Below are 57,671 nucleotides of genomic sequence, written 5' to 3' on the forward strand. Positions count from 1 at the left end.
GCAATCATTGTTGCCAATTTATGTGGCAGCTTATTCGTAATGTGAAAATTTTTTTGAAAAGGGCTTCGTTAACGGATTGGAAAGAAATGAGAAATATAAGAGTCTCACCATTATGACAAACTATTTAGTGAATAGTTCTCTTTATTCTATTGGGATCATAGATAATAAAAGCCATTATTTTCTAATTAATGGCAACAAGTATCAGCCAAAAATGTTTCCCCAGAACTTATGGATGACATCGACCACAAACAAGATTGAGAAAGATTTTTTCATCTATGGAATAAGAATGTTTTCCGCTGGAAATAAAAAATTAATATGCCCAGAGAGTGTTGGTGAATTTAAAAGAAATATTGATGGAAGAAATTACGATTTAATTACTTCCTCTGGTGGTGAAGACAGTGCAAGAAAACTAAAAGACATGACTGATATTTGTGTTATTTTGAATAGTGATGATGCTAAACAATGGGATACTTTCTTTAAAATTAATAGCAAAAACTAAATGATTTTTTATTTAATCCTATAGCCAGAATAATAATTCTGGCTTTATTTTTTTCGTTACAAAAAATTTGATTGGAGAAAGAACTATTATTCTGAGTTTGGGATCTCCCTAACATCCTTTACTAGCACGGAGTTGACTGTCATATTTGCTTGAACTCAAAGTAGAAAGGTATCAGATCTCATCTGGACAGCATATAACGCAAAAAGTTAAGTTTTTATACTGATTCGCTTATTGAACCAGATAAACCAATCAGTTAAAGTAGCCCCGCCATTAGCAAAATCTAGTGGTCAGGGATTTGCACCCCTGTTAGAACGATCCACTGGTAGGACGTTTCTGCCAGTGCGCCTGCTCGCACCTATTCAATGGCGGTTCAGGCAGGGGAGGCTTCGGCCTCGCCGGACGATCGTTCCCGGTAGTGCAAACCCTGTCTGAATCACCACCATCAATATTAATGAATGGAAGGGGTAGCAGGAATGATTGATATAAAAAAAGACTGGCATCAAGCCGATATTATTGCTGCATTGCGTAAGCGCGGTACAACCTTAGCGGCTGTTTCCCGTGAAGCGGGACTCAGTTCATCAACATTAGCGAATACACTTTCTCGTCCTTGGCCGAAAGGTGAATGGATTATCGCTAACTATCTCGAAATACATCCCTCTGAAATCTGGCCTAGCCGCTATTTTGATATGTATGGTAATTTTATTGAACGTAAAGTTCGTGAAAAACCAGAAAAATAATTATTTTAATGTCAAAAAAAACATCAGGGAAATAGTCACCTCATTTCATTGCTCACAGAATATTATTGGTGTTGATGGGGTCGCACTATCTGTGATGTTATTGTGAAAAGGTCAGGTGATAACCGTTACAGGAAAATATTCTTACTGGTAGGATATCAGTGAGACATCTCAATATTTTCCGACGAAATGCGTCGTGACTTTCTATAGTTCTGAACGTCTAGTGTACTGGTTTCTTATCGACAAAGGTGTTCGTTGGTAGTGCTCTATTTCTACTCTGTCTATGTTCTCATTTTATCTATTGCTTATAGGTTTTTTCAGTGAACTATGTATAAACATTTGTATAAACAAAAACAAAAAAAGCACTTCCCCAAAAGAGAAAGTGCTTCTTTAACAACATGATCTAAGACTAGGATCAGTTCATGCCGTATTTTTTCAATTTCTTACGCAGAGTACCACGGTTGATTCCCATCATCAGTGCTGCACGGGTTTGGTTACCACGGGTGTACTGCATAACCATGTCCAACAGTGGTTGTTCTACTTCAGCCAGTACCAGCTCATACAGGTCATTAACGTCTTGACCGTTCAGTTGTGCAAAATAGTTCTTCAGTGCTTGTTTAACTGAGTCACGCAGGGGTTTTTGAGTTACCTGATCTTGTGAATTTACAGTAGCAACGGTTAGTACATCAGAATTTACGCGTTGTTCGAACATAGTTCTGTCAGCTCTTTTCTTTATTTACGCAAAAATTTTCGAAGTATGCTTCCAACGCCTCCAGCTGTTCGCTGGCATCCTCAATGGCGTTGAATGAGCGCCGAAACTGGTCAGCAGGAGCATGTTCCTTGAGATACCAAGATACATGCTTGCGTGCAATACGAACTCCTTTGCCTTGACCGTAAAAGTCGTGCAGTTCTCGTATATGCTCGCCCATTAAATGCTGCACGTCGCCAAGGGGCATCGGTGGCAGCAATTTTCCTGTTTCCAGATAGTGCTGGATTTCCCGAAAGATCCAGGGTCTTCCCTGAGCAGCGCGGCCTATCATCAGGGCATCAGCCCCGGTGTATTCAAGCACTGCTCTGGCTTTTAGCGGGTCAGTAATGTCACCATTAGCAATAATTGGAATGGCAACAGTCTGCTTAACTGTCCGGATATTGTCGTATTCGGCCTCACCATTAAACAGGCAAGTTCGTGTCCTGCCATGTATCGTAAGAGCCTGAATACCACAACGTTCGGCCAATTGGGCAATTTCCACACAGTTACGTTCTTCTGGTGACCAACCTGTGCGAATTTTCAGCGTGACCGGAACATCTACCGCATTGACCACCGCAGAAAGGATTTTTTCAACCAATTCTGGATAACGCAGTAATGCAGAACCTGCCAGCTTTCGATTCACCTTTTTGGCTGGGCACCCCATATTGATATCGATGATTTGAGCGCCATTGTCGACATTAATTTTCGCCGCCGCCGCCATTTCATCGGGATCACTTCCGGCAATTTGTACAGAACGAACTCCTGGTTCGTCGCTATGAACCATACGCAGCCGGGATTTATCCGTCTTCCAAACCTGAGGATTGGAAGAAAGCATTTCTGAGACTGCCATTCCTGCACCCATGTGATAGCAAAGAGATCGAAAAGGGCGATCTGTTATGCCAGCCATAGGAGCTGCAATAAGACAGTTTTTCAACTGGTATTGTCCGATACGCATAGCGAAGAAAGAGTGGTCAACTGTGACTAAGGGCGCGTATATTACGCATTTTTCACGAGATATGAAAGGCCAAACTTTGAGCGAATCGATATTTATAACGGATTTTTTCCAGTTGACTTTCCTAAATCAGGTTTATTTTTGTTAAATAACATACAGTTACATGTTATTTGTGAAATTTATTAATACTTACATTTCTAATCACAAAGAGAGCGGATTACCACCAATAGACCTCCTGGATAATTATTTTAGTGGATAATCTCGCTTTTCAATAGGTATTAATTGATTATTTTTTAATCCCTGTGATACGACACCATTCTTCTTGTTCGGCTATCGGATCGATAACAAATTCATTGTCATAGGCTTGGGCAACTCCTTCAGCCTGACTAGCCAGAACACCAGACAAGCCTAAGAATCCACCAGATTTAGGCAGTGAGCCGATGATTGGTGCCAATTCACGTAGTGGACCCGCCAAGATGTTGGCAATCACGATGTCACATTCGAGATCTTTGGGCTGATCTTTGGACAGGTAGAGAGTTAACTGGTCAGATACGCCGTTACGTTCAGCGTTATCACGACTCGCTTGAATCGCTTGTGGGTCGATATCAATGCCGATAGCTTGCTTTGCCCCTAATTTCAGCGCCGCGATAGCCAAGATACCTGAGCCACAGCCAAAATCGATAACAGTTTTACCTTCCAGCTCAAGGCCATCAAGCCATTGCAGGCAAAGAGAGGTTGTCGGGTGAGTACCGGTTCCGAATGCCAGCCCCGGATCAAGCATGACATTGACTGCATCTGACTCTGGAACTTCGCGCCAGCTAGGACATATCCACAGACGCTTGCCGAAAAGCATCGGGTGGAAGTTATCCATCCATTCGCGTTCCCAGTCCTTATCTTCCAGTTGTTCGATTTTGTGGGTAAAACCCTTACCCAGCAGTGGAACCTGCTCCAGTTGGCTTACAACCTCTTTCATGTCCGTTTCAGCATCGTACAGGCCGATGATATCTGTATCGCCCCATAAGCGGGTTTCTCCCGGCAGAGGCTCAAAAATCGGGGTATCGTGGCTATCCTGAAAAGTGACTGAGACTGCGCCACTTTCTACCAGCTCATCGCCTAATGCTTCAGCTTGTTGTCCCGTGGTGTTTAATCTTAATTGTATCCAAGGCATAAAAATTCTCTTGTTGTGAAAATAAAGTCACACTGCGATTATTGAGGCACAGTGGTTTGTTGTATTTGTTTATTACCCACCATATTCCCGACCCCGAATGCCAGTAAACTTAGCAACAGTGATGGTACGATGGGGTGGAAACCGAGAAGATGAATATTGAACGTTGCCAGCAGCGTATAGCTTGCTGCACCTACCAACATTGAACTTATCGCTCCGTAAGCATTGGCTTTTTCCCAGTATAACCCCAGAACCAGAGGCCAGAGGAAAACGGCTTGCAGGCCGCCAAATGCCAGCAGATTTAGCCAAATGATCATCTCTGGTGGATGCCATGCAGCCAGCAGCAGTAATGCGCCGAGAAATAGGGTGGAATAACTGGAGATACGGGACAACTTTTTCTCTTGTTTGATCTGTTCTGGAAACAAATTTAAATAGAGATCTTTAACGATAGTGGCAGAAGATTGCAGCAATTGGGCATTAATGGTGGACATAATGGCTGCCATAGGAGCTGCAAGGAAAATCCCCGCAGCAACAGGAGGCAGTACGGTTATCATCAACGTCGGGATCACTTGGTCGGGGATGGTCAGATCAGGAATGATTGCCCGCCCCAGCGCACCCGCAAGATGCATACCGAACATCAGGATTGCCATGACGATTGTACCGAGAACAATTCCACGATGAACCGCTTTGCTGTCTTTGTAGGAAATGCAGCGCACGGCAGTATGTGGCAGCCCAATCACGCCAAAGCAGACCAAGACCCAGAAGGACGCCATAAATGGTCCTGTGAGGATATTATCGGCACCGTGGGGTGAAACCAGATTTGGGTCAATTGTGCGCAGAGTCGTGACCGCAGCGGATAATCCACCGGCTTTGTAGATAATGCCTGCCAGCAATAGGACAGTTCCCAGTAGCATCACCAGCCCTTGTAAGGCATCATTGAGAACACTGGCCCTGAATCCGCCGAATGCGGTGTAAAGGGCAATGGAAATACCGAAAATAAGCAATCCTGTGCCGTAAGGTATCCCCGCAGCCGTTTCGAGCAAGCGAGCCCCTCCGATGAATTGCACGGTCATGGCTCCGATGAAGGCAACTAACAGGCTCAAGCTGGCAATCCAGACCAAAAAACGGCTCTTGTAACGTGCATAAAGCATGTCATTGAGCGTCACCGCGTTGTAGCGGCGGGCGAGAATGGCAAATTTTTTCCCTAATACGCTCAGGGAAAGCCAGATCGCAGGCAGCTGGATCAGCGACAATAAAACCCAGCCGATACCATATTTATACGCAGCGCCCGGTCCCCCGATAAATGAGCTGGCACTGATATAGGTTGCAGTAATTGTCATTGCCAGAACAAATCCACCCATTGAACGATTGCCGAGAAAGTATTCATTCAGGAAATCGCCCGTTTGACGGCGGCGATAAGCATAGATTGATAGCAGAAAAACCAACGCCAAATATCCCAGCAGAGGCAAAATTACTTCACTTTGCATCAGAATCCTCCAGCGGAATATCCTTGAATATAAATTTGATCATCAACCAGCAAAGGATGATAAATAAGGCTGGCAGCAACAGGCAAGCCAGTTCAAACCAGTGGGGTAATCCAGTTATGCCGATGGCATCACTGGGTAGATAGGCACTCAGCAGCCAACCAACAAGATAAGCTAACGTCAGGAATACTGCCCAACGCGCTTCTTTATGGGATTGAACAAATCGTCTGTCCATCCGTTCTCCGGGTAACTTACATGAAACAATATGGGGGGAATTGTACGGCAACATGCAGATTTATTCAGGGGAAAAATGTGTCTTGGAAATCAGTATAAAATCAAAATACTACCTCAAATTGTGAAAGAAGAATATCTGATAAACGTGCAGTTATCTGTGCTCTGGGATGCGTTCTCCTGCTTTCGCGCTACAACCCGAAATTCATTGGGTATAAAAAGTAATTTTTATGTGCGAATGTCCTTGTCCGTCCCTGCCCCTGAAGAGATAAAAAATCCCATCGGCAAAAGATGGGATTTTTTGTTTAATACAATGATGTCTGAGTCTTAGAAAGAAATTTTATTTCTCTTGCAAGCCCAGTTTCTTCTCCAGATAGTGGATATTGGTTCCGCCTTTCTGGAAGTTTTCGTCATTCATGATCGCCAGTTGCAGGTCGATGTTGGTTTTGATGCCATCGATGATCAACTCAGCCAGTGCGTTCTTCATACGCGCAATCGCCACTTCACGGGTTTCGCCGTAAGTAATCAGCTTGCCGATCATGGAGTCATAGTAAGGTGGAACGGTATATCCCGCATAGATATGGGATTCCCAGCGTACACCAAACCCGCCCGGTGAGTGGAAATGGGTGATCTTGCCCGGACTTGGCAGGAAGCTTTTCGGATCTTCCGCGTTGATACGGCATTCGATCGCATGACCTTCGATCTCGATATCTTCCTGTTTGATGGACAGCGGCATACCTGAGGCAATGCGCAGCTGCTCTTTGATCAGGTCAATGCCAGTGATCATTTCAGTCACCGGGTGCTCAACCTGAATGCGGGTATTCATCTCAATGAAGTAGAATTCACCGTTTTCATACAGGAATTCAAATGTACCCGCTCCGCGATAGCCGATTTCGATACAGGCATTGGAACAGCGTTCACCGATGCTGCGGCGTAGCTCTGGTGAAATGCCCGGTGCAGGTGCTTCTTCCACGACTTTCTGGTGACGGCGCTGCATGGAGCAGTCACGTTCAGCCAGATAGAGTGCATTGCCCTGACCATCAGCCAATACCTGAATTTCAACGTGACGTGGGTTCTCAAGGAATTTCTCCATGTACACCATATCGTTGTTGAAAGCTGCTTTGGCTTCTGCGCGGGTCATAGCGATGGATTGTTCCAGATCTTTGTCGCTGCGTACAACACGCATACCACGACCGCCGCCACCGCCTGATGCCTTGATGATCACCGGATAACCGATGCGGTTTGCAATCGTTTTGTTCTTCTCGGCATCATCACCCAATGGGCCGTCAGAGCCGGGAACACAAGGAACACCCGCTTTTTTCATCGCACTGATAGCGGAAACTTTATCCCCCATCAAACGGATGGTGTCCGCTTTCGGGCCGATGAAAACAAAACCGGAACGTTCGACCTGTTCAGCAAAGTCAGCGTTTTCAGACAGGAAACCATAACCCGGATGGATTGCCTGTGCGCAGGTAATTTCCGCTGCTGAGATAATGGCGGGAATGTTCAGGTAACTTTTTGCTGATGCCGCAGGGCCGATACAGACTGTTTCGTCTGCCAGCAGGACGTGCTTCAGGTCACGATCTGCCGAAGAGTGCACAGCAACGGTTTTGATCCCAAGTTCCTTACAGGCTCTCAGGATACGCAGTGCAATTTCACCACGGTTAGCAATGACAATTTTTTCAAGCATGGGGACGCCTCGTTATTCGATGATGACCAGTGGCTCGTCGAATTCAACAGGTTGGCCGTCTTGAACCAGAATGGCTTTTACTACGCCGGTTTTATCAGCGTCGATCTGGTTCATCATTTTCATCGCTTCAACGATGCATAGGGTTTCACCCTGATTAACATGCTGGCCGACTTCAATGAAAGGTTTCGCATCAGGGCTTGGTGAACGATAGAAAGTACCGACCATTGGGGAACGAACTATGTGACCGCTAATTTCCGCAGGCTTGTCAGCGGCGGCTGGAGCAGCGGTTTGTACTGGCTGCTGAACAGGCGCAGAGATATATTGCTGAGTTACTGGCATCGCTGGAGCAACGGTTGTGCGGCTGATGCGCACTGATTCTTCACCTTCAGAAATTTCCAGTTCAGAAATACCAGATTCTTCGACCAGCTCAATCAGTTTTTTTATCTTACGAATATCCATGAGTGTGATTCCGTACTCTTATATAAATTAGTTGGATGTTGACAAGCGGTTGACCGCTGCCTGTAATGCGAAACTATAACCATCTGCACCTAACCCGCAGATTACGCCCACTGCAATATCAGAAAGATATGAGTGATGGCGGAATGGTTCACGGGCATGCACGTTGGAGAGGTGAATTTCAATAAATGGGATATTCACCGCCAGAAGAGCATCGCGTAGTGCCACGCTGGTATGCGTGTATGCTGCGGGGTTAATCAAAATAAAATCAGTATGTCCCCGCGCTGAATGAATTCTTTCAATCAGTTCAGATTCTGCATTGGATTGCAGATGGGATAATTCAACCCCCGATTGGTGAGCTTCTTTTGACAGTTTGTTAACGATATCATCAAGCGTTAACTTGCCGTAGGTCTCTGGCTCTCGTGTTCCCAACAGGTTGAGGTTGGGGCCATTCAAGAGTAAAATGCGAAACTTGTCTGCCATTGTGCTGGTATCTCCGGCAATCTGTCAACAATCGACCAAGATAACTCGATGTTGACGGTTTGTCATCTCTTTCTGATAGCTAGATTTGTAAATCTGACGATGAAGTCCGACATTATAAACATATCGAGGCATTTAGCAGCTAAATACTGGTCTTATCAGCGCATTTTCACGATGGTTCTGCCAGTAGACTGATTGTTTATCAATTTATTAGCGTGCTCGAATACTTGTTCTAATGTGATTTCATTAGCAGTTTGCTGATAAAAGGAATCGGGAAGTAGTTTTTGCAACCGTTGCCAAATGGCAGGACGTTTTGAGGCGGCAACTGTGACCGATTCAACGCCCTGTAAACGAATATTGCGCAAAATAAAGGGCATCACGGTGGCAGAAAGCTGGCTGTCACTCGCCAGACCGCAGGCCGCGACCACCCCGTTGTAGTTTACTTGTGCTAATAAAGTCGCTAATACCGTGCCACCAAGGGTATCAATGACACCCGCCCAACGTTGTTTCTCCAACGGACGAGATGGCCGGTTGAAATCACTGGTGGGTAAAACTTCTTTTGCACCCAGTGAGAGAAGGTAATCATGACTATCAGGTTTGCTGCTGATTGCGACAACGGAATAACCCAATTGTGACAACAGGGTAATCGCTGTACTACCCACACCACCGCTGGCACCTGTGACGGCAATGTCTCCATTTTCAGGTGTCACTTCCCCTTGTTCCAGTGCCATAACACATAGCATAGCGGTAAAGCCTGCTGTGCCGATGATCATGGCTTGTCTGGTATTTAATCCTTGTGGTAATGGTGTCAGCCAGTCTCCAGGCACTTTCGCTTGTTCTGCCAGCCCGCCCCAGTGGGTTTCTCCTGCACCCCACCCAGTCAGCAAAACATGCTGGCCGACATGAAAACGGGGATCTTCTGAGTGATGAACGGCACCGGAAAAATCTATTCCTGGAACCATCGGAAATTGACGGACGATTTTCCCTGTACCGGTAATGGCCCGGGCATCTTTGTAATTAAGCGTTGACCAATGAATATCAACGGTCACATCACCTGATGGCAACTGAGATGCATCAATATCTTGGATGGATGCTGACAATGTTTCTTGTTGGTCAAGTAATAAGGCTTTCATGTGCATTCTCCGGATGGATATCTATCTGACACCATTACCTGTTTGGCATCACTATAATTTTTTGTTTCACCACGATATTTCACCACAATATAGATAAAATCTGATGAGCTGAAACGGGCAGGCAACAATATTGTGATAGAGAGCGGTAAAACTGTGGTTACTTATTTTTGTGCAGGATGGCACCGTAAAAGATAATAATATACAGGATAACAATAAGGAGAGTGCCTTAGATAATGGGTTCAGAATAATCCTTATTTTTTTCGATTGCTGCTGAAAGTGACGATATTTGGGTAAAGATTACCGTAATTATCACCAAATTCATCTATTACTTTTATACTTAAAACAGACTTTATTACTTTCATGGGGAAGAATAAAATTTTTGAGAGAATATGAATTTTGGTTGAACTTGCTGAAATGATGATAGGGCAATATAGAAGCCTGAAAAGCGGGGTGGCTGCATTTCAATATGCACTATAATGTTGTTTTTTTGATTCATTAGGTCATTTTGGGATGTTGTGATGAGATTATTGGTGAAATTAGCCTATTTTTATGCAGTTTTTTTCTGCTCCGTTAGAGAAAAGTAACGTAGAATATCGTATTTCTGATGTGAATAACGTAGCCACTTTTATTGAAGTAGTAAAAGTAGTTAACCATGCGCCTTGTCGCTGCTTCATGTGGTTGGTAGAGTAGACGGACAATCTCCGTCCCCAGCTTGCAGGATTATCCTTTCGTTATGTTAAAGAAATTTCGTGGCATGTTTTCCAACGACTTGTCCATTGACTTGGGTACTGCCAATACCCTTATTTATGTCAAAGGTCAGGGAATAGTATTGGATCAACCTTCTGTTGTGGCTATCCGGCAGGACAGAGCGGGTTCACCAAAAAGCGTTGCAGCAGTAGGACTTGAAGCAAAGCAGATGCTGGGACGAACTCCGGGTAATATCGCAGCTATCCGTCCAATGAAAGATGGGGTGATTGCTGATTTTTATGTCACGGAAAAGATGTTGCAGCATTTTATTAAACAGGTTCACAACAATAGTTTTATGCGCCCAAGTCCGCGCGTACTGGTTTGTGTACCTGTAGGAGCGACTCAGGTTGAGCGCCGTGCCATTCGTGAATCTGCCCAAAGCGCAGGTGCCCGCGAGGTATTTTTGATTGAAGAGCCAATGGCGGCCGCCATCGGTGCAGGTCTGCCAGTTTCTGAGGCAACAGGCTCAATGGTAGTGGATATTGGTGGGGGTACCACTGAAGTTGCCGTTATCTCCCTCAATGGGGTAGTTTATTCTTCTTCTGTCCGTATCGGTGGCGACCGTTTTGATGAAGCTATCATCAACTACGTTCGTCGTAACTATGGCTCCCTGATTGGGGAAGCAACAGCAGAACGTATTAAACACGAAATCGGTTCTGCCTACCCAACGGATGAAGTACATGAAATTGAAGTGCGTGGCCGGAATCTGGCAGAAGGTGTGCCTCGCAGCTTTACTCTGAATTCCAATGAAATTCTTGAAGCCCTGCAAGAACCATTGACTGGTATTGTCAGTGCGGTCATGGTGGCTCTGGAACAGTGTCCGCCAGAATTGGCTTCCGATATCTCTGAACGGGGTATGGTCCTGACCGGTGGTGGGGCGTTGTTGCGTAATCTTGATAGATTGCTGATGGAAGAAACAGGCATTCCTGTCATTGTAGCTGAAGACCCACTTACCTGTGTTGCCCGTGGTGGTGGCAAGGCGCTGGAAATGATCGACATGCATGGTGGCGATCTGTTCAGCGAAGACTGAAAATAACTCTGCAAGCTGGGGGGCTTGGTGTGTTTTACGAATGCCTCCTTGCTGACTGTTCAGGAGTTTTACCTCGTATGAGACAATACAGCTCAACAATGCGCAATTTATGAAGCCGATTTTCAGCAGAGGACCTTCTCTGCAATTACGACTCTTTTTTGCTGTTATTATTGCCATTATTTTGGTTGTAGTAGACAGCCGTCTTGGTGTTTTCAATAAAGTCCGTAGCTATATGGATACGGCTGTGAGTCCTTTCTATTTTCTTGCTAATGGGCCGCGCCAATTTTTGGACGGTATCTCTGAATCGTTGACCAGCCACAATCACCTTGAGCTGGAGAATCGTACCCTGCGTAATGAATTGCGGTTGCAGAGCAGTAAGCTGTTACTGTTGGATCAACTGAAGCATGAAAATGCCCGTCTGCGTGAATTACTGGGATCGCCACTGCGCCGTGATGAACATATGATGGTATCTCAGGTGCTTTCAGGGGGTATGGATCCTTATCGTGATCAAGTTGTCATCGATAAAGGTGCCAAAGATGGGGTATATGAAGGGCAACCCGCCATCAGTGATCGGGGAGTTGTGGGGCAAGTTATTTCGGTGAGTCAGTTGAGCAGCCGGATATTACTGATTTGCGATCCAACTCATGCACTGCCTGTGCAGGTGCTGCGCAATGATGTTCGTGTGATTGCCGGTGGTACGGGCTGTTCGGACGACCTTCAGTTAGAACCCCTGCCAAGTGATACGGACATTCGTGTCGGTGATGTTTTAGTGACGTCCGGTCTTGGGGGACGTTTCCCGGAAGGTTATCCCGTAGCAGTAGTTTCTTCTGTCAAAATAGACAATCAGCGGGCTCATGCTGTTATCCATGCGCGCCCATTGGCTGAATTGCGACGCTTACGTTATCTGCTGCTATTGTGGGGGGCTGATAATAACCCATCTGAACCCATGCCACCTTCGGGAGTCTACCGTGCAGCCAATGAGCGTTTGATGCAGATGTTGCCACAAGTACTGCCTAATCAATCAATAGAACAACCACAATTGCTGACGCCGAAGGAGGGTACGGATAAAGCGAAAGGGGCAAATCAAGCGCCATCAGCAACAACATCGGCAGAAAAGCCATCATCAAAACCGCCATCAACAGCTACAGGAAATCGCTAATGAGCCAGTACCATAGCAAAGGACGTTGGGTCATTTGGTTATCTTTCCTGATAGCAATAGTGTTACAAATTATGCCGTGGCCGGAACAGTTTTTTATGTTCCGGCCCACGTTATTAATGTTGTGCTTAGTTTACTGGCTGCTTGCACTTCCCCATCGTGTCAGTGTCGGCACCGGATTTGTGTTGGGACTCATCATTGACTTATTGCATGGAAGTATTCTGGGAGCACATGCTCTGGCGTTTAGCCTGATCAGTTTTTTGATGGCCTTCAAATTTCAGCTTATTCGGAATATGGCTCTTTGGCAGCAAGCCTTGGTTGTCATGGGGCTTTCAACATTGATGAACATTTGTGTTTTCTTAGCCCATGCTTTATTACCGAAGACAACCTTCCATCCTGAAGTGTTCTGGAATGGTTTGGTCAATGGTATTCTCTGGCCCTGGCTATTCTTATTAATGCGGAAAATCCGCCGCCAATTTTCAGTTCGCTAAAGGCGGTTTCTGTATTAAATGAACTGATATTAAGAGCCTACTGCAAATAAAATAGTTTACTGGGATAGGTTCTAAGGATGACTCACAATGAAAACCATTTATTTAGCTTCTGGCTCACCAAGACGGCGTGAGTTGGTGGGATTGTTAGATTTTAATTTTGAGATCCTGACACCTCAGGTCGAAGAAAAATGGCGTGAAGGAGAGTCTCCGCAGCAATATGTTACTCGACTGGCCAGAGAAAAATCTCAGGCCGGGGTTGCACTGGCACCGCATGATTACCCTGTTTTGGGGGCTGATACTATTGTCGTATTAGATAACTGCATTTTGGAAAAACCTCGCGATCAGCTACATGCCACAAAAATGCTCAGTGCTTTATCAGGCCAGAGCCACCAAGTCATAACCGCTGTTGCTTTAGCGAACAGTCAATGTGTCCTCAGCGAAACAGTCATTACAGATGTGACATTCCGCCAGTTATCCCAACGGGAAATACAGGAATATATCGCAACTGGGGAGCCGATGGATAAAGCCGGAGCTTATGGCATTCAAGGTAAGGGCGGTTGTTTTGTCAGAAAAATAAATGGCAGTTACCATGCTGTTGTCGGCTTGCCACTGGTGGAAACGTATGAATTAATCACACGATTTTTAGCGTTAGCTGACGGGAAAAATTATTCATGACAGCAGAGTTATTAGTCAATGTAACGCCATCCGAAACGCGGGTTGCTTATATTGATGGCGGTGTATTGCAAGAAATCCATATTGAACGGGAAGCCAGAAGGGGCATTGTCGGGAATATTTATAAAGGTCGCGTGAGTCGGGTTTTACCCGGAATGCAGGCGGCTTTTGTGGATATCGGACTGGAAAAGGCCGCTTTTTTACATGCTTCAGATATTATGCCTCATACTGAATGTATTGCAGGTGAGGAACGGAAAAATTTCCATGTCAGGGATATTTCCAAGTTGGTACACCAAGGACAGGATTTAATTGTTCAGGTAGTGAAAGATCCCCTTGGTACAAAAGGTGCCCGTTTGACAACGGATATCACTTTACCATCACGTTATCTGGTATTTATGCCGGGAGCATCGCATGTGGGTGTTTCACAGCGAATCGAGAGTGAAGAAGAACGTGAACGTCTGAAAAGCATTGTCATAGATTACTGTGATGAACATGGTGGGTTTATTATCCGTACTGCTGCCGAAGGTGTGGGAGCAGAAGAAATTGCGCAGGATGCGGCATTTTTAAAGCGCTTGTGGAGTAAGGTCATTGAGCGCAAGAAACGTAATATCACCAAAAATAAAGTATACGGTGAACTGGCTCTGGCTCAGCGTATTTTGCGTGATTTTGTCGGTGCTTCCCTTGATCGCATTCGGGTTGATTCGCGCCTGACATTTATTCAATTGCAGGAGTTCATTGATGAATATATTCCTGAGATGAACGCCAAGCTGGAATATTTTCAGGGGGAGCAACCAATATTCGATCTCTATGGCGTGGAAAATGAAATTCAGCGGGCGCTAGAGCGTAAAGTGGAATTAAAGTCGGGTGGTTATCTGATTATTGATCAGACAGAAGCCATGACCACAATCGATATTAATACGGGGGCTTTTGTCGGGCACCGTAATTTGGAAGAAACTATCTTTAGTACCAATATTGAAGCAACACAAACCATCGCCCGACAATTAAGGCTGCGCAACTTGGGTGGTATCATTATCATTGATTTTATTGATATGGATAATGAAGAGCATCGTCGTCGTGTATTGGCTTCCTTGGATCTGGCATTAAGTAAAGATCGAGTGAAAACAACCATCAATGGCTTCTCTCAACTGGGTCTGGTGGAGATGACGCGCAAGCGTACAAGGGAGAGCCTCGAACATATCTTGTGTGATAGCTGCCCGACTTGTCAGGGACGCGGCACAGTGAAATCGGTTGAAACCGTATGTTATGAAATATTGCGTGAAATAGTGCGTGTTAATCGTGCCATTAATGCAAATCGTTTTCTGGTTTACGCCTCTCCTGCCGTTAGTGAAGTCCTGAAAGGGGATGAATCTCACGCATTGGCAGAAGTAGAAATTTTTGTGGGTAAACAGGTCAAAGTACAGACAGAGCAGCTTTACAGTCAGGAACAATTTGATGTGATTATGATGTAGTCATGAAATAGTTACGATGTAAACATGAGCTTGCAGACATCTGTTTGCATATTGATATAACGCTACAACGCTGGCACCAAGGAGACATGTGTGAGGCGACTGCCGGGCATATTATTAGCGATAGCCGCAATAGTCATTATCATTGTGGCTTTGCTTGTCAGTGGATTGCGTTTCTTCCTGCCACATATTAATGAATATCGTCAGCAATTATCTGAGAAAATTACTGCGGTGACAGATATACCTGTCAATATTGGTTACATCAGTGGTCACTGGGAGTCATTTGGCCCCAGTCTGGAAATTCGTGATATCAGCGCGAAAGCTGAAAACGCCGATATCCATGCCAAAAAGATAGTACTTTCTCTGGATGTCTGGCGCTCTCTTTTGCAACGACGTTGGTATTTTCGTGATCTGTCCTTTTACCAGCTTCAGGTTAACTATAACAAGGCTCTGTTTGGGCAAGATGGCGATAGTCTGCTTTCAGAACCAGACGACGTCTCTTCTTTATTTCTTGAACAATTTAACCATTTTGATCTGAACGATAGTCGATTCAGCTTTTTGACGCCATCCGGTGAAAAAGCTGATTTACTGTTGCCACAGCTTACGTGGCTGAATAAAGACAACCGCCATCGGGCACAAGGCAGTGTAAGCCTGTCTTCGATTAATGGTCAGGAAGGTGTTGTTCAGGTAAAGCTAGACCTGACAGATACTGATGGATTTATCAAGAGTGGCAGGATTTATTTGCAGGCCGATGATATTGACATGCGGCTATGGCTAAGCCGTTGGTTGAAGGATAACACGGGGCTGGAAAATGCCCATTTCAGCTTGGCGAGCTGGATTAATTTGCAAAATGGGCGCATTGATAGCGCGCACCTGCAACTCAAACAAGGGACGGCTGACTGGCATGTTGGGAATGAAAAACACCAGCTTGCAGTTAATGATTTACTCTTGAAAATGCGTCGTCAGGGGGAAGGCTGGTTATTCAATATTCCCAATTTATCAAACCTGAAAACCGATAACCAGCAATGGACTGAAGGGTATATCAAAGCGCTTTATCTTAATCAGTCCCGTCAATACCAAAGTAAAGATCACTGGCGCATTCGTGCCGAAAACATTCAGCTTGAACGTTTAAATGGCATATTGCCGACGCTCTCTTTTTTAACACCTGATGTTGTCAAAGATTGGCAATACCGGCAGCCGAAAGGAATGCTCAATAATTTTGCCCTCGATATTACGCCAGAACTTCCCGAAGAGATGGGAATAAGTATGGAATGGCAGGATATAAGCTGGTTACGCTGGAAAGAATTGCCTTCCGTCAGCCACTTCAGCGGCATGTTAGATGGTAATAAGCAGTGGGGAACTTTCAAATTCAAATTGCAAAACAGTACCATTGATTATGGGAACATGTTTCAGGCTCCGCTCAATATCGTCGACAGCAAAGGGCGCATTGAGTGGAAAAATGATCGTCATGGCCTGGATTTATGGGGGAAGGGGCTGGATCTACAGGCCAAATCACTGTGGTTCAACGGGGATTTCCGCTATCAGCAACCGCAAGCTGCCCCGCCTGTGCTGGAAATGCTCGCGGGGATCCGACTTAATGATTTAGGTGAGGCATGGCGTTATTTTCCTAAACCACTGATGGGGGAAGCGCTGACGGATTATCTGACAGAATCTTTGATTGAGGGAAAGGTCGATAAGGCGACTTTGATTTTTCATGGCAATCCCCATGATTTTCCATTTAAACAAAACAACGGCCAATTTCAGGTCTTTGTTCCTTTGCACAATGCAACCTTTCAGTATCAACCTGACTGGCCAGCCCTGCTGGATCTGGATATTGACCTGAATTTCCAGAATAACGGATTGTGGATGCAGACCCAGAAAGCGAGATTAGGCCGGGTGGACGCCCACCAAGTTTCGGCGGTGATCCCTGATTATGGTCAGGATAAACTGTTCATTGATGCTGAATTATCCGGCGATGGGAAAAACATCCACGATTATTTTAATCACAGCCCATTGGCGGGTTCGATTGGCAGCGCATTGGATAGCTTGCAGCTTGAGGGAAAAGTGGATGGCAGACTCCATCTGGACATTCCCTTGGAGCAGGGTGACGTTAATGCGAGTGGTGAGGTGGTGCTGAAAGATACCCAACTGTTCATCAAGCCATTGGATAGCAAAATGGAACACCTCAGCGGTAAGTTCCGCTTTGACAATGGTAATTTAACCAGTGACTCGCTGTCTGCCCATTGGTTTGGAAATCCGTTATCCCTGCGTTTTTCTACCAAAGATTTGCCTAAACATTATCAGGTAGATGTGAACTTGGGGGCACATTGGGCGGCACAGACATTACCGGAACTGCCTGCCGAGATCCGCAGTAAGCTATCTGGAAGACTGAATTGGCTGGGTAAGGTAAATATTATAATACCTTCAAGTGATCTATCCTCAGAGGATAAGGTGAAATACCGTGTTGCAATAGATGCCGACTTGTCACATATCAACAGTAAATTACCGGTATTGGATACACCATCTCTGCGGAAATGGAATAACGTTAATATCCTTGCTGCCGGCGATCTGGATCAACTCCAGATGAAAGGCTCAATCGGTGAACGATACGCGTTCAACACCCAATGGATGTTGAAGGAAAAACATACCCGCTTGCAACGGGGTATTCTGACAACGGATGGCGAAGGAGTCCCGGCGTTGCCGAAAAAATCGTTGTTGGCGTTAGAATTACCTGCAATTGATGGCGAAAAACTGTTGGCGTTAATTGAGCCTTTGAGCCGGCATTCATCGGCAGATAATGGTTTGCTGTGGACAAACGTATTTGAAATTTCTTTACCTTCACTGGATCTTGCTGGACAGCGCTGGAATCAGCTGGCATTCAATGTCGTCCGACAAGCGGATGGCATGAATGTCAGCGCGGTCGGTGAAGAGATTGACGGCAGTCTGTTTATTCAAAAAAATAAACCAATGCAGGCATCAATCAATTATCTTTATTACGATCCACGGTTTGTGGCAGATCCAGTAGTTGATGCCGACAAGTTAACGTTAAATAAAGCATCATCACCTCATTATTCTCTGGATAATTGGCCGTCACTGAATATTATATGCGCAGAATGCTGGATTGCTGGACTAAAACTCGGCAAAGTAACTGCGTCGATCAAGCCGGAAGGTGATTCCTTGATTCTGACCAATGGACAAGTGGAGAACAGTGCTGGGAAGCTGACCTTATCCGGTCGGTGGTATGAGAGTGACACCGGAAGCCATACCCAAGCCAAAGGGCAATTATCGGGAGAAAAATTCGATGACATGGCCGCTTATCTGGGGTTCATCGTTCCGATTATTGATGCGCCTTTCAACTTTGATTTTAACATGAGGTGGCAAGATGTTCCGTGGCAGCCGGATCTCAAGACACTGAACGGGACCTTGACTGGAAATATGAAAAAAGGGGCTATCGCCAAACTGGGTGGTGGCAGGGCAGGGCAATTACTGAGACTTATCAGCTTTGACGCCTTGTTGCGTAAATTACAATTGGATTTCAGTGATACATTCGGTAATGATTTCAACTTTGATGCCATTCGTGGCGACGCAACGATAAAAAATGGCGTTATGCATACCGATAATTTCCTCATTGATGGATTAGCAGCAGATATTAATGCCAAAGGATGGACAGACTTAGTTCATCGTCAGACCAATATGGATCTGGTGATTACACCAGAAATTTCGACAACGGTGGGAGTAGCGACAGCCTTTGCCGTCAATCCGGTGGCTGGTGCAGCAGTTTTTGCGGCAACAAAAGTGCTGGGACCGCTATGGAATAAGGTATCAGTGATTCGCTATCGGTTAACGGGTAGTCTCGAACAGCCTAAAATTGATGAAGTTTTACGTCAGCTTAAGGAGAATAAAGGGTCATGAGAAACGTTAATGTTGCACTTTTACAATTATGTAGTGGAACGAATGTTAAATATAATTTAGCGCAAATCGAACAACAGATTAAGCAACTGCCAGACACAGTAAAATTAATTCTGACCCCGGAAAATGCGTTGCTGTTCGCCGATGCTGAAACCTACCGCCAATATGCAGAAGTGCAGGGAAATGGGCCATTGCAACAAGCGGTCAGTGAGATGGCACAGCGTTACGGCATTTGGTTGCTGATTGGTTCCATGCCAATGATCAGTCGGGAAGATCCTTCCCGCATCACGAGCAGTAGCCTGTTGTTTGATGATCAGGGTAAAATCCGTGCCCGCTACGATAAAATCCACATGTTCGATGTCAATATCAACGATGAACATGGTGCTTATAACGAATCCACCATTTACCAGCGTGGAGAACACATTACCGTTGTTGATACACCCGTTGGTCGTTTGGGCATGACTATCTGTTATGATTTGCGTTTTCCCGGGTTATTTCAGGCATTGCGTGAGCAGGGGGCTGAACTTATCTCTGTTCCGGCTGCTTTCACCCGCCTGACGGGCAAGGCACATTGGGAACCACTGCTGAGAGCACGTGCTATTGAGAGTCAATGTATTATTTTGGCACCAGCACAGGTTGGCGTACACGGCACTCGCAGAACATGGGGCCACTCAATGGCAGTGAGTGGTTGGGGAGAAATTATCAGGAAAAACCCGCTGACCGTCAGCGCATTACAGCTTAATATCCGGCGGGATAGTCTGACTCACATGCGTGAACAGATAAAAGTGGTCAAACATAATCGATTCCGCCCACAACTGACTTCTTTGATAAAAAAGAATACAAATTAAGGTAAAGAGTAATCACTATGAGTTTAACTTATGTCAGTGAACACTTACTGGCTGCTAATAATCTAAATCATCAAGACTTATTTTCTGTTTTGGGTCAATTGGCAGAACGTCGTCTGGACTATGCCGATCTCTACTTCCAATCTAGTTACCATGAAACATGGGTATTGGAAGACCGCATTATTAAAGATGGTTCTTATAATATTGATCAAGGTGTAGGTGTTCGCGCGATCAGTGGAGAAAAAACCGGTTTTGCTTATGCTGATCAAATTACACTGGTCGCATTACAGCAAAGTGCGCAGGCAGCGCGAAGCATTGTGCGGGAAGTCGGCAATGGCGTTGCACATACGTTAGATGCCGTTACGCATAAAGCACTTTATACCGCTGTTGACCCATTGCAAAGCATGAGTCGGGAAGAAAAAATTGCTTTATTGCATCGGGTTGATCAAATTGCCCGTGCAGAAGACTCCCGCGTACAAGAGGTCAATGCCAGTCTGAGCGGCGTTTATGAGCAGATGTTGGTAGCAGCAACAGATGGCACATTAGCCGCAGATATTCGTCCATTGGTACGTCTTTCCGTCAGCGTGTTGGTGGAAGAAGATGGCAAACGTGAACGTGGCGGCAGTGGTGGTGGTGCTCGTTACGGCTACGAATATTTTCTGCAAACTGAAGACGGTCAAGTATTGGCAGATCAATTTGCCCGTGAAGCGGTTCGCATGGCACTGATTAATCTGTCAGCAGTTGCGGCACCGGCGGGTACGATGCCGGTCGTATTGGGCGCTGGCTGGCCGGGAGTTTTGCTGCATGAAGCGGTAGGGCATGGTCTGGAAGGTGATTTCAACCGCCGTGGTACATCAGTTTTCTCTGGTCAGATTGGTCAAAAGGTAGCTTCTGAACTTTGCACCGTGGTAGATGACGGAACCCTTGAAGGACGTCGTGGCTCATTGTCTATTGATGACGAAGGCGTACCGGGGCAGTACAACGTTCTGATTGAGAATGGCATCCTGAAAGGCTATATGCAGGATAAACTTAATGCCCGCCTGATGGGTGTAGCTCCGACAGGCAACGGTCGCCGTGAATCCTATGCGCATCTGCCAATGCCACGCATGACCAATACGTATATGCTGGCAGGGAATTCCACACCAGAAGAAATTATCGCCAGTGTTGACCGTGGGCTGTATGCTCCGAATTTTGGTGGTGGCCAGGTGGATATCACGTCCGGTAAGTTTGTTTTCTCAACCTCAGAAGCCTACTTAATCGAAAATGGTAAAATTACGAAACCTGTGAAAGGAGCAACACTGATTGGCTCCGGCATTGAAGCCATGCAGCAAATTTCTATGGTTGGCAATGACCTTGCCCTAGACAAAGGTGTCGGTGTATGTGGCAAAGAAGGCCAGAGTGTTCCGGTCGGTGTTGGTCAGCCAACCCTTAAACTGGATAACCTGACCGTAGGCGGAACAGCCTGATACTTCTTGAGCACAGACTGAATAGCTTATTGTTGTTTGAAGAGGCGGAAGAAGAGCTGGAAGGAAAACTGCGGTTTAATGTGATGGATTGAACTTTTTCTGCTTTTTTATAAAGATACGGTTATCTATGCTTCTGGGGATTAATGGGAGGCTCTTGCCTCTCACCAGAGGCCAGCCTTTGGCTGGGCAAATTCGTTCCCGACGAATTTGTTGTTCCCTCGCCGTCGCGCTGCATTTTTAAATCTATTGGGTATAGTGCCAAGATATCCCCCTTCTGAAAAAGGAGGATAAAGTTAAAAAATAAATTATTATTTATTAATTACATGACTTTCATCACCAGAAAAATATTTTTCAATATTTTTAAATGCGTTTTCGAAGTAAATGTCATAGCCGCTTTTTGTGACATAGCCGATATGTGGGCTACAAAGAACATTATCCCGTTGTAATAAAGAGTGGCTGGTATCCCAAATTGGCTCAATATCAAAAACATCCAATGCAGCAAAGCCGGGAGTGCCTAAGTCGAGTGCTTTTTCTAATGCTCCTGCTTCTATCAACCCAGAGCGTGCGGTATTTAGGATCACGGTCAAGGGCACCGAGGCAAACGACTTCAAAGTCACTGTTTTGGTATAAAGCCTGAATTTGTTTTGTAGCTTCTTGATAATCATCAGGAATAATAACTAACGGCATTTGAGATGTCCTTTGTATGGTTTTCAGTCACTTTAGGGAACGGAGTGGAGATTATTTAAAGTAAAAAAGCTACCCCATTAAATGTTACATTTCTGCATCATTTATCTCAAAGTGTTAACTTAAACCGATTTAATACAATGGTAATGGAGAAGCGGGATGACAAAAGGAAATACCGCCAATTCTTAACGAAATGGCGGTGGAGGGCTGATTAAGCTGATTCCGATAATTCTTTCAGATATTGGAAAATCTGACGGTAAGATTTTGGTGGCTTGTTAGCCGCTTTCTCTTTTTTAGCATTGCGAACCAGTGTGCGAAGCTGTTGACGATCTGTATGCGGATACAGCGCAATAACTTCCTCAAAAGCATCATCATCTTCGAGCAATTTATCACGCAGCTCTTCCAGCTTGTGTAAAATAACGATTTGCTGGTTGTGACGATTTTTCAGTTTATCCAGCGCAATGGTGATGGGTTCAGGATCACGGGCACGCAATAATTTTCCGATTAATTGTAATTGGCGGCGACGACCTTCACGTTTGATTTTCTGTGCCAGTTCAATGGCAGCCAGCAAATCTTCATCCAGTGGTATCCGCGCCAGTTGGTTTTTGCTGAGTTCAACCAGTTCCGTTCCCAACTTTTTCAGTATTTCAGCGTCTCGTTTGATTTCGCTTTTACTGACCCAGATTATCTCTTCTTCTTCCTCTTCAGCAGGATAATTGTCGAGCCAATCTTCAGGCTGCTTTGCCATAATTGTTTTCCTTCTAAAAAGGCCGGATAAGGTGTGTTTTGGAGCATGACCTATCGTCCGGTGGGTGTTAACATCCTAATATTGTGTATTGTAACTGGGAAAATTGCCTGATTACCACTCGGCATTCATGCCATGACGTGGGCGGAGGCATTTTTTCTGACGAGTTTTCTTTTTAATTCATTGGATTATGGTTAATTAATGATAGTCACCAATCAACAAATCACAGAGCAGCGTCAGCAACTGGAAGATGCAGTTGCCCATGCTCTGGAATTAGCGCAAGCCGGTTGTGATGCTGCGGAAGTCGCGGTCAATAAAACCACGGGAATTAGTGTCAGCACCCGTTTCAGTGAAGTCGAAAATGTTGAGTTTAACAGTGATGGCGCTCTGGGGATCACGGTTTACCATCAGCAACGCAAAGGCAGTGCTTCCTCTACGGACTTAAGCCCTGAGGCAATTGCCCGTACTGTTCAGGCTGCTATTGATATCGCTCGCTACACATCCCCTGATCCTTATGCGGGCCCTGCCGATAAGGAATTATTGGCATTTGATGCACCGGAATTGGATCTTTTCCATCCTGCTGATATGGATGCTGATACGGCCATTGAATTAGCAGCCCGTGCTGAACAAGCTTCATTACAGGCAGATGAACGCATTACTAATACCGAAGGCGGTAGTTTCAATAGTCATTATGGCATTCGGGTATTCGGTAACAGCCATGGTATGCTGCAAAGCTACTGTTCAAGTCGTCACTCTATGTCTAGCTGTGTGATCGCAGAGCAGAATGGCAATATGGAGCGCGATTATGCCTATACTGTAAGTCGCCATTTCGATGATCTGAAATCCCCTGAATGGGTTGGGCAGGAGTGTGCCCGTCGTACACTTTCCCGTCTGGGCGCACGCAAGTTACCAACGATGAAAGCACCGGTTATCTTTTCTGCGGAAGTGGCAACAGGTTTATTTGGTCACTTGGTTGGCGCGATCAGCGGTAGCAGCATTTATCGTAAATCTTCTTTCTTGCTGGATAGTCTGGGCAAGCAGATTCTGCCTTCATGGTTAACAATTCAAGAACAACCGCATTTGCTGCGTGGACTGGCTTCAACACCTTTTGATAGTGAAGGTGTGCGTACAACATCATGTGACATTATTAAAGAGGGTGTTTTGCAAACTTGGCTGCTGACTTCTTATTCTGCCCGCAAGTTGGGAATGGTGAACACAGGCCATGCCGGTGGCATTCATAACTGGCACATAGCGGGTCAGGGACTGGGTTTTGCTGGTCTGTTGCGTGAAATGGGAACGGGACTGATTGTCACTGAATTGATGGGACAGGGTGTCAGTGCGGTTACAGGTGATTACTCCCGTGGTGCATCCGGTTTTTGGGTTGAAAACGGTGAAATTCAATACCCGGTCAGTGAGATTACCATTGCTGGTAACTTGAAGGATATGTGGGCGAATATGGTAACAATTGGTGATGATATCGAAACACGCAGCAATATTCAGTGTGGTTCGGTATTGCTGCCGGAAATGAGTATCGCCGGTCAATAGGGATACTCAATCAACAGCAGCCAGTTCGGTCTAACTGAGCTGGCTGGAAATTAGCGGTGATATTCTCCCGTGGCTTCGGGTTGGTAAAGTATCTCTAATACCTTTATTCGGGTTTTTTCACCGTTCGGCAATGCCCAGTTTATTTCATCATTTACCCTAAGCCCTAACAGAGCTGCGCCCATAGGAGCCATGACTGACAGTTGTTTGGTGCTGTCCTGTAGGGAAGCAGGGTAGACCAGCGTGCGAACACGTTCTTCATTGTTACTCAAATCAATAAAGCGAATTTCACTGTTCATTGTGACAACATCTGCCGGGATTTCTACCGGAGGAAGAATTTCTGCCCTGTCCAATTCTTCATTCAAGGCATCAGCAATGCTGGTATTGGCAAATGCGGGTTGTTCCAACAGAGAATCTAAACGTTCAGCATCCAATTCATTAATGATAATTTTAGGTTTTTTCATACCACACTCCAAATTAGGCTCAATACAAAATAACACCCCGCATCGCAAGGAGGGGGTGTTATTTTCAAAAGTGATTAAAGTGATATTAGGCTGTTCTGTCATGAAAATAAAGAGATCATGATCACGAACTGTTTTGTGTTGTTAATGAAATAAGGTTCATTCACCCCAAAAAAGAGGGATCACCTGCTCTCATCTTAAGCGCAGGTTAAGCATCTGTGGTAACAACACGTGGGTTGGTTTCTCCCCAGATAGAAGAAAATTCAACAACGTGCATTCCACCCCATTTCTGAATATCAGACTGGGTGATTTCGTCATTACCTTGTTTACCGAAAATGACCACTTCATCACCACTCTTCACGTCTGGCAGATCGGTAACATCGACCATCACAGTATTCATGGAAACGCTGCCGACAACAGGCACACGGTGACCGTTGATCAGGACGTAGGCTTTGTTTGACATGGCAGAACTAAAGCCATCAGAGAAACCCACTGGCAAGTTAGCGAGCATGGAATCACGTTTCAGAATGTGAGTGTTGTCGTAGCCGACACCATTACCTTTAGGGTAAGGTTTAACAGAAGCGACACGGGTTTTCACTTGAATCAATGGCTTGAATTCTGGGTGACTAGTGGTCAGAATGCCGTACAGCGCACTACCCACGCGAGCCATATCGAATTGGGCTTCAGGAATGCTGAGTGATGCAAAGGAGCTTGATGCGTGCAGCGTAATCTCATCTCTTTTCAGGTTTGCTGTTTTGATCAACCAAGAAGTTTGTTCTTTGAAATTTTTAATGCTGTCACGAATTGCATCCATATTGGTGAATGCGTGGTGGCTCATCATGCCGACCAGTTTCAGGTTAGGCAACTGAGTGATTTTCAGCGCTTCTTGTTTGCCCTGCTCAGTTTTCATTTCCAATCCATTGCGGCTCATAAGACCAGTGTTCAGCATCAGATGGACGTGAATTTCTTTACCGTGCTTTTTGGCCAGCGCATCAATGGCCTTAGCCTGTTCCAGATCGCCGATTATCTCTTCCATGTCATAGCTCAGAGTGCTTTCAATTTCAGACACATCAGCCGCGCGGACACGGATCAGTTGTCCTTTAAAGCCACTTTCACGCACGATGCGAGCTTCTTCATTACTGGTGATCCCCACGCAAGGCACGTTGGTTTTAATGATGGATGGCATCAACAGGCCGATACCATGACCATAAGCATCACCTTTCAGAATCGCACACATTTTGGTGTCTTTGTTCAGTTTTTTTTGCAATGTGTGGATATTATTTTCGAAAGTGGTGGTATTGATTTCAACCCAAGCGTTATTGGTTGCTGCGATGCTTTCTGCGTGGGTGTTATCTAAAGAGAGCACAGGCGCAGCTTGAACAGCGCCTTGGTATAGACTCAGACCAAGAAGAATTGCCAGTGTAGTTTTATTAAAACTCATGAAATGAATCTCCAGTTGAGGATTTGTGAGTGAAATGCACTGTGTAAACACCCTTTAATAATAAGTTTTTTCTTAGGTTATTTCACACTGTTAACTCATTGAGAAGTAACATTTATTATGTATTTAATGCTATTTATAAATAATCGGAATTATTAACTAATATTATTATTTTATGTGGTTATTTTTATTGTGGTTAAAGTATTCGCAAGCAAAATATATGAATGTTTTTTTATCTTTTGTCGGTTTTAATCGCTATTTTTTCGAGGAAAGCTGTCGAGCAGATTTGGTGTATCGCCATCATTCAGAGAGGTAGAGGCGCTATATCAGTCACATTCCAGCCCGACATTTTAAAATGGTACGGATCTAGGCAGCTTGTACTGTGAGCTTGAATCGTACTAGTGGTGTAACGCTCATAACTGTATTTTTGCAGAAAACACTTGCGCCATAGCAATAAATGCCCGTGCTGCTGCTGTTTGCCATGCCCCATGGCGTTGCATTAATACCGCTGTTCTTCTTGGCTCATCAGCCACTAATGGAATAGTAACCAATCCATTATCCCGACGAGGAATATCCACAGGAAGCAGTGTTACAAGTGATGTCCGGCGAATAACTTCCAAAATAGCACTAATCGAACTCATCTCCATTTGTACTTTTGGTTTGATATCCCGCTGACAAAACAGGTGATCAATTTGCACCCGGGTGGCAAATTCAGGACTCAGCAGAATAAGTTTTTCATGATGAAGTTCGTTAAAAGTAATCGATGCTTGATGTGCTAATGAATGCTGATCAGCAACCACAACTGCTAATGTTTCTGTCATCAACTTTATTGTAGTGATGTCTGGTGAATAGCTTTCTTCAAAGGCAATGCCGATATCAATATCATCATTAAGTAACATCCTCTCTATTTTTTCCTGAGATATTTCTTGTAGTTGTAACGTAATGTCCGGATATCGCGAATAAAAATCAGCGAATAATGGCCCTATAAAATAATTGGTAAACGTTGGTGTAACGGCTATTCGCAGGGTTCCCCGGCTAAGATCTTCAACATCATGAATAGCGCGTTTTCCTTCTTCCAGACACTGAAAAGCGCGGCGTACATATTGTACATAGACCTCTCCTGTATCCGTCAGGCGCGTATTTCGTCCTGTGCGATCAAATAACTGAATGCCAAGATTCTTCTCTAATATTTTGATTTGTTGTGACAATGCGGGTTGTGATATGTGTAAAACGTCTGCGGCACGGGTAAAACTTTGTTGCTCAGCAACCGCTAAAAAATACCAGATATGACGTAAATTCATTCTGTTGACTCATTAGTTTTTTGAATGATCGTCATTATGAATGAGACTTTTTATTTATAAAATAATGCGCGTAATATCCCCTGCACGTAAATAATCACAGCTTAATTCATTTAATTAACGAGGTATTGCTATGATCCAGTCACAAATCAGCCGTGAAGTCCGTTTAACATTAGCTGACAAAATCTTAGCTATTAAAGCGAAGAAAGATCTGTCATTTGCAGAAATTGCAGATGATACCGGTTTGACCGAAGCGTTCGTTACCGCAGCAATCTTAGGCCAGCATCCGCTGCCTAAAGAGATTGCGGTTATGGTCGGTCAAAAACTGGATCTGGACAGTGATGATGTGCTGTTACTACAGACTATTCCTGTTCGTGGCAGCATTGATGATCGTATCCCGACTGACCCGACCATGTATCGTTTCTATGAAATGTTGCAGGTTTACGGTACAACATTAAAAGCACTGGTTCATGAAAAATTCGGGGATGGCATTATCAGCGCTATCAATTTCAGATTAGACGTGAAAAAAGTGGCCGATCCTGAGGGTGGTGAACGTGCAGTCATTACACTGGATGGCAAGTATTTACCAACAAAACCATTTTGATCATCATTCCGTTTATTATCGTCTGCACTAATCCGGGTAGGGATAAAACAGAGGCCCAAAGCTGAAAGTGGCGTTTTCTCAGCTTTGAGAATGAGGGGATGGAGTTAAAAAAGGGTAATTATTCCTCATCAAATCCTGCATTGAAAAGTGCTATGATGGCAGTCAGCGCTTGCTGTTCATCCTTCCCGCTTGCTTCTACTTCAATGTAACTGCCTTGCTCAGAATCCAGCATCAGCATGGCAATGACGCTACTGGCTTCAGCCTGAATATTGCTGCTGTTGCGCAAAATGACCTGCGATTGAAACTGTTGCACAAGATCATGTAGTTTCATGGCAGGCCGGGCATGCATTCCGAGCCGATTTTTGATCTCAAGTCTTTGTTTGACTGTCACTATTATGGCCTGCATTATTGATATTATTTGCGTTTTTCCAGTGTGCGGTGACGTGATTGCACATTTTTACCACGGGAACGGAAATAATCTGCTAACTGTTCAGCAACATAGACAGAACGATGTTTACCGCCCGTACAGCCGACGGCTACAGTCAGATAGCTGCGGTTGTTGGTTTCTAGCATGGGCAACCAAAGTTCAAGGTAACTGCGGGTTTGGTAAATAAAGTTATGAACCTCGGTATGGCGATCCAGGAATGCGGCAACAGGGCGATCCAGACCGGTCATTGGGCGCAGTTTTGGGTCCCAGTGAGGGTTTGGCAGGAAACGCACATCGAAAACATAGTCTGCATCAATTGGGATACCATGTTTAAAACCAAATGATTCAAATACCATAGTCAGTTCACGTTCACGCTTACCCAGTAAACGTGTCCTGAGCATTTCTGCCAGTTCGTGAACGGACATTTCAGATGTGTCGATGATTAAGTCGGCGCGTGAACGCAGGGGCTCCAGCAGGTCGCTTTCTTGGTCAATCGCACTTTCCAGTGACAGGTTTTTGCTGGACAGTGGGTGCAAACGGCGGGTGTCACTGTAACGGCGGATCAGTGTATTGCGATCCGCGTCAAGAAACAGAAGCTGTGGTGAAAAACTGTCAGGTAATTGTGTCAAAGCTTCTTCGAAAATTTCCGGCGACTCCGGCATGTTTCTGACATCAATGCTAACCGCAGCGGAAATGTCGCGTTCAGCCAGTGTGCTTGCCAGTTCTGGCAACAACACGACCGGCAGGTTATCTACGCAATAGAAACCCATGTCTTCCAGCGCCCGCAGAGCAACGGACTTACCAGAACCTGAACGACCACTGACTATCATCAGCACCATGAGGTGACTCTCCTAAATGTTTATAATTGTATTAGTTATTTATTCAGTAATAATTTTATATAGCTCTTCGTCACTCTGTGCTGAACGCAGGCGACGGCAAAGGTTTTTATCTGCAAGGCGCTTTGCTATTAATGATAGCGAGTGTAAATGGGTTTGACACTGGTCTGATGGCACCAATAAAGCGAACAGTAAGTCAACAGGCTGATTATCAATGGCATCAAAGGTAATAGGGTGCTCCAGATGCAAAAACACGCCAACGGCATTGTGTGAGCATTCCTTGTCTAATTTGCCGTGTGGGATCGCAACCCCGTTGCCGATGCCTGTTGTGCCTACTTTTTCGCGGGAAAGAATAGCTTCGAACACGGTATGTTCCGGTAATTCAAGCTGTTTTGATGCTAGCTCACTGATAATCTCTAAGGCTCGCTTCTTACTCGAACAAGGGACGTTATTGCGTGTACATTCGGGTGAAAGCACTGAGCTTAGCGGTAAATCTGTTTCGTTGTTCATTTCTTTATTCACTTAGAGCCTTGTGATACCAGATGCCTCAAGGCATCTGGTATTAATGCACTGCTTCCAGACAGAACAGTGTAATTTTATGACGGCCCCGTTGTCTGGAAACTGTTAATGTTGTCTCAATTTACTTTTGTGTTTGGTCAATTGACGAGCGAGTTTATCTGCCAATGCATCAATTGCCGCATACATGTCTTCATGCTCTGAGGTGGCATGCAACTCACCTCCGTTGATGTGCACTGTGGCTTCCGCGATTTTCTGCACTTTTTCCACTCGGAGGGTGACCTGAATGAGGTTAATCTTATCGAAATATTGATCCAGTTTGCCGCATTTGGTGTTCACAATGTTGCGCAGTGCATCTGTGATTTCAATATTGTGGCCTGTGACATTGAGTTGCATAGTGTTTTCCTTCTCTGTGTTGTTCAAACCAGCTTTTTACGTTGGTTTGAAGGCGGGATGGATAACGACTCTCTATATTTTGCGACAGTTCGGCGTGCCACCTGAATGCCTTGGTCGGCCAGCATGCTGGTCAATTTATTGTCACTCAGGGGCTTGACCGGATTTTCTGCCGCGACCAGTTTTTTCACCAGGGCACGTATTGCGGTAGAAGAGGCTTCGCCTCCGCTATCGGTATTGACATGGCTGGAGAAAAAATATTTAAGCTCAAAAATACCTCGCGGACTATACAGATACTTCTGGGTCGTCACACGTGAAATGGTGGATTCATGCATATCAACCTGATAGGCAATATCGGCCAAGACCAGCGGTTTCATATGCTCCTCACCATATTCAAAAAAATCTTGCTGCCGTCCAACAATGCAGCGGGCGACTTTCAATAAAGTCTCATTACGGCTTTCGAGACTTTTGATAAGCCATTTAGCCTCTTGCAAGTTATTGCGAATGAAGAGGCTGTCACTTTCATTATGGGCTAACTGTCCCAGTGCTGCATAGTGTTGGTTGATACGCAGGCGGGGGATGCTATCGGTATTCAGCCTGACTTGCCAGCTGTCATTTTCTTTTTGCGCCAATACATCTGGAATAACATACTCGGACTCACCGGTATTGACTACTAACCCCGGTTTCGGCTCCAGTGATTGAATAATATCAATTGCCTCTTTCAGAACATTTTCTTTTAATTTGCTCTGACGTAATAAATTACGGAAGTCTCGATTACCCAGTAGTTCAAGATACTTACTAACGACGAGTTTAGCTTCATTCAAGTAAGGTGTTTCGGGTGGCAGCATGGAAAGTTGGATAAACAGGCATTCACGTAAATCACGGGCGGCAACCCCAATCGGATCAAAATGTTGTATGCGCTTGAGAACAGCTTCGACTTCTTCCGGTGTCAGTTCATCATCGCCCATGCAGGCAAGGATCTCTTCGGTAGATACAGTCAGATAGCCGCTGTCATCAATCGCATCAATGATCGATGTGGCAATGGCAGTGTCCGTCTCAGTAAAGGGGGTTAATCCTGCCTGCCACATAAGGTAGTCTTGGAGTGTCTGGGTTGTTTCCCCTTGATAAACGGGAAAGTCATCATCACCGTGATCACTGTGGCTTCCTGAAGGCGTACCAGCGGTATAAATTTCATCCCAACTGGTATCCAGTGGCAGCTCTTTGGGCATATCTTTCTGTTCAAGCGCTTCGCGGGTATCCATGACTTCCATTTCAGTTTCTGGAAGATCTCGATTCTCCACTTCCTGATGCAGCTCATCTTGTTCAAGCAGTGGATTAGTTTCCAGTGCTTGTTGGATTTCTTGCTGAAGCTCAAGCGTAGAAAGTTGCAACAAACGGATAGCTTGCTGGAGCTGGGGCGTCATCGTCAGTTGTTGACTGAGCCTGAGTTGCAAACTTTGCTTCATAGCGTTACTACTTTCTCCTTAATCTAGCTTGAATGATCCCTTAAATTACGCCTGACAGAAAAATCAGAATCAAAGGCGGAAGCCTTCACCCAGATAGACGCGTTTTACTTGCTCGTTATTCAGGATGTCATCAGGGCTGCCGTGGGCAATCAAGTGACCTTGACTGACGATATAAGCACGTTCACAGACATCCAGTGTTTCACGGACATTGTGGTCAGTAATCAGGACACCCAATCCGCAGTCTCGCAGGTGTTGAATGATCTTTTTGATATCCAATACGGATATCGGGTCAACACCGGCAAAAGGCTCATCCAGCAAGATGAATTTGGGATTGGCGGCCAGCGCGCGGGCAATCTCCACGCGGCGGCGTTCACCACCAGAAAGTGATTGCCCAAGGCTATCACGCAGATGGGAGATATGAAACTCTTCCATCAACTCTTCTGCGCGCGTTTTTCGTTGTTCTTTGTTAAGGTCTTTGCGGATCTCAAGGACAGCCATCAAGTTGTCGAAGACACTCAGGCGGCGGAAGATTGAAGCTTCTTGCGGTAAATACCCTATTCCACGTCGGGCGCGTTCATGTAGCGGCAATAAGCTGATGTCTTCTTCATCAATGGAGATAGAGCCTGCATCACGCGGAACAATGCCAACCACCATGTAGAAAGTGGTTGTCTTACCTGCACCGTTGGGACCAAGTAAGCCAACAATTTCTCCTGACCTTACTTTCAGGCTGACGTTCTCAACGACCTTCCGGCCCTTATATGCCTTTGCCAAATTTGCTGCGTTTAGTATTGCCATAAGTCGTTATTTACTCTTTTTGTGAACTTCAGCGCCTTGGGTACCCGGGCCTTTGTCTTGTAATTGGGCAGGCAACAGGACGGTTGTGACATGTTTACCTTTATCACTAAAGGCTTCCATTTGCTGTGTCGGCACGAGGTAGGTGATTTTGTCACCCTTAATATTACTGTCTAGCTGTTCAAGATAGGCATTACCTGTCAATGTGATCAGCTCTTTATCCATTTCATAGCGCATCTTTGCTGCATGCCCTTTGAGGGGTTTGCCATCATCCTGCAATTGGTAGAAAGTAGCAGGATTACCGTAGGCTTCAATGACCGTTTTATTCGAATCCCCATCTGGACGAGTGACAATGACTTTATCAGCATGAATGTCAATTGAACCTTGCTTTACTATGACACTATCCGTAAATGTGGCAACGTTCCCTGTTAAATCCAGTGACTGTCTTGCAGAGTCGATGGTAATGGGCTGTTTCGTATCATCTTTCAAGGCCAGTACGGGCAAGCTGACAGCAAAAAAGGTACTGGCAATAACGGTATTACGGATTAGGTTGTTCATGTGGAATCTCATATCGAGTAGTCACCTTTTCAATCAGTTCAGCGGTTTTGTTTCGCAGATTGCCGCGCATTTTCATGCCAACAGATTTCAGACCAACCCCAGTGAGAGTGACTTGATCATCGGACGCTACATCTTGTGTTGTAAGATTAACGGTCGCATTATCTGTTGTGATTTTCTGCAATTGTGATGCATCGTTCAGGCTATTCACTAGGACATTCCCATACAGATAGAGCATGTTGTCATTAGTTAGTCTGGCTTTATCGGCACTGACTGTCCATGTGGCTTTCCGGGAGTCTGAGGGATTGTTGGAGTCATATGTTGTTAATACGGGCTTGGTAAACCAAGTCAGCTTCGTATCAGCGAAATTTTTGACATCATCGGCCACTAATTTGTAAAGCAGTTTGCCCTCCGGATCATGGACAAAGGTAACTGCTTCCTGTGTTTGATAAGTGGGATAACCGTCATCTACGATGGATGATGAAGAGTCGTCATTTACATTCGATAAATTCCAGCCAATTAGCGCAAGTGCGATAAGTCCGAGTATTGCGATCAACCAGGATTGAATTTTGCTCATTCTTTTTCAGTTTTAGTTTATATGGATAACCCTTTGGCACCTTCCAGCTTATTCTGAGCGAAGAGCACCAAATCACAAAGTTCCCTGACTGCACCACGACCGCCTGCAATCCGAGTCACATAATCTGCCTTTGGCAACAGCAGTGGATGGGCATCAGCAACCGCAACAGATAATCCAACTTGTGCCATGACAGGCCAGTCAATAAGGTCATCACCAATATAGGCAATTTGATCTGACTGTAACACTAGTTTATCCAACAGTTCTTTATACGCCAAAATCTTATCGCTCTGACCTTGGTAAAGATGTGTAATACCCAGTGTTTCAGCTCGATTTTCTAGCAGTTTTGCTTTGCGGCCGGTAATAATGGCAACTTCAATACCAGAAGTGATTAAACAACGGATACCATAACCATCACGAACATTAAAGGCTTTCAGTTCTTCTCCCTCATTGCCCATATAGATCAACCCATCAGACATTACACCATCCACATCACAGATTAGAAGACGGATTTTACGGGCTTTTTCGATAATATCTTTGCTGACTGGGCCATAGCAGGTGTCCAGATAATCTCTTTGATTCATTAAGGAATTCTCTTAAGGTTTATATCCTTCATCTTTCAAGTTGCTGCTTTACTGGCTGTGCGGCAACTTGAAAGCGATTGGGTATACTATACCTGTTTGCATCAAACTTGTTTTATGTGATTATTTTATGCGATTGTTTTATACAATTCGTTTATACAACCCCGGCCTGTAAAAGATCATGCATATGCAGTATACCAAGCAATTTGTCTCCTTCTGTGACCAGCAAAGACGTGATGTGGCGTGATTGCATCAGATTTAAGGCATCAACAGCCAGCGAATTGGGTTTTATGCGGATACCGCCAGTAGTCATGACATCAGCAATTTTTGCGTTGTTTAAATCGATACCCATATCGAAAACACGACGCAAATCACCATCGGTAAAAATACCCTGGATTTGCATGTCATCATCGCAGATAACCGTCATCCCCAGTTTCTTTCGGGTAATTTCCACCAGACCTTCGCGTAAAGTCGCATTACGGGAAACACGGGGAATATCATCACCGACAGTCATTAAGTCACTGACCAGCAACAAGAGTTTGCGTCCGAGCGTGCCACCGGGATGGGAGAGGGCGAAGTCTTCAGCAGTAAAACCACGGGCTTGCAAAAGCGCAATGGCCAAAGCATCTCCCATGACAAGTGTTGCTGTTGTACTGGTCGTCGGTGCCAGCCCCAATGGACAGGCTTCCTGAGAGGTCTTAATACATAAATGGATATCTGCGGCTTTTCCCATACTACTGCTACGATTGTTGGTCATGCAGATGAGTGGAACTTTTTGTCTCTTAAGCACAGAAATCAAAGCCAGAATTTCATTTGACTCACCAGAATTTGAGATTGCCAGCACAATATCTTTTTGTGTCACCATGCCGAGATCGCCATGGCTGGCTTCGCCGGGATGGACAAAAAATGAAGGAGTACCGGTACTGGCAAATGTCGCTGCGATCTTTCGCCCAATGTGACCGGATTTTCCCATTCCCATGACAATGACTTTTCCTTCACAACCAAACATTAATTCACAGGCCTGGCTGAAATCATCATTAATGTATTGTTCCAGATCGGCTAGTCCATCAAGTTCGATGTGTAATACTTTTTTACCTGCTTGTTGAAAATCGATTTTAGGCATTTCTACTTCTCACTCTTTTCCCACTCAATCAGCAATAAATTAATACCGTAATTCAGTACAGTAATAATTAGAAATAAAAAGTACGATAAAATAAGCGATAAAACAGCCCAATAACAGAATACCATTCAATCGGTTCAATCGATGCTTTCTTCCCAGACAGAATACCGTGAATAGTACACTGGCTGCCATCATGACCCAAAAATCCCGGGAAAAAGCATCGGGTGAAATGACACTGGGAGAAAGTATGGCGGGAATACCCAACACGAGGGTAACATTGAATATATTTGAGCCAATGATGTTGCCCATCGCCATATCATTCTCACCTTTTATGGCGGCTGCAATGGCGGTGGCAAGCTCCGGCAGGCTGGTGCCTACGGCAAGGATTGTCAGACCAATAATCAATTCACTGATGCCATAAATCCGCGCAATGACGATGGCATTGTCAATCACCATTCGGGTAGAGATGGGCAGGATAATTAACCCCAGCAGAACCCATAGAAGAGCAATGCCTTTGTTGCCTTCGACAGGCAATTCTGAATCTCGTTCTTGGGTATAGCTATCAACCCCGTCATATTGGGATAAGGCCGTCATTTTAATCATCAGCGCGATGAAGAAAAAGGCAGAAAGTGACAGAAGGATACCATCCATGCGGCTCAAATAGCTGTTGGAGATTAGATATCCAGCAAAGGCGGTGATTAGCAGCATCAGGGGCAGTTCCCGCCGGAGGATATCCGATTTTACCGTGATTGGCCTGATGAACGCCGCTGCTCCTGTAATCAGCAGCAGGTTCGTAATATTGGAACCAATTGCATTGCCCACCGCCATGTCCGGCATCCCGTCTAAAATTGCTGTGACAGAAACCATCAGTTCTGGCAGTGATGTTCCGATCCCCATAATGACCAGACCAATAATAAAGGGGGGGATTTTCAGGGAACGGGAAAAAACCGCGGCACCATAAACTAATCTATCAGAACCATACACCAGTAAAATCAACCCGGTAATGAGCAATACAATAGTCAGAAACATGGTGTGTCCCTTAAATAAGATTTATTCCGAGCATAATGCTAATAATGGTTGATTTTTAAACATAAAATGTTTATTCAGCTAAACTTATACATTCTGACGGTCAAGAGATAAAAAGTAAAATTTGTCGCAACTTTGCTAACGCAAATTGGGCAATTTTTTTGTAGTATGCATGATTGACTATTTAAATACAGTAAATAAGACAGTTCTACTAACGGTTAGGGGCTATTAATAATGAATCAACAAACAGCAAATCTTATTGAGATCTGTGGAATGCATTTTACCCGAGGTCAACGCCCGATTTTTGCTGATATTAATATGACCGTCCCGAAAGGAAAAGTGACTGCCATCATGGGGCCTTCCGGCATAGGAAAAACAACCTTATTACGTCTGATTGGGGGACAAATTCGCCCTGAACGCGGTGAAATTTGGTTTGATGGTGATAATATTCCCGCATTGTCCCGCTCGCGTCTTTATGCGGCGCGCAAGAAAATGAGCATGTTATTCCAGTCAGGGGCATTGTTTACTGATCTAAATGTTTTTGACAATGTCGCTTTTCCTCTGCGTGAGCATACCCAACTGCCAGAAGAATTGATTCATACTACTGTGATGATGAAATTGGAAGCGGTGGGTTTACGTGGCGCGGCTTATTTGATGCCATCGGAACTGTCAGGCGGCATGGCCAGACGAGCAGCATTGGCGAGGGCGATCGCGCTCGATCCAGACTTAATCATGTTTGATGAGCCATTCGTTGGTCAAGACCCAATCACAATGGGGGTTTTGGTGAAACTGATTGACGAGCTTAATCATGCGCTTGGGGTTACGTGTGTTGTTGTTTCGCATGATGTGCCTGAAGTGCTGAGTATTGCTGATTATGCTTATATCGTGGCTGAACAGAAAGTGATAGCAGAAGGCACTCCTGAACAGTTGAGAGCGAATCAGGAGCAACGGGTACGGCAATTTCTTGATGGTGTTGCTGATGGGCCAGTACCTTTCCGTTTCCCTGCCGGGGATTATAAAACTGAGTTATTAGGATAATGGAATGTTGATGTTAACACGGGCATTGGCAGCGTTGGGCAGACGTGCAATTGAAATTACAGCTTCATTTGGTCGTGCGGGCTTTATGCTGTTTGGCGCAATTTTTGGTAAACCAGAGCCTGCCAAGCAATGGACACTATTGCGTCAGCAACTTTATAGCGTAGGTGTTCAATCTCTGCTGATCATTGTGGTCTCAGGATTATTTATCGGCATGGTTTTGGCTTTGCAGGGTTATCTGGTTCTGACTACATTCAGTGCTGAGGGCAGTCTTGGCATGATGGTGGCGTTATCACTGCTGCGTGAATTAGGGCCTGTAGTGACAGCGCTGCTGTTTGCGGGTAGGGCGGGTTCAGCTCTGACCGCAGAAATTGGTTTGATGAAAGCCACGGAACAGCTCTCCAGTTTGGAAATGATGGCTGTTGATCCGTTGCGTCGTGTCATTGCCCCTCGTTTTTGGGCGGGTTTTATTAGTATGCCTTTGCTGTCACTGATCTTTGTTGCCGTTGGGATCATAGGGGGCGCGATAGTCGGTGTAGACTGGAAAGGCATTGATGGCGGCTTTTTTTGGTCATCCATGCAATCAGCGGTGGAATGGGAAAAAGACCTGGTTAACTGTTTTCTTAAGAGTGTCGTTTTTGCCATCACGATAACGTGGATTGCGCTGTTCAATGGTTATGATGCTATCCCAACATCGGAAGGGATCAGCAGGGCAACAACACGCACGGTAGTTCATGCGTCGTTGGCGGTATTGGGTTTGGATTTTGTGCTGACAGCACTGATGTTTGGGAACTAAGTCGATGCAAAGCAAGAAAAATGAAATTTGGGTTGGTGCTTTTGTTTTGATTGCGTTGACGGCAATCATTTTCTTATGCCTGAAAGTGGCGGATATCCGATCTTTCGGCAGTCAGACAACTTATCGCGTATATGCCGCATTTGACAATATTGGTGGGCTGAAGATACGTTCGCCAGTGAAAGTTGGCGGAGTGGTGATTGGTCGTGTAGAAAAAATTTGGTTGGATCATAAAACTTATACGCCGCAGGTTGCATTGGATATTTTCACTCAATACGACAATATTCCGAATACAAGCTCTTTGTCTATCCGAACCTCAGGGTTGCTGGGTGAACAATACATCTCACTCAATGTCGGGTTTGATGATCAGGATTTGGGGACTTTCATGTTGAAAGATGGTGGTCGTATTGAAGACACCAAGCCTGCTATGGTACTTGAAGATTTGATTGGTCAGTTCTTGTATAAGAGCGGTGGCGGAAATCAGGAAAAATCCGCTTCTACACCTGAACAGACACACTAACCAACAATCCACTGTTTAGGAGAAATAACATTTATGTTTAAGCGATTGCTCATGGTTGCATTGCTGGTGGCTGCGCCACTGGTCAGTGCAGCGGATCAGACAAATCCCTACGCCTTGATGAAAGACGCGGCGGAAAAAACCTTTACCCGTTTGAAGAATGAACAACCCCGGATACAGTCAAATCCAGAAGTTTTGCGTCAGATTGTGCGTGAAGAGTTGTTGCCTTACGTACAGGTAAAGTATGCGGGGGCACTGGTTTTAGGACCTTACTACAAACAAGCGACCCCAGAACAGCGCGATGCTTATTTCAAGGCGTTTGAAACTTATTTGGAACAGGCATATGGTCAGGCTCTGGCGATGTATCATGGTCAAAATTATGAAATTGCCCCAGAACAGCCATTGGGTGATAAAACTATCGTGGCTATCCGTGTCACTATTAGCGATCCTAATGGGCAACCGCCGGTTCGTCTGGATTTCCAATGGCGTAAAAACAGTAAAACAGGAAATTGGCAGGCTTACGATATGATTGCAGAGGGCGTGAGCATGATCACGACCAAGCAGAATGAATGGATGGATATCTTGCGTCAGAAAGGCATTGACGGTTTGACTGAACAACTGTCCATCAGTGCAAAAGCCCCGATCACTTTAGAAAAGAAAAAGTGATATGGAAAAAAGCACTTCTGATAGCAGCTTGGCCAGTGAAATGGTGAGTTGGGAAAAAGCGGGCAATACGCTATTTCTGAAAGGCACGCTGGATCGCGACAGTTTACTTCCTCTCTGGCAGAAAAAAGAAAGTGTATTGGAAGGAATCGATAATATTGACGTTTCCCTGCTCAGCCATGTGGACTCGACGGGGCTGGCACTGTTTGTCCGTTTAAGAGGAGAGTATCAGCAAGGTGGTAGGATACTGTCATTTTCAGGTGTAGGGGAACGCCTTAACACGTTGATCGTGTTATATGGTCTGCAAAGCCTTCTTGAGGAAAATCAGCCCAAGGCGTAGCTTAATTTTTGATAAACAGCGCCCCTGTAAGCCATCATCTTACAGGGGCGTTTTTCATGGTTTAAGAGTCGTCTGGATTCTATTAGGATAGGCGTCTACTATTAATTTCTAACGACGAATGTGAGCAATTTATGGATACTAATGAAATTAAAAAAGTGCTGATGGACAGTCTGGCACTTGATGAAGTTATCGTTAGCGGTGATGGCAGCCATTTTCAGGTTATTGCTGTTGGTGCAATTTTTGATGGCCTGAGCCGTGTCAAACAACAGCAGACTATTTATGCTCCTCTGATGGAATACATTTCTGATAATCGCATTCATGCGTTGTCAATCAAGGCTTATACTCCTGTGCAGTGGCAGCGTGATCGTAAGCTTCAAGGATTTTGAGGCTGTTTGCCTCGTGCGAACAGCACACTTTGAATTAAATAAGAGAATCATGACAGATGGATAAATTTCGTGTGAAAGGGCCTGCCTGCCTGTCGGGAGAGGTTACTATTTCCGGGGCAAAAAATGCCGCACTACCAATTATGTTTGCAGCGCTGTTGGCAGAAGAACCCGTTGAGTTACAAAATGTTCCTGCATTGAGAGATATTGATACCACTATCAAACTGCTTAATCGCTTGGGAACGAAAGTGGAACGCAATGGCTCTGTTTTTGTTGATGCCAGCGGAGTCAATGAATACTGCGCACCTTATGAACTGGTTAAAACGATGCGGGCTTCCATCTGGGCATTGGGACCGTTGGTGGCGCGCTTCGGCCAGGGGCAGGTTTCTTTGCCGGGTGGCTGTGCCATAGGTGCCCGCCCCGTTGATCTCCATATCTCCGGATTAGAGCAGCTTGGTGCGCAAATCGTGCTGAATGAAGGTTATGTCAAAGCCACCGTAGATGGTCGCCTGAAAGGTGCCAATATTGTCATGGATAAAGTCAGTGTTGGTGCAACAGTGACCATCATGACTGCGGCAACATTGGCGGAAGGCACAACGATCATTGAAAATGCGGCGCGTGAACCTGAAATTGAAGATACGGCGAACTTCCTCAATACATTGGGGGCAAAAATCAGCGGTGCAGGTACTGATCGTATTGTGATTGAAGGTGTTGAGCGTCTGGGTGGCGGAGTTTATCGCATACTGCCTGACCGTATCGAAACGGGCACCTTCTTGGTGGCGGCTGCAATTTCTCGCGGCAAAGTGGTTTGCCATAATGCTAAGTCCGATACACTTGATGCTGTTTTAGCCAAATTGCGTGAAGCGGGGGCGGATATCAAGGTCGGAGAGGATTGGATAAGCCTTGATATGCACGGTCAGCGCCCTAAGGCCGTGACATTCCGTACGGCTCCGCATCCGGGCTTCCCAACCGATATGCAGGCTCAATTCAGTTTATTGAATATGGTTGCGGATGGTGCGGGTATGATTACCGAAACTATTTTTGAAAATCGTTTCATGCATATCCCTGAGTTAATCCGTATGGGCGCTCGTGCTGAAATTGAAAGCAACACAGTACTGTGCCACGGAGTTGAAAAACTATCTAGTGCTCAGGTGATGGCGACCGATTTGCGAGCTTCGGCAAGTTTGGTTCTGGCAGGCTGTATTGCTGAGGGAACCACTATTGTCGATCGTATTTATCATATCGACCGAGGCTATGAGCATATTGAAGATAAGCTGCGGGGCCTGGGTGCAAATATTGAACGTATTAAGTCGGCTGACTAAGCAGGATTAATATTTTCCCTCGCCTGATGTAGGCGGGGGAAAATAAGAGTGGGAATTAAGAGTATGAAACCTCAAATCCTTTATTTCCATAGCTTATGGCTGGGTTGATGCTCAGAATGCCAATGTGAGCAAATCAGTTTTAATAACCATCAAATTCATCGATTGTAACTTTAAGGGTGAGAGATGTGCCGTCACGCAAAACGGTGACCGGTACAACGCTGCCCGGGCGGATCTCTGCAACTTGATCCATTGTTTCAGTAGGGGAAATAGCAGGTTGGTGATTGAGACTGATAATAATATCCCCAACTTTGAGACCTGCTTTTTCAGCAGGCCCTTCCGGTGCGACTTGAAAAACACGCAGGCCTTGGATTTGATTGATATTACTGCCTGATGAACGGATATAGGGTAATTCTTTGGCGGTGATGCCTATATATCCCCTAATGACACGCCCGTCACGAATTAACTTCCGCATGATTGTTGTAGCCAGTTTTGCTGGAATAGCAAATCCCAATCCTTCAGGAGTTGTACCAAATTCTGACTTATCGAATGTCAGAGTATTAATACCGACCAATTCTCCCAGCGTATTGACCAGCGCTCCGCCAGAGTTGCCCTGATTAATTGACGCATCTGTTTGCAGGAAATTCTGGCGACGTGTTGGACTCAGGCCAACGCGCCCTGTGGCACTGATAATGCCTTGCGTGATGGTTTGTCCCAAATTGTATGGATTGCCGATTGCCAGGACGATATCCCCGACATGGGGCACTCGTTTCGGATTGATCGGGATTACGGGAATATTTATTGCACTAATCTTTAAAACTGCCAGATCTGTCGGGCCATCTGAGCCAACTAACAGGGCTTCATAAAAACGCCCATCTTGCAGAGCGACAATGATAGAACCCGCCTTATTGATAACATGCTTATTTGTAAGAATATAGCCTTGTTCACTCATAATGACGCCGGAACCGAGAGGTTGAAGTTCGCGGCTTTCATGGGAGAAACTACCCATGCTGCTACTGTAAATATTAACAACAGCAGGTGCTGCACGTCGAACACCTTGGCTAAAGCTATAAACTTCATCGCTGTAGTTGTTGCCGCTCAGGAGATTTTTCAAACCATTGGGGCGCAGGGAAGGGATGACGACCAGCAAAATGGCTGCAATTAATAACCCTATTATTATAGAGCGCAATAACTTGATCAGCATGACATTATTCAGTAAGTAAATAGGTGAAAAAAGAGTAGCATGAAAATGAACAAACACAGCATAATACCGTGTCTGTTCCTTTCATCATTTCAGGTCACAGCTTGAAAATCTATTGTGCCTAATGGGTGTTAGATTGCATTTTCAATATTAAACGGATTAATTACGCAGTAATATATAAACGTTATTGTCACCTCGCAAGATGTTCAGCGCGATAACAGACGGCTTGTTTTCAATAACCTTACGCAATTCGTTAATACTTCTGATACGGGTATTATTGGCAGCAACAATTAAGTCATTTTTCTGTAAACCGGACAACGCAGCAGGTGAATTCTGAATAATAGTGTCCACTTTGATGCCTTGAGTGTCTTTTACTGTGGCATTGCTCAGGGTAGCACCCTGCAGAGCGTTACTCAGTTTTTCTGCTTTGGTTGAATTATCTTCGTTGTTATCCAATGTTACTGTGACTTCAAGGGGTCTCCCTTTACGCAGTAAACCAATTTTGACTTCTTTACCCGGAGCTGTTGTGCCAATCTTCGCTCGCAATTCTGCAAAACTGTTAATTTTTTTGCCGTCAAAGGAAACCAGTACATCTCCTGATTTGATACCCGCTTTCGCCGCTGCTGATTTAGGTATAACTTCGCTGACAAAGGCACCTTGCTGCGCATCAATCTTGAGCGCTTGGGCAATGTCTGCGGTCATTTCTCTGCCCTTAATGCCGAGTATGCCGCGTTTGACTTCTCCGTTGGAAATGAGCTGTGCGGCAAGGTTTTTGGCCATATTACTGGGGATGGCAAAACCGATACCAACATTACCGCCATTCGGTGCTATGATGGCGGTGTTAATGCCGATTAACTCGCCTTTCAGGTTAATTAATGCTCCGCCGGAATTGCCGCGGTTAATGGAGGCATCGGTCTGGATGAAGTTTTCCAAACCCTCCAGATTCAACCCACTGCGACCAAGGGCGGAAATGATCCCCGATGTCACAGTTTGCCCTAACCCAAATGGGTTGCCGATTGCAACAGCATAATCCCCAACGCGCAGTTGATCGGAGTCAGCAAACTTGATAGTCGTTAAGTTTTTGGCATCTTTCAACTGCAAAAGTGCAATATCAGTTTGTGGGTCTCGCCCGATGAGTTTGGCTGAATACTCACGGCCATCGTTTAATTGAACGCGCATTTTATTTGCATTCTCAATGACATGGCTATTGGTCAGCACATAACCTTTCTCTGCGTCAATAATAACGCCAGATCCTAATCCTTTAAATGGACGGCTTCTTTGTTCTTGTGAAGGAAAGCCTGGCCCAAAGAAGAATTGAAAATCTTCCGGTAACTGGAGCTGCTGATTTTGCATTTCAGTGCCTGAAACATGCACAGTCACAACAGAAGGAAGCACTTTTTCCAGCATGGGAGCGAGGCTGGGTAATTCTTGAGAGGCCATTGCAGCAGGTAAAGCTGCATTGCTTACCATTGGAACTGAAGCTAAAGATAATCCAATACTGATTGCGAGTGCGCTAAGCAATGTATTTTTTCTTTTCATTGAATACGTTCTCTTAATACCTAAGTCAGAAAGGGAAATCGTACTTAAGAAGCCTATCCTGTCAGGAGATTCAGCTTCCCCCGGCAATTACGCTCGGTGGGATAGGCTCTAAGCATAATTGTTTCGATGTTTTTATGACTACTGATTATTCAGCAAAGTTCACTAATAATGTAGTTTCTCTGGGCTTCTTTACAGGTATTTACGTGAATTAAAATTAAAGTACAAAACTTTTTTCATCAGATAAAATAGATATTGATGGGCCGTGGCACTTACTGTTGCCACGGCAGGTGTGATTATTATTTTTTATCTTGAATGGGGCGGAAGAGTCCTGATGCGCCCTCAGAGTAATCCCGTGGAGGCTTGTCTGCCGCTATTTTATTTTTCTCGGCTTCGGATTCGCCGAGACGATAATTAAAGGGATTGTCTTGTACTGGTATATTGGGCATGAGATCGTTGGAACTTTTAGCCATATGCTGATATAGCTGACGATAATCGCGAGCCATATTGTCCAGTAACTCAGCACTGCGGGCGAAATGGCTGACCAGCTCTTTGCGGTATTCTTCTAATTCAGCCCGGTTTTTTTCTAATTCTGCCTGTAGTGCATTTTGCTGACGTAGCTTTGAGCTACCAAAGCGGACAACCAGTGCGCCGCCGATAAAACCAATGATTAACCCGATCAGTGCATATTCCCAAGTCATGGCAACTCCTTTAGTAACATCATTGTTCTGAAATATCATTACTACCACTATAACCGCTAATTTAGTTAGAGTGGAATATTGATTATTATTTAATTAATTTATGTACTGCCTAATGTGTTAATTTTATACAAATTTGTCTGGGCGTGCAGCGAATTATTTGCAAAATTGGTGCGGCTCTTCTCCGTAAGATGTCATACGTGCTGAGAATAAAAAACTTTTAAGGATTGTTACTTTCATGTCACCGATTACACCTTCATTCCTCTATCAATCTGCACTGTCTAATGGTCAGTATCAACCTGACGATGTACAGCGCGATACCGTTGCATATTTGGATATCATTCATCGTGACCTTGTCAACTTCCGTCCTTGCCATTCTCCACAGTCCGATCGGTTGAAAGGAATATTGGGTCGGTTGTTTGGCCGGAAAGCTCCTGTGCAGTGTCGTCCGGTTCAGGGACTTTATATGTGGGGAGGTGTCGGGCGTGGCAAAACATGGTTGATGGATATGTTTTATAAAAGCTTGCCCACTGAGCGTAAGCTGCGTCTCCATTTTCATCGTTTCATGTTACGAGTACATGAAGAATTAACCGCTTTACAAGGGCATGAAAATCCTTTGGAGGTAGTGGCTGATGGTTTCAAAGCACAAACAGATATTCTCTGTTTTGATGAATTTTTCGTTTCAGATATAACGGATGCGATGATCCTCGGTACGTTACTGGAAGCCCTCTTTGCGCGGGGAATTGGATTGGTGGCAACCTCTAATATTCCGCCTGATGAGCTATATCGAAATGGATTGCAGCGAGCACGTTTTCTACCTGCCATTGAACAAATCAAAGAGTATTGTAGTGTCATGAATGTGGATGCAGGGATTGATTATCGATTGCGGACACTCACACAAGCGCATCTCTATCTGACGCCATTGTCGGAGGAAAATCGACAGGAAATGCGTCGCATGTTTCTGCGTCTGGCGGGACAGGAAGGTGAACCTAATCCGGTATTGGAGATTAATCATCGCAGTATGCCCACAATCAGTAGCGTTGATGGGGTATTGGCAATTAATTTCAAAACACTGTGTGAAGATCCTCGTAGTCAGGTGGATTACATTGCGTTATCGAAGCTGTATCACACCGTTTTGCTGCATGACACGCCAATCATGAGGACACTGAATGAAAATGCGGCTCGGCGTTTCATTGCTCTGGTGGATGAATTCTATGAACGCCAGGTGAAACTCATCATCAGTGCTGAGGTATCTATGGAGCAAATTTATCAGGGAGAACTGCTTGAGTTTGAGTTCCGCCGTTGTCTGTCACGATTACAGGAAATGCAAAGTGAGGAATATCTTAAATTACCTCATTTGCCCTGAATCTACTCTGATGTATTTATCGCTGAAACAAAGGCAATATCACCCAATGGGATAATTATTGAATTTGGGGTCGATTTTTTACGATGACTTCTCTATAATCTTGCGACCCCACGTTACAGCAAGATTTTTTATTTCCCGAAAAACTTGCATTAGTGCCGGCATAGGCTATTCGAAGGGGTAGGTTTGCTGGACATGATTCGTGTGAACCTCAAAAAAACAGTTTCTGAACATCGAGTGTTCACCAACGTGTAACTTATAATTGGGTAAGCTTTAATGAAAACTTTTACAGCTAAACCAGAAACCGTAAAACGCGACTGGTATGTTGTTGACGCAGATGGCAAAACCTTAGGCCGTCTTGCAACTGAAATAGCTAGCCGTCTGCGCGGCAAGCACAAAGCGGAATATACTCCGCACGTTGATACTGGTGACTACATCATTATTGTTAACGCAGAGAAAGTTGCTGTAACCGGCAACAAACGTGCTGACAAAATCTATTATCACCACACTGGCCACATCGGTGGTATCAAGCAAGCGACCTTTGAAGAGATGATTGCCCGCCGTCCTGAGCGTGTCATTGAAATCGCGGTTAAAGGCATGCTGCCAAAAGGGCCACTGGGTCGTGCAATGTACCGTAAACTGAAAGTTTACGCGGGCAGCGAGCACAACCACGCGGCACAGCAACCACAAGTTCTGGACATTTAATCGGGATTATAGGCAATGGCTGAAAATCAATACTACGGCACTGGTCGCCGCAAAAGCTCTTCCGCTCGAGTCTTTATTAAGCCAGGTAGCGGTAACATCGTAATCAACCAACGCAGCCTCGAAGTTTACTTCGGTCGTGAAACTGCGCGTATGGTTGTTCGTCAACCACTGGAGCTGGTTGAAATGCTGGGCAAACTGGATCTGTACATCACTGTTAAAGGTGGTGGTATTTCTGGTCAGGCAGGCGCAATCCGTCACGGTATCACCCGTGCACTGATGGCTTATGACGAGACTCTGCGTTCTGATCTTCGCAAAGCTGGCTTCGTTACTCGCGATGCTCGTGAAGTTGAACGTAAAAAAGTGGGTCTGCGCAAAGCACGTCGTCGTCCACAGTTCTCCAAACGTTAATTTGTTGCCACACTTGTGGCTGTGGATTAAAGTTGAAAACCCGTCATTTTTATGGCGGGTTTTTTATCCCTTCGAATTTTTTACTTTGATAATTCCTTTTTTTCGAAAAAAAATAGCATATTAAAGAGACAAAATTCTAGACACCAACATTTCATCATTAATTCTCAATGTACTTCCCCACAAAATGTGCAGAATCTGGTAAACTAGTAACAATTTTTTGCCTTATCCATGAGTTTGCCTGATTTGGCAGAGGTAAAAGACATCTCCGATAGCTTTCTCGTTACAGTGAACAAGGCTTTATTTGAAAGATTGAAAGGGATGGCCTCGGATAATAAGTGCGAAACAGGATGAGAATATGAGCGAGAATAGCCGCTGTTAATTAAAGGGCTGTTCGTTCCTTTTTTAGATAAACTTGGAGGTTTTCATGGCTGTCGCTGCCAACAAACGTTCGGTAATGACTCTGTTTTCCGGCCCGACCGACATTTTTAGCCATCAAGTGCGGATTGTACTGGCGGAAAAGGGGGTCAGCGTTGAAATCGAACACGTTGAAGCAGGTAATTTACCGCAGGATTTGATCGATTTGAATCCGTACCAATCTGTTCCTACTCTCGTTGATCGTGAGCTGACTCTGTATGATTCTCGTATCATTATGGAATATCTGGATGAGCGTTTCCCGCATCCACCACTCATGCCTGTGTATCCTGTCGCTCGTGGCTCCAGCCGCCTGATGATGCATAGAATTGAAAAAGATTGGTATTCCCTGATGTACAAGATTCAGAAAGGAAATGTCCAGGAAGCTAATGCTGCGAGAAAACAGCTTGCTGAGGAATTGTTGGCTATCGGGCCTATTTTCAGAGAAATGCCATTCTTCATGAGTGAAGAATTTAGTCTGGTGGATTGTTACCTGTGTCCACTACTATGGCGTTTGCCTGTCTTGGGAGTAGAATTGTCTGGCCCAGGTGCGAAAGACCTTCAAGTCTATATGCAGCGTGTATTTGAGCGTGACGCATTCTTGGCTTCATTAACAGAAGCAGAACGTGAAATGCGTTTACAATCACGGAGTTAATTTATGGAGATGACTCAAATGTCTCCACGTCGCCCTTATCTATTGCGGGCACATTATGAGTGGCTGTTGGATAATGATATGACCCCGCATCTGATTGTGGACGTTAGCTTTTATGGAGTTAACGTCCCGATGGAGTATGCACAAAATGGGCAAATCATCCTGAATATCTCGCCAAGGGCGGTTGGCAATCTGGAATTGACTAACGATGAAGTTAGATTCAATGCCCGTTTTGGCGGTGTTGCCCGTCAAGTTTCAGTCCCTATGGAGGCTGTTGTTGCGGTTTATGCCCGTGAAAATGGCGCTGGAATGATGTTTGAGCCAGAATTCGCTTATGAAGCGAATGGCGAATTTGAAGAGAAATATTCGGATTTGCCAGTAGCAGATAATCTGGTACTACTCCATAGTAAAAAAACTCCTCGTGATGAGGACTCACCAGATGATGATCCTCCTCAACCACCAAAAGGGCGTCCGACTTTGCGTGTGATAAAATAATTACGCAATGTTCTATATCTAACTAACCGATTTCAAGTTGCCGCTGTTCTGCAACTTGAAAGATGACGGGTATAAAAATAAAGGAGACATTGTTCTCCTTGATTTTTATAGAAATTAATTTTGGGTAAAAGTCAGCTTTGATGTTAAAAGTAATCACCATAAATTCTCTCCAATTCCCACAGACACATTTCTATATTGTCCCGATTTTTGCCAGAACCTGAATTTTTTACCTTATTTAAGCTACTGACCATATTATTAATAAATGATTTTTGTTGTGCTGGACTGACTATTGATGGGGGAATATTACAGATATCCGAAAATACAAGAGTGCGATGTTTTTCTGTTAGTGATAATACCTCAATGGTATTATTAATCAAAGCAAACGATAAGGACTCAAGAATTTGTTTTGAAAATTTGGGATGGATATTCGGGAATAATATAAAGGCAACCTGTAGCCATTCGCTATCACCAGCAGCAATACTACCCACAATCTTTTCCGACTCATAGCTTTCACCTAATTCTGCTACAACAGAGTTCACCCCTCTCTCCTGCACTTGCTGCATAATTTCAGCATAGGTAGAGAGTCCGGCAATTGAGGGTACACTAATCCAGAATATGCAAGATAAGAAGAGTATCTGGGTGAATAAGCGCATAAATTTCTTCCTGTAATTATCACTTTTACGGTCTTTTAATTTATTTCTATTAAATCATTTAAGATAAGAAACTTTCTTTATGAAAAAAATGAACCTTATTGCTGTATTACGGTATTGCACTATTGTTGTGTTGTTGTAATGAATGCGATATTAAATTTAAATATTTGATTTTAGGATATAAGAATAATCGCATAAAGCAAAAAAATACAACCTGTATGGTAGTAAGAAGAAAATAAAAAATAGTAATTTTTTATTTTACTGGAGTTTTCTCCGGCCTTTTGACCGGAGAAATAATAGAAGGAAAGAAGAGGGGTATGGTGTTTTATATTTCAAGATAGTCAAGGATGCCTGATGCGGCTTTTCTGCCTTCTGCAATTGCAGTGACGACTAGATCAGAGCCACGTACTGCGTCTCCCCCAGCGAATATTTTGGCGTTACTGGTCTGGAAGGGGAGATCGCTGGATTCCGGGGCAATGATGCGCCCTTTTTGATCAAGATTAATCTGATGTTTATCCAGCCAGTTCATTGTGTGAGGTTTGAAGCCAAATGCCATGATCACAGCATCGGTTTCTATCAGGAATTCTGAGTCCTGAATGAGTTCCGCTTGGCGGCGGCCTTTTTCATCCATGGTACCCAGTTGTGTTTTCACCACTTTGACGCCGCAAACATGCCCTGCATCGTTAATCTCAATGCTGACGGGCTGGAGATTGAAGCGAAATTCTACACCTTCTTCTTTGGCATTTTTTACTTCACGGCGGGAACCCGGCATATTTTCTTCATCCCGCCGATAGGCACAAATAACATGGGTTGCACCTTGACGAATCGAAGTACGAACGCAATCCATCGCAGTATCACCGCCGCCCAGAACCAAGACGCGCTTGCCTTTCATATCAACAAAGGGCTGTTCCGGCAGGGAAGGATAGCTCATTAACTGACGAGTATTAGCGATTAAAAAAGGCAGGGCATCATAAACACCATCCGCATCTTCATTTTCCAGTCCGCCGTGGATGGATTGATAGGTACCAATACCAAGAAATACAGCATCAAATTCTGCGGTGAGTTCATCCAGCGTGATGTCTTTACCTATCTCCGTATTCAAACAGAATTCGATACCCATTTCGGAGAACATTTCATGGCGACGGATCATCACTTCTTTTTCCAGTTTAAAAGCGGGAATGCCGAATGTGAGTAAGCCACCAATTTCGGGATGACGATCGTAAACAACGACTTGCACACCGTTGCGCGTCAGAACATCAGCACACGATAATCCCGCAGGGCCGGCACCAATCACAGCCACGCGTTTGCCTGTTGGGGTTACATGTGACATATCAGGCTTCCAGCCCATTGCGATAGCTTTGTCGTTGATATAGCGCTCAATGTTGCCAATGGTGACAGCACCAAAGTCATCATTGAGTGTACAGGCACCTTCACACAAGCGATCTTGGGGGCAAACCCGCCCGCAGACTTCTGGCAGGCTATTTGTCTGATGTGACAACTCAGCCGCTTCGATTATGCGTCCTTCATCGACCAGTTTCAGCCAGTTTGGAATATAGTTGTGTACAGGACATTTCCATTCACAATAAGGGTTACCACAGGCAAGGCAGCGATCTGCCTGTGCTTGTGCCTGACTCTCTGAAAAAGGTTCATAAATTTCCACAAATTCTATTTTGCGGATTTTCAACGATTTCTTAGGTGGATCGACACGCTGTAAGTCGATAAATTGATAAACATTCTGGCTCATTATTGACTCCTTACTGCGCCTGAACCCGCAATTCCGCAGAGGAGCGGCTACGGTGTCCCAACAACGCGCTGACATCACTGGATTTAGGTTTAACCAGCGCAAATTTATCGACCCATTGTGACCAGTTTTCCAGTATGCTTTCGCCATGTGGAGAACCCGTCAGGTGCACGTGTTCAGTAATTAACCCACGCAGATGTTCTTTGTGAATAGCAAGGGTATCCATTGAGAGTATCTCCACCAGCTCTGGATTGACGCGTTTGCGAAAATCATCAAATTCATCAAGTACATAAGCGAAACCGCCTGTCATGCCAGCACCGAAATTTACGCCAGTGCCGCCGAGAACACAGACAATACCGCCGGTCATATATTCACAGCCATTATCGCCAATCCCTTCAATAACGGTGATGGCACCTGAATTACGGACTGCGAAACGTTCACCGGCACGTCCGGCAGCAAACAGTTTTCCGCCTGTTGCACCATAAAGGCAGGTATTACCGATAATAGTGGTCTCATTACTTTTGAATGCTGAACCGACCGGAGGGCGGATGGCAATACGACCTCCTGCCATACCTTTGCCGACATAATCGTTGGCATCGCCAGTTAAAGTCAGTTCGACACCGCCGGCATTCCAGACACCAAAACTCTGTCCTGCTGTTCCGGTGAAATTCAGTTTGATCGGATCAGCTGCCCGTCCTTGATCGCCATATCGAGTCGCAATTTCACCAGAGAGAGCAGCACCAATAGAGCGGTCGGTATTTTGAATATCAAAATAGAACGTTTTACTCTGTGAATTTTCCACATAAGGCATAGCGTGGGCGATGATGGACTTATTCAGTTCACCTTGATCAAAAGGTGGATTGCCTTCTGTGCAATGCAACGCTTTTCCAGCATGAGGTTCAGCCGTTTCCAGCAACGGCTCAAGACAGAGTTTATTTTGTTTGGCAGAGATACCCTCCAGTATCGTCAGCAAATCTGTTCGGCCAATTAAGCCAGTGAGTGTTTTCACACCCAATTGTGCCATTAGCTCGCGTGTCTCCTGCGCAATAAAGTGGAAGTAATTAATCACTCTTTCCGGCAGACCGTGATAATGAGATTGACGCAATTTTTCATCTTGCGTTGCCACACCCGTCGCACAGTTATTTAAGTGGCAGATCCGCAAATATTTACAGCCGAGGGCAACCATGGGACCTGTGCCGAAACCAAAACTTTCCGCACCCAAAATCGCTGCTTTGATGATATCAACCCCGGTTTTCAAACCGCCGTCAACCTGAAGGCGGATTTTATGGCGCAGCCCATTGGCAACCAGCGCCTGCTGAGTTTCCACAAGCCCTAATTCCCACGGGCAACCAGCGTATTTTACAGAGGACAGGGGGCTTGCTCCGGTTCCTCCGTCATAACCAGCAATAGTAATCAGGTCGGCATAAGCTTTAGCTACGCCTGTGGCGATGGTTCCCACACCCGGCTCTGAAACCAGTTTGACTGAAATCAGGGCCTTTGGATTAACTTGTTTAAGATCGAAAATCAGTTGAGCCAGATCTTCGATAGAGTAAATATCGTGATGAGGTGGCGGCGAAATCAGTGTGACACCGGGTACGGAGTAACGCAATCTGGCAATATAAGGTGTGACTTTATCTCCCGGCAACTGACCACCTTCACCCGGTTTCGCACCTTGTGCAACTTTGATCTGAATGACATCGGCATTGACCAGATACGCTGGTGTAACGCCAAACCGACCGGAGGCGACCTGCTTAATGCGGGAAACTTTTGTTGTGCCGTAACGAGCCGGATCTTCCCCACCTTCACCGGAATTGGAAAACCCTCCCAAGGTATTCATCGCTTCTGCCAATGCCTCATGAGCTTCAGGGCTTAGTGCACCAATCGACATGGCAGCGGTATCAAAACGCTTAAACAAAGCTTCTGCGGGTTCAACATCCTCAATGGAGATGGGTTCACTCTGGGGAGAAATTGCCAACAGATCCCGCAATGTTGCAACGGGACGCCTGTTCACCAATTCAGAGTATTTCTGGTAATCACTGTATTTGCCACTATGAACTGCGGCTTGCAATGTGCTGACAACATCGGGGTTATAAGCGTGGTATTCTCCATTGTGAACATACTTAAGCAAACCACCCTGATCGATGGTGTGACGTTGCAGCCATGCCCGCTTGGAAAGATTAAGCAGATCTTGTTCAAAGTCGCTGAAATCTGCCCCTTCAATGCGGCTGACGACACCATTGAAGCAAATGTTTGTTACATCAGAATGTAAGCCTACGACCTCGAATAATTTAGAACAGCGATAAGAGGAGATCGTAGAGATGCCCATTTTGGACATAATCTTATACAACCCTTTATTAATGCCGTTGCGATAATTCAGCATAACGCGGGGATAGGGGGTATTGATTGTGCCATCATCTACCATCTTTCCCAGAGACTCATAGGCAAGATAAGGGTAAACAGCGGTAGCACCAAAACCCAGTAATACGGCAAAATGGTGCGGATCACGCGCACTGGCGGTCTCCACAATCAAGTTGGCATCACAGCGCAGGTTTTTTTCAACCAGACAATGCTGAATAGCACCGACGGCCATTGGCGCAGGGATTGGCAATCTTTCTGATGAAATATTGCGATCAGATAATACCAGCAATACCGAACCGTTACGGACAAGTTTCTCTGCTTCCTTGCACAAGGTGTAAACCGCATTTTTAAGACTGGTTTCCTGCGGATTGAAAGTCAAATCCAGTGTGTCAGCACGGTAATATGGCTCTTTCTGTGTCGTGAGCTGCACGAAGTCTGGGTAGAGCAGGACAGGTGATTCAAAGCTCAATCGATGCGCTTGCCCTTCTGCTTCACAAAAGACATTCATCTCCCGCCCAATGCGGGTAGACAGCGACATGACATGAGCTTCACGCAGTGGATCAATGGGAGGATTGGTCACTTGGGCAAACTGTTGGCGGAAGTAATCATAGATGATGCGCGGGCGGCGGGAAAGAACGGCGAACGGTGTATCATCTCCCATAGAGCCTGTCGCTTCTTGGGCATTTTCGCCAAGGGTACGTATAACTTGATCCAGTTCTTCATTACTGTAGGCAAATTGCTTGTGATAAGTTGCCAACAGCCGATCATCCAAATCTCTTTGCCCGACCTGATCTTCCGGTAGTTCTTCAAATGGAGTCAAACGCCTGACGTTTTTCTCTAACCATTCTTTATAAGGATGACGGATTTTCAAATCATTGTCAGTTTCAGTGGAATGAAGAATACGGCCTTCATAGGTATCAATGACCATCAATTCGCCCGGCCCTACACGCCCCTTTTCCACGACTTCATCGGGCTTGTAATCCCAAATGCCCACTTCAGACGCACAGGTGATCAGTTTATCTGTAGTAATCACATAACGGGCTGGGCGTAAGCCGTTTCTGTCCAGATTACAGGCTGCATAGCGCCCATCAGAAATCACGATGCCGGCAGGCCCGTCCCAGGGTTCCATATGCATGGAATTGAAATCGAAGAACGCGCGCAGGTCATCATCCATATCGGGATTATTCTGCCATGCAGGTGGAACCAGCAGGCGCATTGCGCGAATTAAATCCATGCCACCATTGAGAAACAGCTCCAGCATATTGTCTAACGAACTGGAATCGGAACCGGTTTCATTAACGAAAGGCGCGGCGGTATATAAATCAGGAATGAGTGGCGTACGGAATTTATAGGCTCTGGCTTTGGCCCATTCGCGGTTTCCTGTAATGGTGTTGATCTCTCCGTTGTGGGCCAGATAACGGAAAGGTTGTGCCAGTGGCCAGCGAGGAACCGTATTGGTTGAAAAACGCTGGTGGAACAGGCAGATAGAAGACTCCATCCGTAAATCGGCCAAATCTGGATAGAAACGGGGTAGATCAGCCGCCATGCACAGCCCTTTGTAAATCGTGACCAGATTGGACAGGCTGCAAACATAAAAATCGTTGTCGGTAATGTGTTTTTCTATACGGCGCCGGGCAACGAACAACCGGCGCTCCATATCTTGTGTCCGCCATCCGGCAGGCGCATTGATAAAAATCTGCTCAATACGAGGAAGGCTTGACAGGGCAATTTCACCCAAAATATCTCGGTTGATGGGGACTTCCCGCCAGCCAACAATAGAAAGGGTTTCGTTTTGTAATTCTTGTTCTACGATGTCACGGCATGATTGGGCAATTTTGGCATCCTGACTCAGAAACAGCATACCGACGGCGTAGTTTTTGGCGAGTCTCCACGACTGCTCGCTGGCAATCATCTGAAAAAAACGATCTGGCTTTTGCATTAATAAACCACAGCCATCACCGGTTTTGCCATCTGACAAAATCGCGCCCCGATGCTGCATCCGAGCCAGCGCATGTATGGCTGTGCGCACCACCTTGTGGCTTGGCTCACCTTCAATATGTGCAATTAATCCAAAGCCACAGTTATCTTTTTCCTGCAATTTATTATACAACATTGTAAAGCTCCCCAAGTTCTGTCCGGTTCTCACATCACTCGCGAGATGGTATAGATATATTATTTCTATAGGCGTCTGATTTGCGCCCTCAGCAAACGCCACTTGTTTTATTTGCAATTTTTATTTGCAACAACAAGCGGTAAATCAAAATGATGTTATGTTTCATGTCATATCACTGCATAAATATGAATCGGACGATTGTTCGATATGGAATTTTCAGTGAATTCCCAACTTATAGAGAAAAATAGGGCAGGTCAAATCGTAGAAAATCAGGTTTATTATTATTAATATTTATCCATGGTATTAAATTAAAAGAAGAAATTATGTTATTTTGTATTTTGTGAACTAGATCATGAGTGTTACATGATGTGAGCTATATCACTAAATCAACGGAATTATTTGTTTCATATATGCTATTAAATTAAGTTTTTTTAGATATTTAATCTTAATTTTGTAAATATATCGAAATTATCAAGTGTGTTTTGTGTGATATAAGAATAAATTATCAATTGCTTTTTGCTCTAAAAAATAAAGTGAGAAATTTTATGATTAAATATTCTATTTTTGTGAGTTTTTATGTCTCTGGTGTCAGGTGATATCCCTCAACGAAGTTGAGTCTTTTTTGCGTTATGATTCAATCTGATGACTTTACTGGAAATAGTTTTGACTTGGAGTGGTTATGAAGCTGATTCGGGAACTTGCCCAATATTATGTAGATTTGATGATGAAGCTAGGGTTAGTGCGTTTTTCAATATTGCTCGCATCTGCTCTGGTTATTCTTGCAATGGCTATGCAAATGGCGGTGACATTCGTATTGCACGGGGAGGTGCAGGGCATTGATTTAATCCGCTCGATCTTTTTTGGTTTGTTAATCACTCCTTGGGCGGTTTATTTTCTTTCTATTGTGGTAGAACAACTGGAAGAATCCCGTCAGCGTTTATCCAGTCTGGTCGCAAAACTTGAGGAAATGCGCCAGCGTGATGCGGAATTGAATCTGCAACTCAAAGAAAATATTGCCCAATTGAATCAAGAAATTTCCGAAAGAGAGAAAGCGGAAAAAGCGCATCTGGTGTTATTGAATAAACTCAAATTAGAAATGGAATATCGTGAAAAAACTCAGATTGAACTTGAGCAGCAATCCATTTTGCTCCGTTCATTTCTGGATGCATCTCCTGATCTGGTTTATTACCGCAATGAAGACGACGAATTTTCCGGCTGTAATAGGGCGGTGGAACTGCTGACAGGCAAAAGTGAGAAGCAGCTTATCGGCCTGACTCCGAAGGAGGTTTACGATAAAGAAATTGCCAAGAAGGTAATGGAAACCGATGAAAAAGTATTTCGTCACAATGTATCCCTGACTTACGAGCAATGGCTGGTTTATCCTGACGGGCGCAAGGCTTGTTTTGAACTCCGGAAAGTCCCTTTTTATGATCGCGTCGGGAAACGACATGGGCTAATGGGGTTTGGACGCGATATTACGGAGCGTAAGCGCTATCAGGACGCGTTGGAGAATGCCAGTAGGGATAAGACGACTTTTATCTCTACGATTAGCCATGAGCTTCGTACGCCTTTAAATGGCATCATTGGTCTGAGCCGGATTCTGATGGATACCGATGTAACACCAGAACAATGCAAATATCTGAAAACCATTCATGTCAGTGCAATTACACTGGGTAATATATTCAATGATATCATCGAGTTAGATAAAATTGAGCGCCGCAAAGTCCAGCTTGATAACCAGCCAATTGATTTCACCGGTTTTATGGCTGACCTGGAGAACATTGCAGGGCTGCTGGTGCAACCGAAAGGTATTAAATTCGTGATGGAGCCGGAACAACCGTTGCCTGCCAAGGTAGTGACTGACGGAACCCGTTTGCG

55 protein-coding genes and 1 pseudogene (1 of these 56 running past the window's edge) are annotated in these 57,671 nt (G+C 45.0%); 25 read left to right on the top strand and 31 right to left on the bottom strand.

Annotated elements, in window-relative coordinates:
- Positions 1–112 precede the first annotated feature (112 nt).
- On the top strand, positions 113–499 hold the full coding sequence (locus AACQ81_RS04785) for a hypothetical protein (RefSeq protein WP_237386517.1): 387 nt from the start codon (positions 113–115) through the stop codon (positions 497–499).
- Between the two features lie 473 nt (positions 500–972).
- Positions 973–1,236 (top strand): helix-turn-helix domain-containing protein, encoded by a 264-nt coding sequence (locus AACQ81_RS04790; protein ID WP_092549261.1) that lies wholly within the window; start codon positions 973–975, stop codon positions 1,234–1,236.
- Positions 1,237–1,648: 412 nt separating this feature from the next.
- Here AACQ81_RS04790 and fis read toward each other — a convergent pair whose 3' ends face one another.
- The 9 genes from fis to AACQ81_RS04835 all read right to left on the bottom strand — a co-directional run bounded on the left by fis (position 1,649) and on the right by AACQ81_RS04835 (position 9,572).
- The gene (gene fis, locus AACQ81_RS04795) at positions 1,649–1,945 is read right to left on the bottom strand and encodes a DNA-binding transcriptional regulator Fis (RefSeq protein WP_010847912.1); all 297 of its coding nucleotides are present in this window, start codon (positions 1,943–1,945) and stop codon (positions 1,649–1,651) included.
- Positions 1,946–1,952: 7 nt separating this feature from the next.
- A complete protein-coding gene (gene dusB, locus AACQ81_RS04800) occupies positions 1,953–2,936 on the bottom strand; it encodes a tRNA dihydrouridine synthase DusB (RefSeq protein ID WP_237386518.1) in 984 nt (327 codons plus the stop codon).
- Positions 2,937–3,219: 283 nt separating this feature from the next.
- On the bottom strand, positions 3,220–4,101 hold the full coding sequence (prmA, locus tag AACQ81_RS04805; protein ID WP_237386519.1) for a 50S ribosomal protein L11 methyltransferase: 882 nt from the start codon (positions 4,099–4,101) through the stop codon (positions 3,220–3,222).
- A 38-nt stretch (positions 4,102–4,139) separates the two neighbouring features.
- Positions 4,140–5,585 (bottom strand): sodium/pantothenate symporter, encoded by a 1,446-nt coding sequence (gene panF / locus AACQ81_RS04810; RefSeq protein WP_237386520.1) that lies wholly within the window; start codon positions 5,583–5,585, stop codon positions 4,140–4,142.
- Complete coding sequence (locus tag AACQ81_RS04815) at positions 5,575–5,817, bottom strand: YhdT family protein (protein ID WP_237386521.1); 243 nt, start codon at positions 5,815–5,817, stop codon at positions 5,575–5,577. Before AACQ81_RS04815 ends, panF begins: the two co-directional genes overlap by 11 nt.
- A 336-nt stretch (positions 5,818–6,153) precedes the next feature.
- On the bottom strand, positions 6,154–7,503 hold the full coding sequence (gene accC, locus AACQ81_RS04820; RefSeq protein WP_237386522.1) for an acetyl-CoA carboxylase biotin carboxylase subunit: 1,350 nt from the start codon (positions 7,501–7,503) through the stop codon (positions 6,154–6,156).
- A 12-nt stretch (positions 7,504–7,515) separates the two neighbouring features.
- Positions 7,516–7,962 carry an acetyl-CoA carboxylase biotin carboxyl carrier protein gene (gene accB, locus AACQ81_RS04825; protein WP_237386523.1) on the bottom strand — a complete coding sequence of 149 codons (447 nt, stop codon included), beginning with the start codon at positions 7,960–7,962 and terminating at the stop codon, positions 7,516–7,518.
- Positions 7,963–7,989: 27 nt separating this feature from the next.
- Positions 7,990–8,442 carry a type II 3-dehydroquinate dehydratase gene (aroQ, locus tag AACQ81_RS04830; protein ID WP_237386524.1) on the bottom strand — a complete coding sequence of 151 codons (453 nt, stop codon included), beginning with the start codon at positions 8,440–8,442 and terminating at the stop codon, positions 7,990–7,992.
- 155 nt (positions 8,443–8,597) lie between these two features.
- Positions 8,598–9,572 (bottom strand): MDR family oxidoreductase, encoded by a 975-nt coding sequence (locus AACQ81_RS04835; protein ID WP_237386525.1) that lies wholly within the window; start codon positions 9,570–9,572, stop codon positions 8,598–8,600.
- A gap of 733 nt (positions 9,573–10,305) precedes the next feature.
- Here AACQ81_RS04835 and mreB point away from each other — a divergent pair.
- The 8 genes from mreB to tldD all read left to right on the top strand — a co-directional run bounded on the left by mreB (position 10,306) and on the right by tldD (position 21,354).
- Positions 10,306–11,349 carry a rod shape-determining protein MreB gene (mreB, locus tag AACQ81_RS04840; RefSeq protein WP_237386526.1) on the top strand — a complete coding sequence of 348 codons (1,044 nt, stop codon included), beginning with the start codon at positions 10,306–10,308 and terminating at the stop codon, positions 11,347–11,349.
- 109 nt (positions 11,350–11,458) lie between these two features.
- On the top strand, positions 11,459–12,508 hold the full coding sequence (mreC, locus tag AACQ81_RS04845; RefSeq protein WP_237386527.1) for a rod shape-determining protein MreC: 1,050 nt from the start codon (positions 11,459–11,461) through the stop codon (positions 12,506–12,508).
- On the top strand, positions 12,508–12,996 hold the full coding sequence (mreD, locus tag AACQ81_RS04850; RefSeq protein ID WP_092549227.1) for a rod shape-determining protein MreD: 489 nt from the start codon (positions 12,508–12,510) through the stop codon (positions 12,994–12,996). The genes mreC and mreD overlap by 1 nt, the downstream gene beginning before the upstream one ends.
- 87 nt (positions 12,997–13,083) lie before the next feature.
- Complete coding sequence (locus AACQ81_RS04855; protein WP_237386528.1) at positions 13,084–13,671, top strand: Maf family protein; 588 nt, start codon at positions 13,084–13,086, stop codon at positions 13,669–13,671.
- Positions 13,668–15,137 (top strand): ribonuclease G, encoded by a 1,470-nt coding sequence (gene rng, locus AACQ81_RS04860; protein WP_237386529.1) that lies wholly within the window; start codon positions 13,668–13,670, stop codon positions 15,135–15,137. Before AACQ81_RS04855 ends, rng begins: the two co-directional genes overlap by 4 nt.
- 90 nt (positions 15,138–15,227) lie before the next feature.
- Complete coding sequence (gene yhdP, locus AACQ81_RS04865; RefSeq protein ID WP_237386530.1) at positions 15,228–19,046, top strand: AsmA2 domain-containing protein YhdP; 3,819 nt, start codon at positions 15,228–15,230, stop codon at positions 19,044–19,046.
- On the top strand, positions 19,043–19,891 hold the full coding sequence (gene nit1 / locus AACQ81_RS04870) for a deaminated glutathione amidase (RefSeq protein ID WP_237386531.1): 849 nt from the start codon (positions 19,043–19,045) through the stop codon (positions 19,889–19,891). The genes yhdP and nit1 overlap by 4 nt, the downstream gene beginning before the upstream one ends.
- A 17-nt stretch (positions 19,892–19,908) precedes the next feature.
- A complete protein-coding gene (gene tldD / locus AACQ81_RS04875) occupies positions 19,909–21,354 on the top strand; it encodes a metalloprotease TldD (RefSeq protein WP_237386532.1) in 1,446 nt (481 codons plus the stop codon).
- Between the two features lie 308 nt (positions 21,355–21,662).
- On the opposite strand, the gene AACQ81_RS04880 is transcribed toward tldD, so the two are convergent.
- Positions 21,663–21,935, bottom strand: a complete 273-nt coding sequence (locus AACQ81_RS04880; RefSeq protein WP_237386533.1) for an NAD(P)-dependent oxidoreductase — start codon at positions 21,933–21,935, stop codon at positions 21,663–21,665.
- A 314-nt stretch (positions 21,936–22,249) separates the two neighbouring features.
- A complete protein-coding gene (yjgA, locus tag AACQ81_RS04885) occupies positions 22,250–22,786 on the bottom strand; it encodes a ribosome biogenesis factor YjgA (RefSeq protein WP_092549209.1) in 537 nt (178 codons plus the stop codon).
- 198 nt (positions 22,787–22,984) lie between these two features.
- Between yjgA and pmbA the strand changes: the two genes are divergently transcribed.
- Complete coding sequence (gene pmbA, locus AACQ81_RS04890; RefSeq protein WP_237386534.1) at positions 22,985–24,328, top strand: metalloprotease PmbA; 1,344 nt, start codon at positions 22,985–22,987, stop codon at positions 24,326–24,328.
- Between the two features lie 50 nt (positions 24,329–24,378).
- Here the strand turns inward: pmbA and rnk are convergent, their stop codons facing one another.
- The 3 genes from rnk to cynR all read right to left on the bottom strand — a co-directional run bounded on the left by rnk (position 24,379) and on the right by cynR (position 27,525).
- Positions 24,379–24,789 (bottom strand): nucleoside diphosphate kinase regulator, encoded by a 411-nt coding sequence (gene rnk / locus AACQ81_RS04895; protein WP_237386535.1) that lies wholly within the window; start codon positions 24,787–24,789, stop codon positions 24,379–24,381.
- Between the two features lie 205 nt (positions 24,790–24,994).
- The gene (gene alr, locus AACQ81_RS04900) at positions 24,995–26,227 is read right to left on the bottom strand and encodes an alanine racemase (RefSeq protein WP_237386536.1); all 1,233 of its coding nucleotides are present in this window, start codon (positions 26,225–26,227) and stop codon (positions 24,995–24,997) included.
- A 410-nt stretch (positions 26,228–26,637) separates the two neighbouring features.
- Positions 26,638–27,525: a transcriptional regulator CynR gene (gene cynR, locus AACQ81_RS04905; RefSeq protein WP_237386537.1), complete on the bottom strand. Its 888-nt coding sequence runs from the start codon at positions 27,523–27,525 to the stop codon at positions 26,638–26,640.
- A 130-nt stretch (positions 27,526–27,655) separates the two neighbouring features.
- Here cynR and cynS point away from each other — a divergent pair, with 130 nt between their 5' ends.
- Positions 27,656–28,126 (top strand): cyanase, encoded by a 471-nt coding sequence (gene cynS / locus AACQ81_RS04910; protein WP_237386538.1) that lies wholly within the window; start codon positions 27,656–27,658, stop codon positions 28,124–28,126.
- Positions 28,127–28,244: 118 nt separating this feature from the next.
- Here the strand turns inward: cynS and npr are convergent, their stop codons facing one another.
- The 11 genes from npr to AACQ81_RS04965 form a co-directional block, all read right to left on the bottom strand.
- On the bottom strand, positions 28,245–28,517 hold the full coding sequence (npr, locus tag AACQ81_RS04915) for a PTS phosphocarrier protein NPr (protein WP_237386539.1): 273 nt from the start codon (positions 28,515–28,517) through the stop codon (positions 28,245–28,247).
- 23 nt (positions 28,518–28,540) lie between these two features.
- On the bottom strand, positions 28,541–29,392 hold the full coding sequence (gene rapZ, locus AACQ81_RS04920; protein WP_237386540.1) for an RNase adapter RapZ: 852 nt from the start codon (positions 29,390–29,392) through the stop codon (positions 28,541–28,543).
- Positions 29,393–29,431: 39 nt separating this feature from the next.
- Positions 29,432–29,899, bottom strand: a complete 468-nt coding sequence (gene ptsN / locus AACQ81_RS04925; protein WP_237386541.1) for a PTS IIA-like nitrogen regulatory protein PtsN — start codon at positions 29,897–29,899, stop codon at positions 29,432–29,434.
- Between the two features lie 114 nt (positions 29,900–30,013).
- Positions 30,014–30,301 (bottom strand): ribosome hibernation promoting factor, encoded by a 288-nt coding sequence (gene hpf / locus AACQ81_RS04930; protein WP_237386542.1) that lies wholly within the window; start codon positions 30,299–30,301, stop codon positions 30,014–30,016.
- 23 nt (positions 30,302–30,324) lie between these two features.
- A complete protein-coding gene (gene rpoN, locus AACQ81_RS04935; protein WP_237386543.1) occupies positions 30,325–31,764 on the bottom strand; it encodes an RNA polymerase factor sigma-54 in 1,440 nt (479 codons plus the stop codon).
- Positions 31,765–31,833: 69 nt separating this feature from the next.
- On the bottom strand, positions 31,834–32,559 hold the full coding sequence (lptB, locus tag AACQ81_RS04940) for an LPS export ABC transporter ATP-binding protein (protein ID WP_237386544.1): 726 nt from the start codon (positions 32,557–32,559) through the stop codon (positions 31,834–31,836).
- A 6-nt stretch (positions 32,560–32,565) separates the two neighbouring features.
- A complete protein-coding gene (lptA, locus tag AACQ81_RS04945) occupies positions 32,566–33,114 on the bottom strand; it encodes a lipopolysaccharide ABC transporter substrate-binding protein LptA (RefSeq protein ID WP_237386545.1) in 549 nt (182 codons plus the stop codon).
- The gene (lptC, locus tag AACQ81_RS04950) at positions 33,095–33,688 is read right to left on the bottom strand and encodes an LPS export ABC transporter periplasmic protein LptC (protein WP_237386546.1); all 594 of its coding nucleotides are present in this window, start codon (positions 33,686–33,688) and stop codon (positions 33,095–33,097) included. The genes lptA and lptC overlap by 20 nt, the downstream gene beginning before the upstream one ends.
- A gap of 17 nt (positions 33,689–33,705) precedes the next feature.
- Positions 33,706–34,269: a 3-deoxy-manno-octulosonate-8-phosphatase KdsC gene (gene kdsC, locus AACQ81_RS04955; protein ID WP_237386547.1), complete on the bottom strand. Its 564-nt coding sequence runs from the start codon at positions 34,267–34,269 to the stop codon at positions 33,706–33,708.
- A gap of 151 nt (positions 34,270–34,420) precedes the next feature.
- The gene (gene kdsD, locus AACQ81_RS04960) at positions 34,421–35,389 is read right to left on the bottom strand and encodes an arabinose-5-phosphate isomerase KdsD (RefSeq protein WP_237386548.1); all 969 of its coding nucleotides are present in this window, start codon (positions 35,387–35,389) and stop codon (positions 34,421–34,423) included.
- Positions 35,390–35,428: 39 nt separating this feature from the next.
- Positions 35,429–36,415: a calcium/sodium antiporter gene (locus AACQ81_RS04965; protein WP_237386549.1), complete on the bottom strand. Its 987-nt coding sequence runs from the start codon at positions 36,413–36,415 to the stop codon at positions 35,429–35,431.
- 231 nt (positions 36,416–36,646) lie between these two features.
- Between AACQ81_RS04965 and mlaF the strand changes: the two genes are divergently transcribed.
- From mlaF to murA, 7 genes are all read left to right on the top strand, one after another.
- A complete protein-coding gene (mlaF, locus tag AACQ81_RS04970; protein WP_237386550.1) occupies positions 36,647–37,450 on the top strand; it encodes a phospholipid ABC transporter ATP-binding protein MlaF in 804 nt (267 codons plus the stop codon).
- A gap of 10 nt (positions 37,451–37,460) precedes the next feature.
- Positions 37,461–38,243 carry a lipid asymmetry maintenance ABC transporter permease subunit MlaE gene (gene mlaE / locus AACQ81_RS04975; protein WP_237386573.1) on the top strand — a complete coding sequence of 261 codons (783 nt, stop codon included), beginning with the start codon at positions 37,461–37,463 and terminating at the stop codon, positions 38,241–38,243.
- Positions 38,244–38,247: 4 nt separating this feature from the next.
- A complete protein-coding gene (mlaD, locus tag AACQ81_RS04980) occupies positions 38,248–38,760 on the top strand; it encodes an outer membrane lipid asymmetry maintenance protein MlaD (protein WP_237386551.1) in 513 nt (170 codons plus the stop codon).
- A 33-nt stretch (positions 38,761–38,793) separates the two neighbouring features.
- Positions 38,794–39,423: a phospholipid-binding protein MlaC gene (gene mlaC / locus AACQ81_RS04985; protein ID WP_237386552.1), complete on the top strand. Its 630-nt coding sequence runs from the start codon at positions 38,794–38,796 to the stop codon at positions 39,421–39,423.
- A gap of 1 nt (position 39,424) precedes the next feature.
- Entirely contained in the window at positions 39,425–39,760 is a 336-nt protein-coding gene (gene mlaB / locus AACQ81_RS04990) for a lipid asymmetry maintenance protein MlaB (protein ID WP_237386553.1), read from the top strand.
- A 131-nt stretch (positions 39,761–39,891) separates the two neighbouring features.
- The gene (gene ibaG / locus AACQ81_RS04995; RefSeq protein WP_237386554.1) at positions 39,892–40,146 is read left to right on the top strand and encodes a BolA family iron metabolism protein IbaG; all 255 of its coding nucleotides are present in this window, start codon (positions 39,892–39,894) and stop codon (positions 40,144–40,146) included.
- A gap of 56 nt (positions 40,147–40,202) precedes the next feature.
- Complete coding sequence (gene murA, locus AACQ81_RS05000; protein ID WP_237386555.1) at positions 40,203–41,465, top strand: UDP-N-acetylglucosamine 1-carboxyvinyltransferase; 1,263 nt, start codon at positions 40,203–40,205, stop codon at positions 41,463–41,465.
- 139 nt (positions 41,466–41,604) lie between these two features.
- Here the strand turns inward: murA and degS are convergent, their stop codons facing one another.
- From degS to zapG, 3 genes are all read right to left on the bottom strand, one after another.
- Positions 41,605–42,666, bottom strand: a complete 1,062-nt coding sequence (gene degS, locus AACQ81_RS05005; protein WP_237386574.1) for an outer membrane-stress sensor serine endopeptidase DegS — start codon at positions 42,664–42,666, stop codon at positions 41,605–41,607.
- 156 nt (positions 42,667–42,822) lie between these two features.
- Entirely contained in the window at positions 42,823–44,202 is a 1,380-nt protein-coding gene (gene degQ, locus AACQ81_RS05010; RefSeq protein WP_237386556.1) for a serine endoprotease DegQ, read from the bottom strand.
- A gap of 296 nt (positions 44,203–44,498) precedes the next feature.
- Positions 44,499–44,900, bottom strand: coding sequence for a Z-ring associated protein ZapG (zapG, locus tag AACQ81_RS05015; protein WP_237386557.1), 402 nt, complete (start codon positions 44,898–44,900; stop codon positions 44,499–44,501).
- Between the two features lie 235 nt (positions 44,901–45,135).
- On the opposite strand from zapG, the gene zapE reads away from it, so the two are divergent.
- The 5 genes from zapE to sspB all read left to right on the top strand — a co-directional run bounded on the left by zapE (position 45,136) and on the right by sspB (position 48,931).
- Positions 45,136–46,263, top strand: coding sequence for a cell division protein ZapE (gene zapE / locus AACQ81_RS05020; protein WP_237386558.1), 1,128 nt, complete (start codon positions 45,136–45,138; stop codon positions 46,261–46,263).
- A gap of 273 nt (positions 46,264–46,536) precedes the next feature.
- Positions 46,537–46,965: a 50S ribosomal protein L13 gene (rplM, locus tag AACQ81_RS05025; RefSeq protein WP_012990147.1), complete on the top strand. Its 429-nt coding sequence runs from the start codon at positions 46,537–46,539 to the stop codon at positions 46,963–46,965.
- A gap of 15 nt (positions 46,966–46,980) precedes the next feature.
- Positions 46,981–47,373, top strand: coding sequence for a 30S ribosomal protein S9 (gene rpsI / locus AACQ81_RS05030; RefSeq protein ID WP_010847761.1), 393 nt, complete (start codon positions 46,981–46,983; stop codon positions 47,371–47,373).
- A 424-nt stretch (positions 47,374–47,797) separates the two neighbouring features.
- The gene (gene sspA, locus AACQ81_RS05035) at positions 47,798–48,439 is read left to right on the top strand and encodes a stringent starvation protein SspA (protein ID WP_237386559.1); all 642 of its coding nucleotides are present in this window, start codon (positions 47,798–47,800) and stop codon (positions 48,437–48,439) included.
- 3 nt (positions 48,440–48,442) lie between these two features.
- Positions 48,443–48,931 (top strand): ClpXP protease specificity-enhancing factor, encoded by a 489-nt coding sequence (gene sspB / locus AACQ81_RS05040; protein ID WP_237386560.1) that lies wholly within the window; start codon positions 48,443–48,445, stop codon positions 48,929–48,931.
- Between the two features lie 143 nt (positions 48,932–49,074).
- Here sspB and AACQ81_RS05045 read toward each other — a convergent pair whose 3' ends face one another.
- From AACQ81_RS05045 to gltB, 3 genes are all read right to left on the bottom strand, one after another.
- Positions 49,075–49,584 carry a hypothetical protein gene (locus AACQ81_RS05045; RefSeq protein WP_237386561.1) on the bottom strand — a complete coding sequence of 170 codons (510 nt, stop codon included), beginning with the start codon at positions 49,582–49,584 and terminating at the stop codon, positions 49,075–49,077.
- Positions 49,585–49,906: 322 nt separating this feature from the next.
- Positions 49,907–51,325 (bottom strand): glutamate synthase small subunit, encoded by a 1,419-nt coding sequence (locus AACQ81_RS05050; RefSeq protein ID WP_237386562.1) that lies wholly within the window; start codon positions 51,323–51,325, stop codon positions 49,907–49,909.
- Between the two features lie 10 nt (positions 51,326–51,335).
- Positions 51,336–55,793, bottom strand: a complete 4,458-nt coding sequence (gene gltB, locus AACQ81_RS05055; protein WP_237386563.1) for a glutamate synthase large subunit — start codon at positions 55,791–55,793, stop codon at positions 51,336–51,338.
- A 679-nt stretch (positions 55,794–56,472) separates the two neighbouring features.
- On the opposite strand from gltB, the pseudogene arcB reads away from it, so the two are divergent.
- Positions 56,473–57,671 (top strand): annotated as a pseudogene (gene arcB, locus AACQ81_RS05060) (aerobic respiration two-component sensor histidine kinase ArcB) (it continues 1,232 nt past the right edge of the window).

The sequence above is a fragment of the Xenorhabdus sp. Sc-CR9 genome (assembly GCF_963897815.1).
GTDB lineage: Bacteria > Pseudomonadota > Gammaproteobacteria > Enterobacterales > Enterobacteriaceae > Xenorhabdus.

Coding starts and splice junctions, on each gene's coding strand:
- gltB (WP_237386563.1), bottom strand. CDS start 55,793: ATGTTGTATAATAAATTGCAGGAAAAAGATAACTGTGGCTTTGGATTA.
- AACQ81_RS04785 (WP_237386517.1), top strand. CDS start 113: ATGACAAACTATTTAGTGAATAGTTCTCTTTATTCTATTGGGATCATA.
- AACQ81_RS05050 (WP_237386562.1), bottom strand. CDS start 51,325: ATGAGCCAGAATGTTTATCAATTTATCGACTTACAGCGTGTCGATCCA.
- rpoN (WP_237386543.1), bottom strand. CDS start 31,764: ATGAAGCAAAGTTTGCAACTCAGGCTCAGTCAACAACTGACGATGACG.
- mlaB (WP_237386553.1), top strand. CDS start 39,425: ATGGAAAAAAGCACTTCTGATAGCAGCTTGGCCAGTGAAATGGTGAGT.
- mreD (WP_092549227.1), top strand. CDS start 12,508: ATGAGCCAGTACCATAGCAAAGGACGTTGGGTCATTTGGTTATCTTTC.
- pmbA (WP_237386534.1), top strand. CDS start 22,985: ATGATAGTCACCAATCAACAAATCACAGAGCAGCGTCAGCAACTGGAA.
- rng (WP_237386529.1), top strand. CDS start 13,668: ATGACAGCAGAGTTATTAGTCAATGTAACGCCATCCGAAACGCGGGTT.
- fis (WP_010847912.1), bottom strand. CDS start 1,945: ATGTTCGAACAACGCGTAAATTCTGATGTACTAACCGTTGCTACTGTA.
- dusB (WP_237386518.1), bottom strand. CDS start 2,936: ATGCGTATCGGACAATACCAGTTGAAAAACTGTCTTATTGCAGCTCCT.
- yjgA (WP_092549209.1), bottom strand. CDS start 22,786: ATGGCAAAGCAGCCTGAAGATTGGCTCGACAATTATCCTGCTGAAGAG.
- mlaD (WP_237386551.1), top strand. CDS start 38,248: ATGCAAAGCAAGAAAAATGAAATTTGGGTTGGTGCTTTTGTTTTGATT.
- mreB (WP_237386526.1), top strand. CDS start 10,306: ATGTTAAAGAAATTTCGTGGCATGTTTTCCAACGACTTGTCCATTGAC.
- degQ (WP_237386556.1), bottom strand. CDS start 44,202: ATGAAAAGAAAAAATACATTGCTTAGCGCACTCGCAATCAGTATTGGA.
- mlaC (WP_237386552.1), top strand. CDS start 38,794: ATGTTTAAGCGATTGCTCATGGTTGCATTGCTGGTGGCTGCGCCACTG.
- cynS (WP_237386538.1), top strand. CDS start 27,656: ATGATCCAGTCACAAATCAGCCGTGAAGTCCGTTTAACATTAGCTGAC.
- ptsN (WP_237386541.1), bottom strand. CDS start 29,899: ATGAACAACGAAACAGATTTACCGCTAAGCTCAGTGCTTTCACCCGAA.
- murA (WP_237386555.1), top strand. CDS start 40,203: ATGGATAAATTTCGTGTGAAAGGGCCTGCCTGCCTGTCGGGAGAGGTT.
- degS (WP_237386574.1), bottom strand. CDS start 42,666: ATGCTGATCAAGTTATTGCGCTCTATAATAATAGGGTTATTAATTGCA.
- lptC (WP_237386546.1), bottom strand. CDS start 33,688: ATGAGCAAAATTCAATCCTGGTTGATCGCAATACTCGGACTTATCGCA.
- nit1 (WP_237386531.1), top strand. CDS start 19,043: ATGAGAAACGTTAATGTTGCACTTTTACAATTATGTAGTGGAACGAAT.
- AACQ81_RS04855 (WP_237386528.1), top strand. CDS start 13,084: ATGAAAACCATTTATTTAGCTTCTGGCTCACCAAGACGGCGTGAGTTG.
- accC (WP_237386522.1), bottom strand. CDS start 7,503: ATGCTTGAAAAAATTGTCATTGCTAACCGTGGTGAAATTGCACTGCGT.
- lptB (WP_237386544.1), bottom strand. CDS start 32,559: ATGGCAATACTAAACGCAGCAAATTTGGCAAAGGCATATAAGGGCCGG.
- mreC (WP_237386527.1), top strand. CDS start 11,459: ATGAAGCCGATTTTCAGCAGAGGACCTTCTCTGCAATTACGACTCTTT.
- rpsI (WP_010847761.1), top strand. CDS start 46,981: ATGGCTGAAAATCAATACTACGGCACTGGTCGCCGCAAAAGCTCTTCC.
- ibaG (WP_237386554.1), top strand. CDS start 39,892: ATGGATACTAATGAAATTAAAAAAGTGCTGATGGACAGTCTGGCACTT.
- AACQ81_RS04815 (WP_237386521.1), bottom strand. CDS start 5,817: ATGGACAGACGATTTGTTCAATCCCATAAAGAAGCGCGTTGGGCAGTA.
- zapG (WP_237386557.1), bottom strand. CDS start 44,900: ATGACTTGGGAATATGCACTGATCGGGTTAATCATTGGTTTTATCGGC.
- panF (WP_237386520.1), bottom strand. CDS start 5,585: ATGCAAAGTGAAGTAATTTTGCCTCTGCTGGGATATTTGGCGTTGGTT.
- AACQ81_RS04835 (WP_237386525.1), bottom strand. CDS start 9,572: ATGAAAGCCTTATTACTTGACCAACAAGAAACATTGTCAGCATCCATC.
- mlaE (WP_237386573.1), top strand. CDS start 37,461: ATGTTAACACGGGCATTGGCAGCGTTGGGCAGACGTGCAATTGAAATT.
- prmA (WP_237386519.1), bottom strand. CDS start 4,101: ATGCCTTGGATACAATTAAGATTAAACACCACGGGACAACAAGCTGAA.
- lptA (WP_237386545.1), bottom strand. CDS start 33,114: ATGAACAACCTAATCCGTAATACCGTTATTGCCAGTACCTTTTTTGCT.
- sspB (WP_237386560.1), top strand. CDS start 48,443: ATGGAGATGACTCAAATGTCTCCACGTCGCCCTTATCTATTGCGGGCA.
- kdsD (WP_237386548.1), bottom strand. CDS start 35,389: ATGCCTAAAATCGATTTTCAACAAGCAGGTAAAAAAGTATTACACATC.
- hpf (WP_237386542.1), bottom strand. CDS start 30,301: ATGCAACTCAATGTCACAGGCCACAATATTGAAATCACAGATGCACTG.
- AACQ81_RS04790 (WP_092549261.1), top strand. CDS start 973: ATGATTGATATAAAAAAAGACTGGCATCAAGCCGATATTATTGCTGCA.
- kdsC (WP_237386547.1), bottom strand. CDS start 34,269: ATGAATCAAAGAGATTATCTGGACACCTGCTATGGCCCAGTCAGCAAA.
- rapZ (WP_237386540.1), bottom strand. CDS start 29,392: ATGGTGCTGATGATAGTCAGTGGTCGTTCAGGTTCTGGTAAGTCCGTT.
- AACQ81_RS04965 (WP_237386549.1), bottom strand. CDS start 36,415: ATGTTTCTGACTATTGTATTGCTCATTACCGGGTTGATTTTACTGGTG.
- cynR (WP_237386537.1), bottom strand. CDS start 27,525: ATGAATTTACGTCATATCTGGTATTTTTTAGCGGTTGCTGAGCAACAA.
- sspA (WP_237386559.1), top strand. CDS start 47,798: ATGGCTGTCGCTGCCAACAAACGTTCGGTAATGACTCTGTTTTCCGGC.
- rplM (WP_012990147.1), top strand. CDS start 46,537: ATGAAAACTTTTACAGCTAAACCAGAAACCGTAAAACGCGACTGGTAT.
- tldD (WP_237386532.1), top strand. CDS start 19,909: ATGAGTTTAACTTATGTCAGTGAACACTTACTGGCTGCTAATAATCTA.
- zapE (WP_237386558.1), top strand. CDS start 45,136: ATGTCACCGATTACACCTTCATTCCTCTATCAATCTGCACTGTCTAAT.
- AACQ81_RS05045 (WP_237386561.1), bottom strand. CDS start 49,584: ATGCGCTTATTCACCCAGATACTCTTCTTATCTTGCATATTCTGGATT.
- aroQ (WP_237386524.1), bottom strand. CDS start 8,442: ATGGCAGACAAGTTTCGCATTTTACTCTTGAATGGCCCCAACCTCAAC.
- alr (WP_237386536.1), bottom strand. CDS start 26,227: ATGAGTTTTAATAAAACTACACTGGCAATTCTTCTTGGTCTGAGTCTA.
- accB (WP_237386523.1), bottom strand. CDS start 7,962: ATGGATATTCGTAAGATAAAAAAACTGATTGAGCTGGTCGAAGAATCT.
- rnk (WP_237386535.1), bottom strand. CDS start 24,789: ATGAAAAAACCTAAAATTATCATTAATGAATTGGATGCTGAACGTTTA.
- mlaF (WP_237386550.1), top strand. CDS start 36,647: ATGAATCAACAAACAGCAAATCTTATTGAGATCTGTGGAATGCATTTT.